51 protein-coding genes (1 of these 51 cut by a window edge) are annotated in these 49,359 nt (G+C 32.8%); 46 read left to right on the forward strand and 5 right to left on the reverse strand.

The genetic code is table 11. The features are described from left to right. The 6 genes from BKH44_RS04725 to BKH44_RS04750 form a co-directional block, all read left to right on the forward strand. On the forward strand, nt 1-1,264 hold the 3' portion of the coding sequence (locus BKH44_RS04725; protein ID WP_095270555.1) for a HAMP domain-containing sensor histidine kinase. It extends 293 nt beyond the left edge of the window; 1,264 of the gene's 1,557 nt are visible here — the last part of the coding sequence; its start codon lies off the left edge, out of view; the stop codon is at nt 1,262-1,264. A 2-nt stretch (nt 1,265-1,266) separates the two neighbouring features. Continuing rightward, nucleotides 1,267-1,932, forward strand: coding sequence for a response regulator (locus tag BKH44_RS04730; protein ID WP_095270559.1), 666 nt, complete (start codon nt 1,267-1,269; stop codon nt 1,930-1,932). A 128-nt stretch (nt 1,933-2,060) separates the two neighbouring features. Beyond that, nucleotides 2,061-3,374, forward strand: a complete 1,314-nt coding sequence (rho, locus tag BKH44_RS04735; protein ID WP_095270562.1) for a transcription termination factor Rho — start codon at nt 2,061-2,063, stop codon at nt 3,372-3,374. A 4-nt stretch (nt 3,375-3,378) separates the two neighbouring features. Further along, nucleotides 3,379-4,134 (forward strand): glutamate racemase, encoded by a 756-nt coding sequence (murI, locus tag BKH44_RS04740; protein ID WP_095270689.1) that lies wholly within the window; start codon nt 3,379-3,381, stop codon nt 4,132-4,134. 143 nt (nt 4,135-4,277) lie between these two features. Then, nucleotides 4,278-4,517, forward strand: a complete 240-nt coding sequence (locus tag BKH44_RS04745; protein WP_095270564.1) for a hypothetical protein — start codon at nt 4,278-4,280, stop codon at nt 4,515-4,517. Beyond that, nucleotides 4,502-6,268 (forward strand): ShlB/FhaC/HecB family hemolysin secretion/activation protein, encoded by a 1,767-nt coding sequence (locus tag BKH44_RS04750; RefSeq protein WP_095270567.1) that lies wholly within the window; start codon nt 4,502-4,504, stop codon nt 6,266-6,268. The genes BKH44_RS04745 and BKH44_RS04750 overlap by 16 nt, the downstream gene beginning before the upstream one ends. Before the next feature lie 541 nt (nt 6,269-6,809). On the opposite strand, the gene BKH44_RS04760 is transcribed toward BKH44_RS04750, so the two are convergent. After that, nucleotides 6,810-11,528, reverse strand: coding sequence for a hemagglutinin repeat-containing protein (locus tag BKH44_RS04760; RefSeq protein ID WP_095270572.1), 4,719 nt, complete (start codon nt 11,526-11,528; stop codon nt 6,810-6,812). Nucleotides 11,529-11,687: 159 nt separating this feature from the next. Between BKH44_RS04760 and BKH44_RS04765 the strand changes: the two genes are divergently transcribed. The 23 genes from BKH44_RS04765 to BKH44_RS04870 all read left to right on the forward strand — a co-directional run bounded on the left by BKH44_RS04765 (nt 11,688) and on the right by BKH44_RS04870 (nt 36,893). Then, nucleotides 11,688-12,701: a helix-turn-helix domain-containing protein gene (locus BKH44_RS04765; protein WP_095270575.1), complete on the forward strand. Its 1,014-nt coding sequence runs from the start codon at nt 11,688-11,690 to the stop codon at nt 12,699-12,701. Beyond that, the gene (locus BKH44_RS04770) at nt 12,698-13,123 is read left to right on the forward strand and encodes a hypothetical protein (protein ID WP_095270578.1); all 426 of its coding nucleotides are present in this window, start codon (nt 12,698-12,700) and stop codon (nt 13,121-13,123) included. Before BKH44_RS04765 ends, BKH44_RS04770 begins: the two co-directional genes overlap by 4 nt. A 5-nt stretch (nt 13,124-13,128) precedes the next feature. Next, nucleotides 13,129-13,752, forward strand: a complete 624-nt coding sequence (locus BKH44_RS04775) for a hypothetical protein (RefSeq protein ID WP_095270581.1) — start codon at nt 13,129-13,131, stop codon at nt 13,750-13,752. 75 nt (nt 13,753-13,827) lie between these two features. Next, complete coding sequence (locus tag BKH44_RS04780; RefSeq protein WP_095270584.1) at nt 13,828-14,937, forward strand: site-specific integrase; 1,110 nt, start codon at nt 13,828-13,830, stop codon at nt 14,935-14,937. A gap of 48 nt (nt 14,938-14,985) precedes the next feature. Then, nucleotides 14,986-15,147 (forward strand): hypothetical protein, encoded by a 162-nt coding sequence (locus tag BKH44_RS08795; RefSeq protein ID WP_180674112.1) that lies wholly within the window; start codon nt 14,986-14,988, stop codon nt 15,145-15,147. Nucleotides 15,148-15,242: 95 nt separating this feature from the next. After that, nucleotides 15,243-16,406, forward strand: coding sequence for a DnaB-like helicase C-terminal domain-containing protein (locus BKH44_RS04785; RefSeq protein WP_095270587.1), 1,164 nt, complete (start codon nt 15,243-15,245; stop codon nt 16,404-16,406). A gap of 83 nt (nt 16,407-16,489) precedes the next feature. Next, nucleotides 16,490-16,651: a hypothetical protein gene (locus tag BKH44_RS08800; RefSeq protein WP_180674113.1), complete on the forward strand. Its 162-nt coding sequence runs from the start codon at nt 16,490-16,492 to the stop codon at nt 16,649-16,651. Continuing rightward, nucleotides 16,635-18,230 (forward strand): DNA primase, encoded by a 1,596-nt coding sequence (gene dnaG, locus BKH44_RS04790; RefSeq protein WP_095270590.1) that lies wholly within the window; start codon nt 16,635-16,637, stop codon nt 18,228-18,230. The genes BKH44_RS08800 and dnaG overlap by 17 nt, the downstream gene beginning before the upstream one ends. Beyond that, nucleotides 18,221-19,768 (forward strand): hypothetical protein, encoded by a 1,548-nt coding sequence (locus BKH44_RS04795; RefSeq protein ID WP_095270593.1) that lies wholly within the window; start codon nt 18,221-18,223, stop codon nt 19,766-19,768. The genes dnaG and BKH44_RS04795 overlap by 10 nt, the downstream gene beginning before the upstream one ends. Then, the gene (locus BKH44_RS04800) at nt 19,761-20,075 is read left to right on the forward strand and encodes a hypothetical protein (protein ID WP_095270596.1); all 315 of its coding nucleotides are present in this window, start codon (nt 19,761-19,763) and stop codon (nt 20,073-20,075) included. Before BKH44_RS04795 ends, BKH44_RS04800 begins: the two co-directional genes overlap by 8 nt. Before the next feature lie 98 nt (nt 20,076-20,173). After that, nucleotides 20,174-20,791, forward strand: a complete 618-nt coding sequence (locus BKH44_RS04805; RefSeq protein WP_095270599.1) for a hypothetical protein — start codon at nt 20,174-20,176, stop codon at nt 20,789-20,791. Between the two features lie 24 nt (nt 20,792-20,815). Next, entirely contained in the window at nt 20,816-21,997 is a 1,182-nt protein-coding gene (locus tag BKH44_RS04810) for a DUF4043 family protein (RefSeq protein ID WP_095270602.1), read from the forward strand. Nucleotides 21,998-22,000: 3 nt separating this feature from the next. Beyond that, nucleotides 22,001-22,381, forward strand: a complete 381-nt coding sequence (locus BKH44_RS04815; RefSeq protein WP_095270605.1) for a hypothetical protein — start codon at nt 22,001-22,003, stop codon at nt 22,379-22,381. Next, nucleotides 22,382-22,696, forward strand: coding sequence for a hypothetical protein (locus tag BKH44_RS04820; RefSeq protein WP_095270608.1), 315 nt, complete (start codon nt 22,382-22,384; stop codon nt 22,694-22,696). It begins immediately after the preceding gene. A gap of 6 nt (nt 22,697-22,702) precedes the next feature. Further along, nucleotides 22,703-23,305, forward strand: coding sequence for a hypothetical protein (locus BKH44_RS04825; protein WP_095270610.1), 603 nt, complete (start codon nt 22,703-22,705; stop codon nt 23,303-23,305). 2 nt (nt 23,306-23,307) lie between these two features. After that, entirely contained in the window at nt 23,308-24,129 is an 822-nt protein-coding gene (locus tag BKH44_RS04830) for a hypothetical protein (protein WP_095270613.1), read from the forward strand. Beyond that, complete coding sequence (locus BKH44_RS04835) at nt 24,130-24,930, forward strand: hypothetical protein (RefSeq protein WP_095270616.1); 801 nt, start codon at nt 24,130-24,132, stop codon at nt 24,928-24,930. It abuts the gene before it with no gap. 118 nt (nt 24,931-25,048) lie between these two features. Then, nucleotides 25,049-32,086, forward strand: a complete 7,038-nt coding sequence (locus BKH44_RS04840; protein ID WP_095270619.1) for a DUF3519 domain-containing protein — start codon at nt 25,049-25,051, stop codon at nt 32,084-32,086. A 2-nt stretch (nt 32,087-32,088) separates the two neighbouring features. Next, nucleotides 32,089-33,744, forward strand: a complete 1,656-nt coding sequence (locus BKH44_RS04845) for a hypothetical protein (RefSeq protein ID WP_095270621.1) — start codon at nt 32,089-32,091, stop codon at nt 33,742-33,744. A gap of 335 nt (nt 33,745-34,079) precedes the next feature. After that, complete coding sequence (locus BKH44_RS04855; RefSeq protein ID WP_095270627.1) at nt 34,080-34,454, forward strand: hypothetical protein; 375 nt, start codon at nt 34,080-34,082, stop codon at nt 34,452-34,454. Further along, nucleotides 34,451-35,032 carry an ImmA/IrrE family metallo-endopeptidase gene (locus BKH44_RS04860; RefSeq protein ID WP_095270629.1) on the forward strand — a complete coding sequence of 194 codons (582 nt, stop codon included), beginning with the start codon at nt 34,451-34,453 and terminating at the stop codon, nt 35,030-35,032. The genes BKH44_RS04855 and BKH44_RS04860 overlap by 4 nt, the downstream gene beginning before the upstream one ends. Nucleotides 35,033-35,167: 135 nt before the next feature. After that, on the forward strand, nt 35,168-36,319 hold the full coding sequence (locus tag BKH44_RS04865; RefSeq protein WP_095270631.1) for an AAA family ATPase: 1,152 nt from the start codon (nt 35,168-35,170) through the stop codon (nt 36,317-36,319). Next, on the forward strand, nt 36,312-36,893 hold the full coding sequence (locus BKH44_RS04870) for an RloB domain-containing protein (RefSeq protein ID WP_180674114.1): 582 nt from the start codon (nt 36,312-36,314) through the stop codon (nt 36,891-36,893). The genes BKH44_RS04865 and BKH44_RS04870 overlap by 8 nt, the downstream gene beginning before the upstream one ends. A gap of 2 nt (nt 36,894-36,895) precedes the next feature. On the opposite strand, the gene BKH44_RS04875 is transcribed toward BKH44_RS04870, so the two are convergent. Then, entirely contained in the window at nt 36,896-37,792 is an 897-nt protein-coding gene (locus BKH44_RS04875) for a hypothetical protein (protein ID WP_095270637.1), read from the reverse strand. A 108-nt stretch (nt 37,793-37,900) separates the two neighbouring features. Between BKH44_RS04875 and BKH44_RS04880 the strand changes: the two genes are divergently transcribed. From BKH44_RS04880 to BKH44_RS04950, 17 genes are all read left to right on the forward strand, one after another. Beyond that, complete coding sequence (locus BKH44_RS04880; RefSeq protein ID WP_095270640.1) at nt 37,901-38,461, forward strand: hypothetical protein; 561 nt, start codon at nt 37,901-37,903, stop codon at nt 38,459-38,461. A gap of 172 nt (nt 38,462-38,633) precedes the next feature. Further along, entirely contained in the window at nt 38,634-40,103 is a 1,470-nt protein-coding gene (locus BKH44_RS04885; RefSeq protein ID WP_095270642.1) for a hypothetical protein, read from the forward strand. After that, complete coding sequence (locus BKH44_RS04890) at nt 40,103-40,690, forward strand: hypothetical protein (protein WP_095270644.1); 588 nt, start codon at nt 40,103-40,105, stop codon at nt 40,688-40,690. The genes BKH44_RS04885 and BKH44_RS04890 overlap by 1 nt, the downstream gene beginning before the upstream one ends. Continuing rightward, complete coding sequence (locus BKH44_RS04895) at nt 40,681-40,980, forward strand: hypothetical protein (protein WP_095270646.1); 300 nt, start codon at nt 40,681-40,683, stop codon at nt 40,978-40,980. The genes BKH44_RS04890 and BKH44_RS04895 overlap by 10 nt, the downstream gene beginning before the upstream one ends. Continuing rightward, a complete protein-coding gene (locus BKH44_RS04900; RefSeq protein ID WP_095270649.1) occupies nt 40,977-41,492 on the forward strand; it encodes a DUF1353 domain-containing protein in 516 nt (171 codons plus the stop codon). The genes BKH44_RS04895 and BKH44_RS04900 overlap by 4 nt, the downstream gene beginning before the upstream one ends. Further along, complete coding sequence (locus BKH44_RS04905; protein ID WP_095270651.1) at nt 41,489-42,301, forward strand: DNA adenine methylase; 813 nt, start codon at nt 41,489-41,491, stop codon at nt 42,299-42,301. Before BKH44_RS04900 ends, BKH44_RS04905 begins: the two co-directional genes overlap by 4 nt. 82 nt (nt 42,302-42,383) lie before the next feature. Beyond that, nucleotides 42,384-42,710, forward strand: coding sequence for a hypothetical protein (locus BKH44_RS04910; protein WP_095270653.1), 327 nt, complete (start codon nt 42,384-42,386; stop codon nt 42,708-42,710). Between the two features lie 104 nt (nt 42,711-42,814). Next, the gene (locus BKH44_RS04915) at nt 42,815-43,243 is read left to right on the forward strand and encodes a DUF5675 family protein (protein WP_143428304.1); all 429 of its coding nucleotides are present in this window, start codon (nt 42,815-42,817) and stop codon (nt 43,241-43,243) included. Continuing rightward, nucleotides 43,233-44,039 carry a type II toxin-antitoxin system antitoxin SocA domain-containing protein gene (locus tag BKH44_RS04920; protein ID WP_095270657.1) on the forward strand — a complete coding sequence of 269 codons (807 nt, stop codon included), beginning with the start codon at nt 43,233-43,235 and terminating at the stop codon, nt 44,037-44,039. Before BKH44_RS04915 ends, BKH44_RS04920 begins: the two co-directional genes overlap by 11 nt. Then, nucleotides 44,029-44,463 (forward strand): hypothetical protein, encoded by a 435-nt coding sequence (locus BKH44_RS04925; protein ID WP_095270660.1) that lies wholly within the window; start codon nt 44,029-44,031, stop codon nt 44,461-44,463. The genes BKH44_RS04920 and BKH44_RS04925 overlap by 11 nt, the downstream gene beginning before the upstream one ends. Next, nucleotides 44,456-45,592, forward strand: a complete 1,137-nt coding sequence (locus BKH44_RS04930; RefSeq protein ID WP_095270663.1) for a hypothetical protein — start codon at nt 44,456-44,458, stop codon at nt 45,590-45,592. Before BKH44_RS04925 ends, BKH44_RS04930 begins: the two co-directional genes overlap by 8 nt. Nucleotides 45,593-46,007: 415 nt before the next feature. Continuing rightward, nucleotides 46,008-46,292: a hypothetical protein gene (locus tag BKH44_RS04935; RefSeq protein ID WP_143428305.1), complete on the forward strand. Its 285-nt coding sequence runs from the start codon at nt 46,008-46,010 to the stop codon at nt 46,290-46,292. Further along, nucleotides 46,289-46,711, forward strand: a complete 423-nt coding sequence (locus BKH44_RS04940; RefSeq protein ID WP_095270667.1) for a hypothetical protein — start codon at nt 46,289-46,291, stop codon at nt 46,709-46,711. The genes BKH44_RS04935 and BKH44_RS04940 overlap by 4 nt, the downstream gene beginning before the upstream one ends. A 327-nt stretch (nt 46,712-47,038) precedes the next feature. Further along, nucleotides 47,039-47,176, forward strand: a complete 138-nt coding sequence (locus BKH44_RS08805; RefSeq protein WP_180674115.1) for a hypothetical protein — start codon at nt 47,039-47,041, stop codon at nt 47,174-47,176. A gap of 8 nt (nt 47,177-47,184) precedes the next feature. Further along, nucleotides 47,185-47,412 carry a hypothetical protein gene (locus BKH44_RS04945; RefSeq protein ID WP_095270670.1) on the forward strand — a complete coding sequence of 76 codons (228 nt, stop codon included), beginning with the start codon at nt 47,185-47,187 and terminating at the stop codon, nt 47,410-47,412. 6 nt (nt 47,413-47,418) lie between these two features. Further along, nucleotides 47,419-47,550 carry a hypothetical protein gene (locus tag BKH44_RS08970; RefSeq protein WP_257842595.1) on the forward strand — a complete coding sequence of 44 codons (132 nt, stop codon included), beginning with the start codon at nt 47,419-47,421 and terminating at the stop codon, nt 47,548-47,550. A gap of 13 nt (nt 47,551-47,563) precedes the next feature. Further along, nucleotides 47,564-47,764 (forward strand): hypothetical protein, encoded by a 201-nt coding sequence (locus tag BKH44_RS04950; protein ID WP_095270673.1) that lies wholly within the window; start codon nt 47,564-47,566, stop codon nt 47,762-47,764. 280 nt (nt 47,765-48,044) lie between these two features. Here the strand turns inward: BKH44_RS04950 and BKH44_RS04955 are convergent, their stop codons facing one another. From BKH44_RS04955 to BKH44_RS04965, 3 genes are all read right to left on the reverse strand, one after another. Then, entirely contained in the window at nt 48,045-48,650 is a 606-nt protein-coding gene (locus BKH44_RS04955; RefSeq protein WP_095270676.1) for a nucleotidyl transferase AbiEii/AbiGii toxin family protein, read from the reverse strand. Nucleotides 48,651-48,654: 4 nt separating this feature from the next. Further along, nucleotides 48,655-48,942 (reverse strand): hypothetical protein, encoded by a 288-nt coding sequence (locus BKH44_RS04960; protein ID WP_095270678.1) that lies wholly within the window; start codon nt 48,940-48,942, stop codon nt 48,655-48,657. A 293-nt stretch (nt 48,943-49,235) separates the two neighbouring features. Next, nucleotides 49,236-49,359: type II toxin-antitoxin system mRNA interferase toxin, RelE/StbE family (locus BKH44_RS04965; RefSeq protein ID WP_143428306.1), on the reverse strand; the 124-nt coding region annotated here is incomplete at its 5' end.

Below are 49,359 nucleotides of genomic sequence, written 5' to 3' on the forward strand. Positions count from 1 at the left end.
ACGAGAACCAAAAAGGAATTTTCCTAAAAAACTAAAAAAAATTTATCAAAAGAAATTTTCTAAAGACACTTATGAGCAAATGCAAAAATATCAAATGCAAGAATCTGAAGAGGTGCAAAAAGTCGATACCATAATCAAAGCTACTGATACTTTGCTCACAAAGCTTTATCATAAAGAATCTAAGAATTATCAAGCAGATATTAGGGCTTTATTAAGACAAAGTGTTGCTATCAATGAACTTATTTCTAATATTATCTCACTTCGTGTTAAGGTAGCAATGTTAAAAAATTTTACCACTAATGTGATTTATAAAGTTACACTTGTCGTATTGACTATTTTTATGTTCATTGTTATTTTTATGACATTATTTTTATCCAATCTTGTGCTTACTTATATTAAAAATATCAATCAAGAACTTCAAACAGCGGTTGGTCAAAAGACAAAGGAGTTGAAAGAAATAAATCTTAATCTTCAAAAAACTATTGAATATGAAGTGGAAGAATCTCGTAAGAAAGATCAGATTATGTATCAACAAGCTCGACTTGCTGCTATGGGAGAAATGATTCAAAATATTGCCCATCAATGGAGACAGCCATTAAATTCTTTGATTATTTTGATCCAGAGTTTTAAGGTGAAGTTTGATCATGGTAAGCTTGATGAAAATTTTATTGATTTGCAAACTGAAGATGCCTTAAGGATTGCTAAAAATATGTCAGCCACGATAGAAAATTTTAGGAATTTTTTTCGTCTCAGTAATAACAAAAATGATTTTTCGCTTTCGATGGCTATACAAGATTCTATCAAAATTGTTGAGCCAACCTTGAAACAAAAAAATATAACTATTTTTGGTAATATTGAAGATGATATTCAGTTTTATGGTCACGAAAATGCATTCACTCAGGCAATATTGAATTTAATTAAGAATGCTTATGATGCAATATTAGAACAAAACATTACAAAAGGAGAATGTGAAATTGGTCTTTATCTCAAAAAAAATTTTGTGTATGTTTACCTTAAAGATAATGCAGGAGGTGTAAAATCAGAAAATATTAATAAAATATTTGAACCATATTTTACTACTAAACATAAATCAGTAGGGACAGGTATTGGTTTGTATATGACAAAACAAATTATAGAAAGGCAGATGTATGGGACAATTTCGGTCTCTAATTCAAATTGGACAAGTAAAATTTCCCAAAAAAATTATTTTGGGGCAAATTTTTTGATAGAATTACCTATAAAACAAAATCAACAAAAAGGATGACTATGGATAAATATGAAAATCTAAAAAACCTTACCGTTTTATATGTTGAAGATGATGAAGATACTCAACGCATCACTTCGATTGTGCTTGAGGACTATGTTGGCAGACTCATTTTAGCGAAAAATGGGCAAGAAGCTTTGAATATTTTTGATACACATAATATTGATATAGTTTTAACAGACATTTTGATGCCTAAACTCAATGGTATTGAGCTTATTAAGGCAATCAGGAGCGGGAAAACCAATCCTTATTGTCCTGTGATTATCACAACTGCTCATACTGAAGTTCCTTATCTTCTTGATGCTATTAGTTTGAAGGTAGATGGTTATATTTTGAAACCTTTAGATGTAGATGAATTACTCAATACATTGCAAAAAGCAATCTTACCAAAACTACAAGCTCTTGAATTGGAGTCAAAAAATCTTCTTATTAATGCAATTTCTGCATTTGTGGGCGGTAAAAAAATAGAAATTATTAAATTTTTATTAGATAATTGTGATGAGGATCATGTTTACTATGGTTCTTATGAAGATATTATTTCTCATTTGAAGGTTTCAAAACCTACGATTGTAAAGACTTTCAAACAACTCATTGAAGTGGGTCTTTTGATTAAGATTAAAAATAAAGTTTATAAACTCCACCCTGATGTAACTATCAAAGAGGCATAAAAATCCAAAAAAATATTGACTTTAATGGTAAGGTTTGTATAAAATACTAGCCTTACCATAATTTAAAAACTTCAAAATCCAAAATCTAATTGCATTGCATTTGATTAAAGGAATTTCTAAGGATAGGAATGACCACAGAACAAAATTCTAATGTTTCAAAAACCAGGACTCATACCCCAGTAAATGGTTATCGTATTGAGGAGCTCCGTACAAAACCTGTAGAAAAACTCATTGAAATAGCCAATGGACTTGAAATAGAAAACCCTCAAGAATATAAACGACAAGATTTGATGTTTGAGATACTTAAAACCCAAGTTTCTCAAGGTGGGTATATATTATTCACAGGTATTTTAGAGATAACCACTGAAGGTTATGGTTTTTTGAGGGGTATTGATGAGGTTTTTAGTGATAGTCAAAATGATACTTATGTCAGTCAATCTCAAATCAGACGTTTTGCTTTAAGGAATGGGGATATTGTAACTGGACAAGTTCGTTCTCCAAAAGATCAAGAAAGATATTATGCATTGCTCAAGATTGAAGCAGTCAATTATCTTTCTTTAGAAGAGATCAAAAATCGTCCTCTTTTTGACAATCTTACTCCTTTATTCCCTACCGAACAAATCAAGCTTGAATACCAACCTGAAAAGGTTACTGGTAGGATGCTTGATCTTTTCAATCCTATTGGTAAGGGGCAAAGAGCTTTGATTGTTGCCCCACCTAGAACTGGTAAAACTGAATTGATGAAAGAGCTTGCACACGGTATCACTTACAATCACCCTGAAATTGAGCTTATTGTGCTTTTGGTTGATGAACGTCCTGAAGAAGTGACAGATATGCAAAGGAGTGTGAAGGGACAAGTTTTTAGCTCTACTTTTGACCTCCCATCTGCTAATCATATTAGAGTGGCAGAACTTGTTTTAGAACGTGCAAAACGTCGAATTGAGATGGGCAAAGATGTCGTTATTTTGCTTGATTCTATAACTCGTTTGGCTAGGGCTTATAATGCAATTACTCCTTCAAGTGGCAAGGTTTTGAGTGGTGGGGTAGATGCAAATGCTTTGCATAAACCTAAGAGATTTTTTGGAGCTGCAAGGAATATTGAACAAGGTGGTAGTCTCACAATTATAGCCACAGCTTTGATAGAGACTGGATCTAGGATGGATGAAGTTATTTTTGAAGAATTTAAAGGTACGGGCAATAGTGAAATTGTATTGGCAAGGAATATTGCTGATAGAAGGATTTATCCTGCATTTGATATTTTAAAATCAGGTACAAGGAAAGATGATTTATTGCTAGGAAAAGATAAACTCACCAAAGTTTGGATGTTGCGAAATGTAATGCAGCAAATGGATGATATAGAAGCCTTGACTTTTATCTATTCAAAAATGCAAAAAACAAAAGACAATGAAGAGTTCCTCAATATGATGAATGAAAAAGAATGATTTTTTGAAAGCAGGTATATTTGATAGCGGTGTTGGAGGTTTAAGCGTCCTTAAGAATATCTTGAATGCTAATTTATTTGATGAAATTATTTATTATGGAGATACTGCTAGGGTGCCTTATGGTGTTAAAGATAAAGAAACGATTATAAATTTTTCTCTTGAAGCTTTAGATTTTTTTGTCCCTCATCAAGTTGATATGCTTATCATTGCTTGTAATACTGTAAGTGCGTATGCTTTAGAAGAAATGAAAAAAAAATCACCCATACCTATTATAGGGGTAATAGAGCCTGGTATTGAAGCAGTGCAAAATAAAATCAAAGATAAAAATGCTTCAATTTTAATCATCGCTACACAAGCTACGATTAGATCAAAAACATATCAAAACAAACTTTTTCAATCTGGCTATAGGCATATAAAAGGTTTGGCAACGGGACTTTTTGTTCCTATCGTTGAAGAAGGAGTTGAAGATAGTGAAATATTAGATGTTACAATGAGACATTATTTTTCTTCTATCCTTACTCCTCCTGAGGCTATTATTTTGGGTTGCACACATTTTCCCCTTATTGCTGATAAAATCAGTCAATTTTTTAATAATAAGAGTCTTTTAATACATTCAGGAGAGGCTATTGTGCAGCATTTATGTCATAACCACTCAATCAAACAAAATCAAGCTTCCAAGCAGACAAAACTGAAATTTTATGCTTCTTCTAATCCGTCTTCTTTAGAAAAAACTGCTCAAAAGTGGCTTAAAAACTTTTAATATTATTTTATTATTCTTGGATTATTCACATCTATAGTTTTATTTTCAATATTGTAAATGTAAAATTTTTATTATTTTGTAGCCAAATTATTAATATTTTTTGATAAAATTAAAAAATATTAATATCAATTAAGGATATTGTAATGATTAGAAGTATTTTAATTGGAGGTATATTTGCTATTGTATTATTTTTATTACTTCCAGATAATAAAACTTTGAATAATTTAGGCATTGAACTTATCAGTTTATATTTTTTTGGAGGGATTATTTATATTCCTATTATGGTCTTATGGATGTGGATATTTAACATCAAAAGGACTCCTTTTGAGAGTATTGATAATCTCATTTATGAAAAATATTTTAAAAAATGGCTTTCAAAATAAATCGTTCAAATGAGTTGTATAAAAAGGTATTTTTATATTTTATTTGTATTATTTTTATTAGGTTTCTTCTGGCTGAGGATAATTCTAATTCGCTTGGCGATAGGAATGTTGAGTTTTATAAACAAAGGAATGAATATATTGATTTTGAACAATCTGTTTCAAATATAACCCCTACATTAGAAAATAAACTTGAGATAAAACAATCACAGCTTCCTTTAAAAAATGATTTTATTTGTTTTGAGATTGATGAAATTTTTTTGCGTTCAAATGTCCCTGTCCTTCAAAAAAAGATAGAGAATGAATTTTCTTTCCTAAAACCCATACTCAAATCTTATTCACACCAGTGTTTGGATACTCGCAAAATTGGCAATCTTCTCAATGAGCTAAAATTAAAAGCATTCAAAGAGGGTTATATCACAACTTTTTTTGGTATCCAACCTCAAGATATTAGTAGTAAAAAACTCATTATATTTATACAAACTTCTATCCTTAAAGAAATATTATATGATGATGGTGATAATGTTGTTTCACTATTTTGGGGAAAAGATTATTCAATTACAATTGGGGATATTTTTTCCATTAGACCTATTGATAGAGGTCTTTATAATTTCAAACGGCTAAGGACACTCAATCCAACTATAGAAATTTCTTCAACAAAAGCTCCTACCAACGAAGACCCCATAGAATCCAAAATCATTATCAATCATCATAAATCTTTTTTACCTCTTTTTATTTCATTGAGTGGTGATAATGCTGGTTCGAATTCTACAGGGATATATCAAAATTCATTTCAATTAGGATTGGAAAATTATTTTTCCCTGGCTGAAGCATTCCATTTTTATACCGTTTTGACTCCACAATGGGGGAAGTCCCATAGCATTTATACTTCAGCTGATTTTAGCATTCCTTTCAGGAGATTTTTATTTTATATGAGTAGTTCTTATTCTCATTATATTCAGAATATTCCTGTTGGTAAAAATATTTTTGATTATAGTGGTTATTCTGCAAATATGGATATCAAAGGAGAATATTTGCTTTATTTGGATGCCATCAATCGTTTTAACATCTCCATAGGTTTAGGGAAAAGATGGTCAAAAAATTATCTTGAAGATATTGAACTCATCCCTCAAAGACGAAACCTTACTAATATTTATGCAAATGTGAGCTATTCAAGATTGATGGCTAAAAGCTCTTTTAATTTTAGTTTGGGAGTCAAACAGGGTGTGAAGTTTTTTGGTGCGATGGGTAATTTGAGTGATTCACCCTCAGAACCTAATTTTTTCTATACAGTACCGACTGTGGATATTTATCTTTACACTCCTTTGAGGGTAGGAGGACAAAGTTTTGCTTATACGGGTTTTTTAAAGACTCAAGTTTCAAGGACGCGGCTTTATGCGAGTGAAAAATTTGGGCTTGGAGGGATTTATAGTGTCAGGGGTTTTGATAGTCTTGTTTTGAATGGAGAAATGGGTGTATTGAATCGGAATGATTTTTCTTATTATCTCCCATCTTTTTTCAAAATCTCTTTGGCTCCGACTTTAGGATTTGATATGGGGTATACGACTGATTTGTATACAAAAGCTCAAAATTATCTTGGGAATCAAGGATTTCTTATAGGCGGTGGTTTGGGATTGAAGGCATATTGGAGTAAATATTTTAACTTTCAAATATGGGGATATATGCCAATTTATAATCCCAATAAGCTTAAGGAAAGGTATTTTTATGCTTCTTTTGGATTGAATTGGCAATGATTTAATATTTGAGATTAACTATTTTTAGCTTTAAATTTCCTTATCAAAAATCTGATGAATCTGATAACTTGAAGGATAAAATTGATGAAAGAAATAAAAACAAGGATCATTGCAGAAATGATAAATAACCAAACCAATGATATATAGAAGGACTGTAAAAGGGGCTCAGAGAAGGATTTAAGAAAACCTATTGCTGCTAATGAAAATAACGAAAGTAATGAAAATAATGAAAATAACAAATTTATATCATTTAAGCTTATACATCTTTTTTTGATAAAAATAGCAATGAAATAACTCAAAGGGAGGGCTAAAAGAATGATTGGGATATAAGCTTTTTCCAACCCAAAAACATCAAAATATTTAAATATCAACACATAAAAACATAAAAATACTAACACATAAACAATCTCCCCAAATCCTTTGAAAAATCTACCTTTGCCTATCAAGTAAGCTTTATTTTCGATATAAAAAACAATCAATGAGAATATCGAAACAAAGAATTGAATAAAAGCATATATAGCAATAAAATAAAGAAATGCCATTATTTATTTTTCCTTTCATTGATGAAATTTTGTAATTCTCTTATAGTATCTGGATTCAAAGTCTTAGTATGGTTTCCAAATAAAAAATCAATAAAGTGTCTGTCTAAATAGTGAAATTTCAAGTAATCTTGATCTATCTTTACATTAATAGCATTGGGTTCTTTAGGAATTTGGGAAGAATCTTTATATTTGAATTTAGATATATAATTTTTTAAATCCCCAAAAATAGGTAAAAGTTCACTACCAATCGGAAAATCCTTTCCTCCAGCAAACCCCTGCACTACATAATCCCTAACATTATAGACATTATAATACTCTTCTACCTTAGGATTCATCACATAGTCTTCCCTATTAGGGGTGCCTATATTGATGATTACAGGTTTGGGTCCTCTATCATAATCATACAGATTGCTGAATACTTTTGCTACATTCCCTCCGTGTGAATGGGTGATGATGATCAAGGGTTCTCCTTCTTGAAAATGATAGTTTTTGATGAAGTCATTGAGTTGTTTGCCTCCTTGTTGGCGAGCTTGGTCGTGGTTTGCACCTGACCATTGGAATCGATAGATTTTATCATCATTGAAGGCTTTTTTGGTGCTATTGATGAAATCTTGTGTGAAAGCATACGGATTACTCCAAGTTCCATGTATGAAGACAATAAGATTATCCCTATCCTCTTGTTCTACTAAAGAGGCCTTATGATTGTTTGTTTCTAAAATATAATGATTGTATCTTGAAGCATCATTATTTGCATAAGCATAGTTGAATTTATTTTTCCTGAGTTTGTCTTTGGATGTGTTTGACTTCAATGCATCATTTATCTGATAAAGGAAGCTTGTGAACTTACCTGCATTTTGTGCGATGTTTTCATTATGGGTGATTTTATGGGCATTTTCGTGTCCATAAGTGTGCATAAAGTCTTTGGAGTCAGAAAGATTATGATAAGCCATATTGATATAAATTTCTTCATTGGCTTTGTCATAAAATCCTTTGATCGGATCTGAAGTGTCTGCATAAAGATAGATTTTATTATTATCTTGGATTCCAAAAGCATTTTGAATCTGTTCAATATTTTTATCTTTTAGGTGATGGATAGTATCCATATCTGTATTATTGATAGCTAGCATTGAATGTTGATTGGCTTTCCATTGTTTAGCTATCCCTTTGAGTGAAATATTTTCATCGCTTATCCCCTCATAAACACTCAAGAATGGATTGATGAGTAAAGTGCCTGTAGCATTCATAGCTTTTATCGTATTGTGAATGGTATTTGAAAAATCATTTTTGATTTTTTGTCTGCCTGTTTGGGTGAAAAAGGCTCCTTTGATTTGAAGCTCTCCTTGAAGGTTGCTTGTGATTTGGTCTTTGCTCACAATAGAGACTTTTGAAATATCTCTATTCAAGCCAATCATTTGATGAGGGCTACTGACTTCAACCTTGCCCAAGCCTAAAGTTGCCAATGCTTTGCCTTCTTTTTCATACCCATTAGCCCAAAGTCCTATCAAGCTATCAGTATTATCAGGATAATTTGAAGGTTTTTTGAGGCTCAAATTTAGTCTTGTGGAATGATTGCTTGAATTATCTTTGTTTGCTATGTCTTTGAAGTTCAAAGTATGTGTTTTGAAATCAAGTTGTTGGCTATCAGAGGCAATGATACCTCCTATGAGGTTTGTGTGTTGGGTGATGTTGATTTGGAGTTGGTCTTGAGTCTTGATGCTTGAGATTTCTTCTACCCAACTTTTATCAATATAGCCTCTATTCAAAGAGAGGCTTGTGTCTATTGAATTGTCTTGTTTGTTTTTTGAAAATCCAAAGCCTATGCCCCCACCCTTAGCATTTGAATATAAAGTATCGCTCAGGGATTGTATGTTCAAATTTTTGGCTTGAATGTTGGCTGTGTTGGAATATAGATTTGCCCCTGTGAGGTTGATGTCTTCTTGGGCATTGAAAGTGATGTGCTTGCCAATAGCTTTTGAATAGTGATGATAGATAGCTTGAGTCGTGTTGCTTTGTGTGCTTGCACTTGCATTCATACCCAAGCCATTGGTGCGATAGCTGATTGTTGTGCTTATATTTTTAGTCATTTCTTTTTGGGAAAAATGCTGGGCTGTTGCACTTAAGTTGATGTATTTTGCTCCATAAGAGATATTTTGAGAAGCCATAGTGATGGAGCCTGTTTGATTGATAGAATCAGAGGCTTTGAGGTTTAGGTTCGCATTGGTTTTCAATACAGAGGGATTGAAAGAAATGTTTTCTTGGATTTTTGAATGTTCTTCTCCACTCAGTGTGGCAGACACAGAGGCATAAAATCCTGTTCCAAAAGCACTTACACTTGAAGCTGCATTTGCTAAACTGGAAGTGAAATTTAAAGTCGCATTGCCCACAGAAATACTCGCAAGTCCAATGTTTAGCTTAGCTTCTTCTAAGGCATTGTAGCTTGCTTTGCCTTCTGCATAAAGTTTGGCTATTTTTTGATAATCCTTAGTGGCTTGTCTTAAAGCATTCCCTGCAGATTTTAAAGCCTTGCTTGAGTGGTAGGCATCTACATAGGCATTGCCAATTTCAAGCGAAACATTCAAATTACCACTGAAATCTTTATCAAAATGATTTGAAGTATTTTGGGCTGCTAGGATATGGATATTTTCAGACTCTATAGAAATATTGCCCTTAGCAAATATATTTGAGCCAATGATATTGGTATTGCCTTTGGCAATGATGTTCAAATCTTCTCCAATTTCAAGGTTTGAACCCACAGCCTTTTTTTGTCCTGAATGATTGAAAGATTTGTTGTAATCAAAATCAGCCCCCACTTTGAACTTATCACTCAAAGACATACTAAAACCACTAAATCCTTTTTCCTCTGTGTGTGAATCGCTTTGAATGATATCATATCCAGGAAGGATATTGACATTTCCATTTTGAGAAATCAAACCCGCATTGTGAGTGGTGGAAATATCAGAACCAATGATATTGATATTATCTTGAGATTTTATCAATAAATCATGATTTGATAGATGGCTTTTTCTATTCAAAGAATGGCTAGAAGATTCTTGATTTGATTTTTCATTGAGTCCAAAGAAGGATTTTTGATTGGAGCTATGAGTATAGGTATACTTGTCTTGGATGCTTGAGAAGGTAGTGGTTTTGGAGTGGATTTGAGTGTGCAGGGCTTGAGAGTTGACCCCTTGCAAAAAGGTGGCATTGCCTGTATGGATATGGATATTTTTAGCTTTGAGCATAGAAGCATTGTGAGTGAGGGATTCATAAGAATGTGTTTGCTCATCTTTTTTGTATTCAAAGCCAAAAACATTTTGTTTAAAAAGATGAGAGTCCCTGACAAAGGATTGATTTTGGGAGGCTTTTTCAATGTAGTCTTTGGTAGCATTGATTGATAAATCTTCTTTTGCATCATATACAGAACCTTCAGAATAAATACTCCCTTTTGAATCAATGGAGATATTTTTTCCATAAAGCTGGTTATGAGTAGAGAGGTCATTGGATTGTTCGTGCAAATCTTGGGTTTGAGTAGAGCTTATGAGTGTTGATTGAGTTTTATAATAATGCGTGTTTGAAGAAGAATGATTTTGGCTTGAGTATAAAAAGATATTTTTATCTGCTTTGAGCTTCAAAGCACCCCTAGCGTTTAGTTCTGCATTTTTTAAGCTCAGATTGCCTTTAGCTTCTATATTGATTTGCTCTGCTTGGAGTCTTGTGCCTAAAAAATCTTGTTGGTTTTGTTCTTTGTAAGAATCTTTTTGATAAAAAGAAACTCTTTGAGTATTCATATCAATCAAATCACCTGATAAATCAATCTTGTTTCCAGCATATATATTTGAATGAGAGATAAAAAGTTCATCTTTTGCATTGATTTTGAGGTCTTTGGATTTTAGGCTTGCTGTGTTGAAGACAAATTCTTCTTTGTATCCTTTTTTAGAGATTTGACTTTGCTTTATTTCAGAAGCGATGTGAATATTTTTAGCATCCAATGAAGCTTCATTAGAGTCTATATCCCCACTATGATAGAGCATCCCATCTGAGTGCAATATCAAATCAGAAGCTTTTAACTTGCCTTGATTGCTCAAAAGTTCTTTGGCATTGATTTGGAGCTGATTGGCTTGGATAGAGGAATGGTTGTAGAAATTTTTGGATTCAGCATACAGGTGATTGGCTAGGATGCCTTTAGCTTCTTGTTTATCCCAACCATAAGTGGTGAATTTTAAAGTAAAGCTATTTTGAGCGAATGGATTTTGAATGATTGGAGTAGGGATGATTTCATTGGCTTTCAAGGATTGTATTTTTTGGTGTTTGGCTTCGATGATATTTAGAGTTTGTAGGGAGAGGATTTGATTTAAAAATAAATCAGAGTTATAAAAAATTGCTGTTTGTCCATCAGAGAAATGTGATAAAAATACTTTTTGGGCTAAGGGACTCCTTTGGATAAATCGCTCATAAAAATAACTTGAAGTGATGAAATCACCTAAAGACTCCTTATCATAAGCTTTTGGGGTTTGAAAGTCTATGGATGTTAGGGTTACAGATTCATAAGGATTGCTAATGAGTGGGGTGAAGCTAAGGATAGCAGAGTTGTCAAGAGTTTGATTTTCTTCGAATAGATTTTGGGTATTTGGACTTTGTCTATCAGTATTTTTAGCATTCAAAGTGATGAAAGGATTAGAAAAATAATCTTGAAAGGTTTCTTTCAAATCAGGGAAATTCATATCAAATTTTTTGAAAGCACGATAGGGCTAAAAGTATCCATTTTATGGGCTTTGGAGCCTGGCACACTTTTATCAAAAATAAAATGTGTAATGAAAAGTTACAAAAACATTTATTTAGGGCATATGTAGGCTAAAAAATAACAATAAAATGAGGCAAAAATGATACTAAAAAATAAAATCATAAAAAACTTTTCTCAACTCCCCAATCAAGTAATAGAATCCAAAAACTTATCCATAAACTCAAAAGCATTATTTTGGTATTTAGCCAGCAGACCTGATAATTGGATTATCAACAATGCAAATATAGCCGAAACACTCAACATCAAAGACAGAAAAACCATAACAAAATATCTAAAAGAGCTTTTAGATTCAGGTTGGATTCAAAGAGAAAAAATCAAAGACAAATGTGGCAAATTCACAGGCAATTATTTTTATATCATTAACGAACATAACAATACCACGCAAGCCCATAAAAATCAGGATATTGAACCCATAACAAAAACCCAAACCGAAAGCCCAAAAAATCACCCTTCGGATAACTTTCACCGAAAGCCCAAAAAATCCGCAAGCGGAAAAAACGGGCCATATAATAATACGGAATTAATTAACAATAAGAATATATATTATCAGACGATACATTCCGAACTAGAAGAAATAAAATCTACCACAGAGCCAACATCACAAGCCCAAGCTAATCTTAATCCTAAAAAGCAAAATAAATCAAATGCCCTAGAAGCCCAGATTTTAAACCTAAACTTACCGCCTAAGGTAAGCCCTGATGTGTGGGCAGAATTCGTAAAACATCGCAGTGAGGGCAAACAAAAGCTAACGCTAAGAGGTGCAAAAATGGCAATCTCTAAGCTAGAAAGTTTTGAACAAGATTTAAGAGAAAAAGCCCTAAAAGAGAGCATTATCAATAATTGGAGTGGTATTTACCCGCCTAAAACATACACTTCCTATTACCCAAAACCAAACCAAGCAAACCAAAAATCCCAAAATGACGCGACAAAAAATATCTTATCTAAGCTACAAGAGCAAGGTTATTCTCTTATGGATATTTTGGCTGGCAAAAATATTTATATTGATTCTAAGCTCGTATATGCCTATAGGAATCACAAGGGACAATATTGCCTAACAACCCAGCCCTTAGCCCAACAAAAAGGACAAATTTGAAGCCCTCATCACTCAACACAAAAATCCTAATGCAAGATATTTTATTGCAATCAAATACACTCAGTGATTTTATGATAAATTCCCTAAATGAAATGTTTGAATTGTTCGTCCATCAGGGGACTTTAGAAGCATTTTATCACGCACTTTTTACCGATATAGATAATATCAATAAGCTAAAATCTGGCGTGTTGAATATGCAATATATCTACCACTACTACAAAAAATTTATCCAAATTCAAATCCGTGTTTTGTGCAATTTAGAGCTAGATAGGTATTACAATCAAGAGCCATTGCATTATGCACAAATACCTGTGATTGATTTGATGAAAAACACAAAAGGCTTCGATGAATACAACGATGTGAAAGAATATATCTTGAGTTGCCTCACTTCAAAATTTGCTCATTTCATTCGCGAGGATTAAGCACAATGGCACACAAAAGCAAAGAACAAATCAAAGCCTACTACCAGACAAATTTTATCGAAGTAGAAGACTTAGCAAAAATTTTTAAAATACCCAAAAGAACGCTTTATCAATGGATAAAAAAAGAAGGTTGGGTTAGTGGAGCTGCCCTGCCAAACAATCCCATAAGTGCCAATGACTTGATAAAAGATGAGTTCGCATCAAGGCTAACCAAAGCCAAAGACAATATCCAAGAAGATATAAAAAACAACCTTATCAATCAAGGAATCTCTGAAATCATAGCCACAGCAAGTGCCAAAAAAGCCAGTGATAACCTCTTGCTAAAAGCAATGAGCTTGGAGTTTTTGGATTCTAAGGCTACTGAATCCTTGCTGATTGGAAAAAATGCTTTTGAAAGGTTCGTATCAACAAATATCAATCACCCATCAGCCCAACAAAAAATCATCACTATGGCAAAAAACATGGTTGAAATGTATTCGCAGGTAAAATCTACCATTTATGGCAAAAGTCCCGAAGTCAGTGTCCAGATAGCCAATATAAACCCAGCTAATGAATCTGAATTTAAAAACCTAAGTGATAAAGAATTACTAGAATTGATACACAAATCTAGTAGTGAAAATTCAACATAAAGTAAGCCTATATATAAAAATTGGCAAAATTTTTAGCTTTTTTTAAAAGCACAATAAATTTTTTAAAGGAAATTCATGGAAACAGAAAAAAAATATAAATACGCGAAAATAAGGAATGGTATCATATACCTGCATATTTGCGAAGATAACAAAAGATTGAGGTTTTCTACCAAACTTCTAGCAACAGAAAAAAACCTTCAGTTAGTAGAAAAAAACCCTCAAAAGTTCTTGAGGCAAAAGAACGAAGAAATATTACAAAAAACTTCTAGCACAAAAAAGGTCGGTATCAGAAATAAAAGCATATTGTTAAAAGACTTTGCACAACAAAGTTTTAACGCAAATAGCAATACAAGAAAATCCAGCACAAATAAAAATTATGACCATATATTCAAAAAACATATTTTGCCTACTTTTGGCAATATGGATATAAGGACTATCAATTCATTCCATATCAAAAGTTGGCAAAATGATTTATGCTCTACCACAGGAATACCCACAATAAACATCGCCAAAAAAATATTATCTTATATCCTAAAAGATGCCCTACATTCTGAGCTAATTGATAAAAATCCCACTACATTAACCCCGAATCTAAAAGCACAAAAGAAAAAAATCCAGCCCTTTAGCTTAGATGAAGTAAAACAAATCATATCAAACGCACAAGGTTGGTTCAAAAATTTGCTTTTGTTAGCTTTTTTTACAGGGATGCGGGTAGGAGAGATGATGGCACTCACTTGGGAAGATATAGATTTTATTGATAATAAAATCACTATCTCCAAATCAATGAGGAATGGCATATTAGGCAAGCCAAAGACAAGGGCTAGCAATCGCGTGATTGATATGTTGCCTATTGTCAAAGAGGCTTTATTGAAACAATATCAAATCACTTCCTCACAGCCCTATGTGTTTATGAGCAGCCACAAAACAGGCTTTAAATTTTCCTCTGGGCTTTCTTCAGTTTATTGGTATCCATTATTAAAACAACTAGGTTTCAGTAAAAGGACTTTTCACAATAGCCGGCATACCTTTGCTTCTATCATGATAAGCAAGGGTGAAGACCCTGTCTGGGTAGGGTGCAAAATGTTAGGGCATGAAAATGTAGCGATGACTTTATCAATCTATACAAAATACATCGATGAGGACAAAAAAAGAGCCTCATTTTTACAAGATATTCACATAGCATAAAGTTTTTAGCCCTTTTTTAGGGCTTTGATTAAATAGCAGGAGGTAAAAATGATATTAATCAGTGATAAGCAAATGCAAACTATCTATAAAAAATACAGAAGTGAAAAAGATAAATTACTTCAAAACCCAGACCAAAGAAAAAATTTTGTTTTGGATATGAGTTATGAGAGGTTTTTAAGATTTTACATACAAGCAAAGGGTAGAAAATGACCAAAACAATATTACTCAATTTATATTATTTTTTGATTTTATTGGTCGTGTTTTTAGCTACAAGTATCCCTAGTATTTGGAATTAAAGGAATCACATGAGGCAAATACAAATTCAAATATTAGCTAGCCTTCTTTATTATAGTGATAGGATAGAGGAGTTTGCTTACCATATCAAACCACATCATTTTACTAAAGAGCTAGGCATTGTTTATCAAACCATCCTAGATTTGCACAACAAAGACAAGCCGCTTAACATAGACTTGCTAAGCGTGTATATCAAAGATAAAAATTTATTATTAGAGTTAAGTGAGGCTATCCCTACACCTGAATTTATGAGTTATATCCCAGAGCTAGAGCATAGCTATAAAATATCTATGCAAAAATACATCAGTGCGGTTTTGCTAAAAGATAGCAATGAGGGCATCATAACCGATCCTGTAGTCTTAGCAAGTAAGCTAAATGACTCACCAAAAATCATAAAAAATCTTAGTGATTGGGCTAGCTTTTATGAAAATCAACCCAACTTACCACGATACAAAACAAACATCTCTTTTTTGGATTTTGCCTTAGGTGGGGGGTTCGAACCCGCACAGCTTGTATTATTAAGCGGTGAGCCTGAAGCGGGTAAAACTTCTTTAGGCTTACAGATATTAGAAAACATCGCAGCCAATAATAAAGCTTGCTTTTTTTGCTTCGAATTCACAGCTAGGCAATACATTGCAAGGAAGCTAGAGACAAACAAAAAGTTCATAGAAACTAGCGGGAATAATCTTTATATCATTAATGATGGTTATGATATTTCACAAGTAGCAGACAATATCAAGCATTTATCAAAAATGGGTGTGAAATTTTTCCTTATCGATTCACAAATGAGATTAGAAGTGCCAAAGTCAAGAAGCATGGAAGAAGAAGAATCAGCAAAATTTGCTACCCTAGCCAAGCTAGCCCATAAATTAGAAATACTCATTATCCTCATCATACAGACAGCCAAAAGTGATAGCAATAGCCCTCTGGGTTCAAAAAAAGGCGGGCATGAGAGTTCTATCACTATCAGGATAGAGCATTGCAAACCCAACAAAGAAGAAGCCACAAGTTTGAATAAAGAATTTGATCCCAAACGCAGGACTATCATCATTAAGAAAAACAAGCAAACAGGCAAGCACTTCAAAGAAGAAGTCCAGTTTGATCCTATTAGGCTTACTTTCAAAAGAGATGATATCCGCACTAGAGAAAAAGAATTAATGACCATAGATATATAAAATCGGGTTGATGATGTGCGTAGCACAGAATAACCCTGAATCGAGTCAATATATGAAAAATTTAAATACCAAAGGAGTACAAAATGACAATCACATATAGTTTTGAAGTAAAGCCAGAAATCAAAGGTGATGAATTAGAGCTTAGAGAATGGGGATTGAATCTATTGAAAGATTATATTTATGAAGCAGATATCGATGATGAATACCTTCAAATTGATATAGAGATAGATGAATATGATTATTAATATTTCACAATTCAAACAATGTATTGATATTGTTCAAGTGATTAGCCATTATGTACCACTTAAAAAAAATGGAGCCAATCATATAGGAGCCTGCCCTTTCCATAGTGAAAAAACACCAAGTTTTACCGTATCAGTTTCAAAAGGGATTTATCATTGTTTTGGTTGTGGAGTCGGAGGCGATGCGATAGAGTTTGTGCAAAGTTATGAAAAATTGCCCTTCAATCAAGCCGTAGAAAAGATAGCCTCTTTGATAGGCTTTAGCTTAGAATACAGCAATGAGAGGGCAGTCAAGATTGATACTTCACTCTTAGAGTATTCAAAGGATTTTTTTATTTCTTCTTTAGGAAAAAACCCACAAGCCAAAGAGTATTTTTTACACAGAGGGTTGAATGATGAAAGTATAGAGAAATTTGGCTTAGGTTTTTGCCCTTATAGCTTTGAATATATCAAGTCTATTCAATCAAAAGATATTGACTTTGGCATTTCAGTAGGGCTTATCAATAAAGACAATAATGCCAATTTATACACACCTTTTTCTAATCGATTGATGTTCCCTATATGGGATAATAAAGGCAGGGTAATAGGTTTTGGCGGACGCATTTTAGATAACTCAAGCCCATCAGCCAAATATATCAATTCAAAAGAATCAGCTAGCTATCACAAAAGACAGGTTTTATATGGCTTCCACTTAGCGAGGAATGCTATCGTATCAAAAGCCCAAGCTATCATCACAGAGGGCTATATGGATACCATAGCTTTGCATCAAATAGGGATAAATCATTCCATAGCTACTTGTGGCACAGCCCTAAGCAGTCAGCAAATAGCCCAACTCACGCGATTAGGAGCCAAAATTATTTTATGTTTTGATAGGGATAAAGCAGGCTTAAACGCTACTTATAAAGCGATAGATTTGTTAATCTGTTGTGGCATATATGAATCTGAAGTCTTACAAATACAAGGAGGAAAAGACGCTTGTGAGCTTCTAGCCACAGGAGAACTCAAAGATAAAATATTATCAGCCAAACGCATACCTATCATAGAATTTATGCTTTTGAATTTATGCAAAAAAAGCGATTCCATAGAGTCAATGAATTTAACCATCATAGAGATAAAAAAATTCTTAGCCACGATAAAAAATGATTTCATAAAAGCGACTTATACCCAAAAAGCATCAGAGCTTTTAAACATACCTGCTTATTATTTAGAAGTAAAAGAGACTAGCAAGATAACGATGCCAAACCCTACCTTTAGCCTCACAGAAGCTAGTATCATAAAAACTATCATCTCAGAGCCGCAAATGATAGATATTGTGATTGATTGGCTAGATATTGATGATTTTTCTATCTCCTTGCAAGGTTGTGTGCAAAATTTAGCAAAAGGGATTATCGATTCACAAGCAAGAGAGATAGCCTTAAATGACTCTATCCCATTATGTTCAAATATAGTTAAAAGCCTAAGGGCAGTATATGAAATATCTAGCAAAAAGAAAATGAAAAATATCAAATTCTCAAATATCCCTATAGAAGAAAAATTTAAAAAAATCATTTCCATAAGAGAGAGATTATTGAAATGGAAATAACACAATTAGCAAAATTAGAACTAGCCACGCGAGAACTATGCCGCAGGAGTTTGAAATATTTCTTATTACAAAAGTGGCTAAATTACGAACAAAAAAGATTCAATGATAATTGGCATTATGATTATATAGCCAAATACTTGCAATCTTCACTCACTTCTAATCTCAATCGATTGATGATAAATCTCCCTCCAAGCTATGGCAAAACAGAACTCATTGCTAGGACTTTTATTCCTTGGGCATTAGGGAATAACCCAACACATAAATTTATGTATGTAACCTATAGTGATGAGCTTTATATAAAAATCTCAAACCAAATCAGGGAAGTGATGAAAAGCCCATGGTATAAAAAGATATTTGGAGAAGTGCATTTTATCCAAGACAATACCAAAGAATGGGTATTAAAAAGTGGTGGAGGATTATTTTCTACGACCCTAAAGAGTCCTATCACAGGGTTCCACGCACATACAATATTAGTTGATGACCCGATAAAAGCATCTGATATATCTTCTAGGGCTGAGCGAAGGAGGGTGATTGACAATTTTAGAGAATCCATTTTATCAAGGCTACTTGAAGATGAAGAGAGTAAGGCTACTATCATCATTATGATGCAGAGGCTATCTGAAGAGGATTTATGTGGGTATTTACTCAATCCTAAGAATTTCAAAGGCATAGAGCAGTCTCAATGGAAGGTAGTGAGTTTAAAAGCCCTCAATCTTACAAAAGAAGTCTATGAATGTGAAGATTTTACCTACACAAGAGAGCCAGGAGAGGCATTATTTCCCAGCAGGCATTCCATAGATAGCCTCAAACAAATAGAGCTAGAGATGGGAGCTGATGCTTTTAGCACCCAATACATGCAAGACCCTCAAGTATCTGAAGCAGGATATTTTCAAGCCCAGTATTTCAAGACAATAAATTCTTTTGAAGTCCCTAATCAAAATATGTATATTTTTGTCGATACAGCTGAAAGCTTACAAACCACAGCTGATAATAGGGCTATTGTCGTATTTGGTATGAGTGTAGAAGATGAGAGAGAGCAAGTGATTGTGTATGATTGTTTTTTTGGTATATGGGATGAGGAAGTGATGGTAGATTCTATCATAGAAGCTATGAATCTCTACCCTAGTGCTAGTGTTTTTATTGAGCAAGCAGGAGGAGGGATTACTATCACGCGATTACTGTATAAAAAGATTGCCCTTGTAAATGCAAGGCTTAGGAATGAGAATAAACCCATTTTGATAAACGCAATCAATCCCTACCAAGCAAGCCGAAAAATATCAAAAGTAGAGAAAATCAAAGCCCTAAGACCTTATTACAACACAGGACAATTAAAGTTTATCCATAGTGCAAGAGGACTAGATCAAATCAAAAGCGAGCTATTATCTTTCAATCCAGAAAAACCACATAAAAAAGATGATTGTATCGATGCCCTAGCTAGTGGGCTTGTGAATGAGGATGTAAGAGGGCTTATCATCACAACGAATGAAGAGACAAAAGATGATTTTATCCCTTATGAACGGAGTGGTTGGAATGTCTAGACCCACTCATTATAATGTAAAAAAGAGGAATCTATTACTAAAATCACCTCTTTATACCATACACAAAGATATTTTAGACAAGCTTTCAAAACTATCAATCTATGAGTCTCAAAGTGTTTCAAAAATAGTTCATAGTGCTATTTTATTTTATTTGATGAAGGATAAAAATGAAGAAATCTATCAAAAGATCAAGCTATGCAAAAAATACTATAAGAATAGAAAAAAGATACAACCTTCCAAAAGCCATCATAAAAAAAATAAAAAAACAATCCAAAAACCTATCTGTATCACAAAGTTATTTGATTGAAAAAATCACACTAGATTATATCAATACCCTAAAACATACCGACCTTTTTTTATATGAGTTGTTGGATTAGAATGCTTATAAAATCTTAGGAGAGCCAAATGCTAGATAAAGATATTCCACAAGAAGACCAACAAGCCCAAAATATCCCTAATAATAGTGATAATGCTAGTGATGATATTGATACTGATAGCCAAGCTTTAGAACAATTACAAAAAGAATTAGAAGAAGCACAAGCGAATGTCAATAAAAATTTTTCTGATTATGCGAGTGCTAGATTAGAAGATAGCCCAGAATTAGAAGAGTTGTTTTTTAATGACAAAAAAGAGTTTATAAACGCACTTTTACAATTACAACAAAATTTTATAGATGAAAATATCAACTCAAAAAGACAAAAAGTAAGCGAGCTACACAATTCAGTGATGAATAAAAAAATAAATTCGCAATACCAAAAAGCAAAAAATCAATTTTTACAAGATAATCCAAACGATAATCCTGATGAATTGATAAGCTTTGCCAAAGACAATATCCCCCCAAAGCAATTAAATGAATTAACTCAATTAAGCCCGCTAGAGTTCTTAAAAGCAGTCAAAAAAATAAGAGATTCTAATACCTCTGGGCAAGACTCAATCCCCCAAGAGCTAGAAGGAACCCCCGGGGATTCTATGGCTTCAGGTATTGGTAGTAGGAATGCACGCAGTGCATTTAGCAGGGATTAAATCCAAAATTATAAGGAAGTAAAAATGAATAAAAATGAAATAAGATATGAAGAGTTTGGAGACAATCCATTAGTAGCAGTCAAAATAGCCGAAAAAATGGAAGAAGGCTATGTCGCTGATAGTATGTTTGAACCACTGATGGGCAGGAGTGAAGACAGACCGATTCGCACTTACCCACATAGCACAATGGAACCTTACCGACCTAAGCTATCTGACCAGCTTAATGGTGATGGTGTGAGTGGTAATACAGATTTAGATAAAAATATCGATAGTTACAATCGATATTCTCAAACCATAAATCCGATTGTCAAACGTAATTCGCTGCTTTCTGAAATCAAAGAGTATCGAGTGATAAAAGACCCTCAATTTGTAGCTGATAGTGAAAGGAAGCTACAAAACTGGATGACGATGCAAAGTGATAGGATGATAGTAGCAGCCCTCAGTGCTAATATGAGTAATGTGATTTGTGCTGCAAATTCTACAATAGGCTATCATGATGGCAAAGCAGCCAAAAGCGTTAAAGAATATTGTGAAAATATTAGTGCAGGTGATATTGTGAGTGTTGCTACTTTGAAAAAAGCTATTTCTATGGCACGATATGGATTGAAATACAACGGAGAGGAAACTTTTGCCCTCAGGCCTTCTAGGATTTCACAGCTAACAGAAGGCGGGATAAAGATTTATAAGACTTCTTATTTGATATTGCTAGATAATTATCAATCCGAACAGCTTCAATCTGATCCTGTTTGGATAGATATGCATGCTAGAGCAGGCAATAGAGGATACGCAGAAAATAAGCTATTTAGCGGGCTATTAGGTGAGATTGATAATTGCCCTGTTATCAATATGGGTTTATGGACAAAAACACAAGCAGGATTGTTAAACACTTCTATCCCACAAAGTGATTTTGAAAAATATGTCAATTCTGCATTAAAAAATTTTGTCTTAGGAGATTATGCAGGTAAAGATTCTCATCATACTAGTATCGGGGCTATAGTAGGTGGCACAGCGATTGCTTATGTTGGCTCGCCTATTAGCTTTATCATTGATCAAACAGCAGACAGCGGCACAAAGATAAAATGTGGTGTTTCAAAAATATTAGGCATAGCCAAGACTTGCTATGAAGTTACACAAGAAGATGTAGAAAACCCACTTTATCATAATCAAGATTTTGGCGTTATTGGCATCATTTCATCAAAGGAGTAAAAAATGATAAGACAAAGAATACTACAAAACCCTATTTTAATACCCATAGTTGTAGGAGCTAATAAATTCATACAAGATAAAATCACTTCTATGAGTATAGCAGTTTTGCCAAAAGGCTATACCTTGATGTCTTTGAATGTAGAGCTACTATCCTCTTTTGGCACAGGTATCACTTGTGATCTAGGCACTAAGGATAACACTGATTTATTTGCTAAAGGCATTGTTTTATCCACACAGGCAAATACGGAGAGTTCTACTAAGACTACTTTATCGAGTTCTCAAGAATTAGTCCTAAGCTTAAATAAAATCCCTACTCAAAAAGAAGGGATACTAGCTGTTAGGATAATGATGTTTTCACCCTCAGCGACCTATATGGAGATATAAGTGTCTATGATTGAAGATATGTTTTTAGGCAATATGCCTAAACCAAAACCAAAACCAAAAGAGGTAAAGCCAATGACAAAACCAGCAGCAATGCTAACCCCTGCTTCCAAAATTCCATCACCAGTTGAATCCAAAGAAGCCACAAGTCAATTTTATGTGAATGTGATAAAACTCAAATTCATAGGAGAGGATTTTATCATCCGCACAAGGTATAACCAACACTTTAAGCTTAAAAAAAATGATATTGTGTATCTACCAAATGATGCCTATGGCTTAGCTTTTGCTAGAATGAAGATATTTGAAATGCTAGATTGATTGTGTATGATACAAGTTCAAGATATTATCTTATCTTTAAGGAGTAGGCTAAGGGATAAGGCTGTCCAAAAAGAATATAGTGATAATGAATTGCTAGATTTAATCAATATGGCTTATATCACTATAGCTACGAGATTAAAGGTATTTTCTTCTCATATTGAATTTGATTTATCTCAACTTTCAAATATCTTAATGCCAATAGATTGCATAGCTCTCATTAATGTATTTTATGACTCTTACCCTATCGATATATTACCCACAAACTATTTATTAAAAAACAAGCTAGGTATCAAAACACTCTCTTGCACACTCAAAGGCAACCAAATAGAATTATACCCCCCTAAAGATACAGGCATTTTAGCAGTGGATTATCATTTTATCAAGCGGATTTTAGGGATTGAAGATTATTTACAATTGAGTGATTTTTATAAAGAAGCCATATTATTTTATTGTATGTTTTTAGCCCTGCAAAAAGAGACAAGAGTCGATAGCATTCAAAAGTCTCAGTATTACCAGAGCTTATATGAATTAGAAATCCAAAAAATAGCCCTTATCAATTCTGAAATCAATACCACTGCTGATTTAACCACACAATACCAAAGGATTTAATGATGGATGCCACTACTAGTTATATCACTAAATACAACTTAATCCAAAATGCTATCAAGTCCTCTGAACTCTATACTGAAGCTATAGAAGCTTTTAAAAACGGGCTTGTTGAATTTTCCTTTACCCCACAAGAAAAGGCTAACGCTTATGCTTCCTTTTTAGCACAGACAGTTTTAGGGCTTCAAGCCCAAAGTATGGATACAGCCCTAAAGATAGAACTCACGCAATTACAAGCTGATGATTTGAAGAACAAATCAGCCCTAGAAGCCCAAATTTTAAAATACCAAGCCCTAAGTGCAGCATTCCAATCTGATACTTCCCATTACGCACTAGAAGCAACCAAAGCCCAAGCCTTACAAGAGAAGATAAAATGTGATGTTTTGGTAAAATCAGCTAATGACAACACAGCTATCAATAAATGTAATTCTTTAGTAGAGCTAATGAATGTGATGGGTAATGCAACGAGCTATCCTGTGATAAAGCCACTCATAGATGATGTGAATAAATCAATCTATAGTATCGGTAAAGGCGGCGAGCTAAACTATAATGATGAGTTGAAGTCTTTAGAAATAGAAGAGGAAAAATACCGACTTTTCATTTATACTTCAAAAAATATCTTAAGTGTGAATGAAAATGTGATTTTTGGAGTCGTGCATAATATCTTAAATCCTGATGCAATCATATGGACTATAGAAGAAGAAGAAATCAAAGATACCCAAAACATTCAGTATTCTTTTGATTCCATAGGGTATAAAAATATCAAAGTCCTTATCAAAAAGCAAGCCAAAGAATTCAAAGAATCTATCATTATCAAGGTAGAATAAATGTCTATAATGGATTATTTTACTAAGAATACTTATGAATCCATAGCCCAAAAGTATCATCTCAAACAAATCACACCATCAGTTGCAGGTGGTTTACAAAACAATAAAGATTATGGCACACAATCTAATATAAGTGTTAGTTTTGGTGGTAATTCAGTTTCTAGTATTGCCCTTAGCCTTGCTTCTAGTCTTGCCAATAATTTTTTATCAACCATATCAAAAGTCAATATTGAAAAATATAATTTACCTAGCAGTGAAATACAAGGAAAATTATTTTTTCTTCTCTCCTTCAATCCTTTTTCAATTTTGGCTAATGGAACGCTATATAAAGAAGGCAGAGCAGGCAGTGATACTTACAACCCACTCACAGCCTACGAACCCTATAAATACATATTAGGCAAACCCTCTTATGATGAATTTAATGATATTTTACAGGGCAGGACTCATTATAAACTAGCAGGTAATAAAGATTATTATGATAATACTTTCAGCCCAGCAAATTGGGATAATAAATTCAAAGAATCATCTCAAACCCAACGGCTTAAAAAATATACTGATAGGATATTACAAATCAATAAAGGTTATAAAGAATTAGATAATTTAGGTTTTTATGTAGGTGATATAAACAATAAAAATACAATGGTTTGGTTTGAAACAGATGAGAATCATTTTATCTTAGAAGAAAATCATAAAGCTAAAAAAATCACTAGTTTTAATTATTGGTATAAAAAAGAAATCAAGCAAGTAACCAAACCTATTTTTAATAATTTGAAATATCAAGGTTATTCAAAAAAGCGTTAGATTTCAACCCGACCTTTTTTACCCTCACATATATCTATACAATATACCTTAAAGATAAATCCGTAATAGATTCACAAAGTGAATCAAGTAAAAATGAATATCAGGGTAAAGGCAGGATATGAGATTTGATTTTGAAAGTGCTAAAAAAGCCGGAGCAAGTGATGAGCAGATTTTAAATTTTTTGCAATCCACACCGTATAATGACTCTATCTCTACCTTAAAAAATGCAGGCTTAGAGCCTTCCAATATACTCAATATCCTATCAAACATCTCCAATATCCCAGATAAAAGCCCTACCCAGCCCACACAACAACCCAACCCAATACCTAACCCAAATAATGACAATAACACTAATGGAAGTAATGAGGTTGGCTTTATCCCAAAAGCTATTTATGATGTTAGCGGGCTAGATTTTAGCAAAGACCATACCTTATCAAAAGAGCATAAAGAAAATATCAAAAACATTTTTTCACAAAATATACCTTTTGATAAGCTAGATTCTTCACAATTACAAGCCATAGATAAAGAATATGATAATTTGAATGATGCTTATAAATATAAGGATAAATTTGGCAGACCTGATTTTTTAACCCAGAGTGCACAAAAATACCAACAGATAAAAAAAGCTAGAGAAAATCAAGCCCAAGTTAGGGAATTAATAGATAGTAACTTAGATTATGATGAGTTAAATGATGCTCAAAAAGAAGCTATCAATAAAGAATTATCCTTTAAAGATAAGCTAATAAATTCATTCCATAGAGACTCTAGCAATTGGAAAAGATTCAAAGAAGAATATAGCGCTAACCTCATAGAACCAGAAGTTTATGAGAGATTATCCCAGCTAAATAATGTATCCAAAGAAAAAAGCATCTCTAACCTTTTTACCCAAGACCCACAAGCCAAACAACAATACATGCAAGATGTTTACAAGCTAGCTACAAGTGCAGGTTTTGATGATGTCTTATTTGACAAAGATAAGATGTTTTTTCAAAAGAATGATCAAATTTATAGGGTAAAAGATGGCTTTTTAGATACGATTTTAGATGATATAAAATCTATGAAATACGAAATAGGCAACTCAATAGCTGGGGCATTTTCTGGAGGAATTGCTGGGGCAAAATATGGCAAAAATTGGCAATCAAAAGTAGCAGGTGGGCTTGTTGGTTCAGCCCTTGGTGCTTATAGCGGAGCAGGACTTGATTATGCCTTGAATAATTGGGCATTAGATAGGAAGGCTGACAATAAAGAGCTATTGAATAAAATGGGCGAAGCCGGAGCATTAGATTTGATAGGCAATACTGCATTATTAGGGAGTGGCAAATTATTAGCCAAGTCTTACAAATCCCTCATTAATACCCCTAGTTTTATCAAAAAATCTTTAAAATATGCAAAACAACAAGCCATTAATGTCAATGTGAATGCTATCCCTAAAGTGATGGAATCTGTAGGCATTCCTTACCAAAAAGCAAAAGATATATCCAAACAATTTGAAAAATATTATGAGACAAGATATAGTGTGAATGACCCAGATACCCTTATAGGCAAAATACTAGATTCCATCCCTACAGACAAAGATGTATTAGAAAAAGAAAAAATAGCCTTTGATGTCGCTTATCAAAACCCTGTTTTATTCAAACACATCGCTCACGTAGCCCAAAAAAACCCACAATTTTCACATACCCTTTATACCATCATCACTGATAGAGCTAACAAAATAGCAAAAAATCCAGATATAGAATTAGGCGATATACAGAGTGCTATTAAAGGCTATGAAAGCGATTTGAAGCAAGAATATGGACAGAGTATAGATTTATTCAAACAAGTCTTACCAAAATATAGATTTTACCCACAAGATTTTATAGATAACAAATTAGAATCTTTACAGAGGCATTTAGGCGAATCCAAAAGTGAGGGTATCATCACAGGGATAAGGAACCAGCTTGAAGATATAGGAGATAGAGGCATTGATGTAGAGGATATGATTGATTTACGCAAAACTATCAACAAAAATTTACGAACTCATAAATACAGCTACAACGATAAAGGCACACTAAAAGATATTAATAGCTATATAGACAATGAGATTTATACTGCCCTAGAAAAAAATTTACCCGATAATGAAGCCTTAGGCAATAAGCTTAAAACTCAATGGCAGGATGTGAATGCAAAATATGCAGAACTCTCATCACTTCAAGATACCAAACTATACAAAGATATTTTTAGCAAAAATTATAATAGTGATAATAAGCTAAGTGCTTCTTTTTCTAAATGGCTTGGCACAAAAGATAAGCTAAGTGATACTATCATAGGCAAGCTAGATTCTAGGATGCAAGATCTAACGCAAAGTTATATCATCTCAAAAGAGATTGAAAAACATATCCAACGCACTAATACAGCAGGCAAATATGTAGATTGGCTAAGCCTTAGGGATTCATTAGATAAGCTAGAGACAAAAATCACTAATGAGAGCTTAAAAGATTATATCTCTGAGCTAAGAGGAATGAGCCAATTATTTTATAATGATGCCCAGATAATGAAGATGATACAAAACGGAGATATCGCAGTTTCTATTGGAGCTAATGGATTATCAACCAATTACATCACAAAATTTCATACTTCTTTTGTTAACTCTACTTTCAAAAAGCTTCTAGCTTACTTGCCAACACAAACAGGTAGGAACTTAGCTTTTAGGTATCATATTCAACAATCACTAAAACACTCAAGAACTTCAAAAGATTTTATCTTCGATCTCATTTCCTCAGAGGCGACCCCCCCAGCACTCATAAAAGAGCTAAAAAATGAAGTCCTTCATTACACAGGCACTTTAGGCAAAGTATTAGATTCAGCCGCAGAACAAATACAAAGGAATGATGAAAAAAGTTTTTTGAATATGATAGAAGCTTCAAAAAATTATGAATTAGGAATCCATAAAAATCAAGACTTTGGCACTAATTACCCACAATTTTATCACTTAGGCAAGCAAGCCATAGAGCATTTATTAACTACGAAAGAAGGGCAAGTCCAGGGAGCTTTTTACAAAGAAGGCTTAGGTGATATAGACTTAGTGTATGGAGATGATAAATTTGGCTTAAAACATATTTTTGATAAACATCCTGAGGTAGTTGATAAGATACCTGAGATCATAGAGAATGGAGAGGTTATTACAAGTGATTCAGGAATTCAAACTATTAAGCTAAAGGATTTTAAAGTTGGTTTATCCAATGGTTGGCATAACAAAGGTAATAATAATTGGATAATAACAGCATATGAAGATTTAAGAGATAAGGGTAAGACGTTCGACTCTACCCTTTCAAGTCCAGAGGAGGCTCTCCCTGAAATCTCTAGTAGGTTGTCTCATTCAGATATCCGACCAAGTAATGAGCTTGCGTCAAGGGATGGCAACGATCTACCCTCAAACAACCTTCAACCCAATCCTACCACAACCGAGCTAAAAAATCAAGACTTTGGAACCAACTACGCAGAATTTTATCACTTAGGCAAGCAAGCCATAGAGCATTTATTAACTACGAAAGAAGGGCAAGTCCAGGGAGCTTTTTACAAAGAAGGCTTAGGTGATATAGACTTAGTGTATGGAGATGATAAATTTGGCTTAAAACATATTTTTGATAAACATCCTGAGGTAGTTGATAAGATACCTGAGATCATAGAGAAGGGTAATATAGTAAAACAAAATGATTTAAGGTATAGGATTGAATTAGATAATAAAGTTGTTGGTTTAGTTGGAGAGTATAAGGGTAATAAAAAAGATTGGATTTTAACCGCATTTGAAAAAGAAGCTACCCCCCAGATTTTCAGCGATGAAGGGTTAAAATCTGAATCGCACAATCTATCAAATAAGCTTCAATACAAGGATCACTCACTTCCAGCATATCCGCACCAAAAGCAATTTAAGCCTGAACCTTCAGCACATCGAATTCAAGATGATCCTAAACCCAATCCTACCACAACCGAGCTAAAAAATCAAGAACCTATCAAAGGCAGGGATATAAAAAAACGCAAGTTAACACTAGAAAACCCAAAGAGAAAAATAGATATTGTTTATAAAGTGATTGAAGCAAAAGATTTAAAGCCTAATTTTATTGGCGGTTCTGGTATGCAGTATCGATACGCAGATAATCAAAATGCTATCACAAAAATAGTTGATGATTTTGATGCAGATATACATTTTGGCAAAGAGGGCGGTTTTGATGGTGTGCCTATTGTTGATTATAGAGGTAATATTTTAGCAGGCAATCATAGAAGCCAAGCGATATTAAACCTTTACAAACACAACAAACAAAAACCTTATATCGAAGGCATAGAAGAATATTATGACAAAGATATTTTAAAAGGATTCAAACAGCCTCTTATCGTGCGTGTTTTAGAATCTAAAGATGATGAGCTAATAAATTATTTAGCAAAAATCAGCAACAAAGACAGAGAAAATTCACTAAGTGATAGATTGGTAACTTATGCAGCTATGATAAAGCCGCATTTAAAAAGTCTTGAAATTCATGGAAATTTAGAAAATAATCAAGATATAGTCAACATACTTAAATTGCAAGGATTAGATTCTAAGGATGCAGGCAGAGGCATTATCGGTATACTCAATGAAAATATCCCTAAAGCAGTTGATAGCTACCTAAGAAGAGCGACCAAAGCCCAAGCAGGAGAATTATTAAATATATTGATTGATAACGCATACTATTTATTCAATATCAGGCAATTATCTAAACAAAGCCCTAAGTTTAAACCATTTGATTTAACCCATTTATTAGATACAGCCATAAGGACAATTCCAACAAACACAAGCACAAGTCCTACCCAACTCATGGAAGAAGTAATTGATAAATATTATTCACGATTTATTGAAATGGTCGATGCACATAAATACGCTGATCTTGTTGGCGATCCAAAAGAATTCAAAAGCGATGTATTAGGCGTATTTTTAGCCAGCCTAATAGGCAGGAAAGATAAAGGAGTAGAAGCCTTTAGAACTAGGTATGAACAAGCCCTAGAATCAGCCAAAGAAATACTAAATGGGGATTTTTATCACCCTCCTAGAGATATTGATGAATGGGATATGATAAGAGGCTTGCTTAATGGCAAAGGTGAGATACTAGATAATGATACTATAGATTCAAGACTTCTAAAAAATGATTATAAAGAGAAATTTTTTGAATTGATACAAAAAGCACAAGATTGGGATAACCTAACTAAAGCTTATGAGAAAGAATCAAGTATATCATCTGAATCTTTTACAAAAGGGGATAGTCTCTCTAAAAACTCAAATAAGCTTAATTCTAATCCTACCACAACACAATTTAAAAATCAAGACTTTGGAACCAACTACCCGCAATTTTATCACTTAGGCAAGCAAGCCATAGAGCATTTATTAACTACGAAAGAAGGGCAAGTCCAGGGGGCTTTTTATCGTCCTGAAATTGGAGATATTACTTTGGTATGGGGGAAGGAAGGCAGTGGTAAATCCGATGGCTTTGGATTAGCCAAAATTGCTAAATACCATCCTGAAGTGTTAGATAAGCTTGATGATTTAGTTCAAACCCTACCAATCAAAACACAAACCGAAGGAAGGTATCAATTAGAAAATGAACATTACAAAATTGGTATTAGAAAAGATTATGAGGGTAATGTTGAAAATTGGATTTTAACCGCATTCCAAAAAGATACCAGCACTGTTTCTCGCAGGACAGACTTGAAAAACACTCCTGATAAAGCCGTTAGTAAGACTACACTAACAAGTGTTGAATATAGCAAGAAATCAAATAAGTTTTCATCCTCTAATGATTTTACAGAAAGTGAGGGTCTACTTTCAAACTCACAACCCAATCCTACCACAACACAATTTAAAAATCAAGACTTTGGCACTAATTACGCAGAATTTTATCATAAGGGTAAAGAAGCCATAGAACATTTATTAACTACGAAAGAGGGACAAGTCCAGGGAGCATTTTACAAAGAAGGCTTAGGGGATATAGACTTAGTGTATGGAAAAGTGTGGAAAAATAATAAGGATGAAATAGAAGGTTTCGGATTAGCTAAAATAATAAAAAAACACCCAGAAATAACACCACAAATACTTGCTGATATTGTAAATAATGGGAAAATTAATAAAGCAGAAAATCAAGCTATAACTATTACTAAAGATAATTTTAAAGTTGCTTTAAAATCTAATTGGCAAGGTAAACCTACAAAAAATCATTGGGTTATTACAGCGTATGAGGATACCAGAGCAAATAGTAAGATTATCGACTCTACTATTTCAAGTCCAGATGAGACTCTATCTGAAATCTCTAGTAGGTTGTCTCATTCAGATTCTCAACCAAGTAATGAGCTTGCGTTAAAGGATGGAACCAATCTACCCTCAAACAACCTTAATTCTAATCCTACCACAACCGAGCTAAAAAATCAAGAATCCAAAAAAATCCAATCCAATCCATATTTAGGAGCTGGTATTGTTGGAGGATTAGGTGGATTAGAAACTAGCAATGATGATAATGAGGGAGATGAGCTAAATATGTTGATTGGTTCTTTGAGTGCTATAGTTGGGATTAAAGGTATCAAATACCTTTTAAATCGCAATCCAAACCTATTAAAAAATGTTTTAATCCATCACTTTCCAGACAAAAAGCAAGCCATAGATAAAGCCTTCAAAAAAGAAATAAGAGGTATTTATAATGTGGCCTATCATGATAAAAAAGCCACGATGATCAAAAAAGATTTAGAGAATATAGATAATGCGATACGATTGACTAAAGGTTATCATAGAGAAAAAACTAACAGAGGAAAGGGTACAGAGCATATTATCATAAAACATCAAGCAAATACTAATAGAAGAGGTTACATAACTCAAGATGAGTTATTGAATCTAGGCAATTCTATAAGGCAATACCTTAAAAATCATCAAGAACCTTTTATCGATAAAAACGGAAGTCGTATCTATGAATGGGAAAATAATGAGGGTATTAGGTTTAGGGTTATTACACACATACCAAAGGGGCGTCAGACTTCTGTCGTTCATTATTCAACCTTTGGTAATGAAGATATTATAACATTTTATTCTGATAGGAATCTTAAACATAAAATGCAATTCAAAAATGATAAATTACAAAAATCCTTAAGCAAAGCAGGATAAAAATGAAAGACATTACCCAACTCAATTACTTTTATGAAGAAGCAAGGAATGGCAATTATGAAGCTTTAAGTGAGTATAAGCTTGCCAAACAATACCTTCATGGCAAGCAATTAGATGCCAAGACCATAGACATACTCAAAAGAAGAGGACAGCCTATATTATGGGAGAACATCTATCAAATGCTTAGCACAAAGATACTTGGCTATAAATCCATATCCGCACAAGAAATACAAGTCATTGGCAGGCAAGAGAGTGATAAAGAGGTAGCCTTAGTTATCAATGAGATCATAAAAAGCTTAGTAGACAATGAAAGCTATGAAATGCAAAAAGAAAAAGCTGACTTTGATTTACTCTTAGGGATGAGTGTGATGCAATTATGGGTAAAAGAAGATAAAGAAAATGATTACTTAGATATTACCTTTAGGCATATCCCAACTCATAGTTTTTTGCTAGACCCTTACTCACAGACAAACGATGCCTCTGATGCCAAATACATGCATAAAGTCGTAGAGCTAGATAGAGACAATGCGTTAGCACTCTATGGCAGGGCAATAGATTCTATCCCACTCAATCAAAACGCAAATTTCAGACAAAGGATTGAATTGATTGAAAGTTGGTTTAAAGAGTATGAAAAGGGTAATTTCGTATGGAATCGCTATATTTGGCATCCTAGTGTTATCTTGAGTTTCCAATCCAATCCTTTTGGGCTAAATACACATCCTTTTTCTATCCGAAAGCTATATATTGATGATAAAAATATTTGGTATGGGATTTATCGAAACATAAAGCCGCTTCAAGATTATATCAATCTAGCAGAAAACCGCACAGCAAATATGATGGGTAGTGCTAAGATTATTTATGAAGAAGGAGCTGTTAGGGATAGCAATGAATTCGTGCGAAATATCTCAAAAGACAACTCTGTTACTAAAGTAAACGCAGGAGCCTTAAGCAGAGGAATGATAAGGTTTGAGCGGCACAACGCTGACATCGCAGCCCTAAGCCAAAAAAGCAATGAAAAAAGACAACTAGCCAAAACCCTAAGCGGCCTAAATGATGAAGCCTTAGGCTTAGCAGTCAATCGAGTCAGTGGCACAGCCATAGAACAACGCACAAACGCAGGGCTTATTGGGATACAAAAATACTTAAAAGCAAGTGATGATATGGATAGGACTACCTTTAGGATAGCGATAAATTTGATATGCAAATATTTCACTAAAAGGCAAGTTTTTGCTATCGTAGAGCCAAAAGGTGCGAGCCGCTATTTTGTGATAAATGATGTGAGTAGAGATGATAAGGGTAATGTAGTTGTGAATGAAAAAGGTATCCCTATCATTAGGAATAAAATATCAGTAGGCAAATATGATATCATCATAAAATCTAAGCCCAAAGCTTATGGTAAAGAGGATAGGTTTGCTTATTGGAGTGAGATGATAAAAACCATAGCTGGCATAAGACCTGATATTATCCCAGCACTCTTACCGCTTATGCTAGAAGATTCAGATAGCCCAGTAGCTGATGAGATAAGAGAAGTATTAAGCCAAATTGACAGCCAGCCTAACCCACAAGCAGAGCTATCTATGCAAACAGCCCAATTAGGAAATGAAAAGCTAAAAGCAGATATTGAATACCTAAAATCCAAAGCAGCCAATCCCAAATGAGTTATAAACATTTCTTAAGTTTATAATACTTGATGAGGGTTAGATACTGCCAAAGGCTAAATAAGCCTTTGGTTTATCTTAGGATTAATATAACTTGTTTATTAATAAACAAAGTAGTATAATCATCACTAAGATATGTTTCAGTATCTTGATTTTATTCAAATCTATCACCTCATTTCGAGGTTATAAATTTGTCAGAGGTTCTGACCCTCTGGCAAAACCTCATTTATATTATACACAACTAAAATTCAAAAACCTAGCACAATATGATAAATAAATTATGGTATTGGTTTTGCTTTCATTTTCTTTTGTAATTTTAGATTTAAGGGCAAAATATGGAATTTTCAACTCTTGCATCAGTTGCAGGTTGGTCAGTTGGTGCAGTGAGTCTTTGTGTAACATTTATGGCCGTATTTGTAGCTATTTATGCTATTTTTTTACAACGTTCGATGTCTAAAAAACTCAAAGAAGAGATCATACAAAAAGCAGATAAAAAATTAAATAAAGCCCTTGAAGAACCAGCAATTTTGGAAAAGTTTATCAAAGCTATTATAGCAAGTGAAGATTTTAGAACAAGGATTGCAAGTATGGTTGATATACAGATTGAAAATATATTGGATTCGCGAGCAACATTAGAGGATAAAAATTTGGTTCATATGGTAAATGAAGATATAATTAATAAGTTCAATTCAAAGAAGGAGGATAAATGAAGCTAGAAGATTTAAAAACAATGCTCATAGGCAAAACTCCAGAAGAGATGATAGAATTATTTGAAATAAAAGATGTACCTATAGATATTAAAAGTATTTTAAGGAATAAGTTAAATATAAAAATTGATGAAAAATTAGATTGGAATAAGTTAGCTTTAGATGGGTCAGTTTACCTAAAAAATGATTATCCTGAGATATGGCTAAACAATTCTGTTTCTGAAGGCAGACAAAATTTCACTTTAGCGCACGAATTAGGGCATATCGTTAATGATATACTTCCTAATACTCAAAACTACCAAGACCCAATAAAAGATGATTACGATACATTGTATCGCAGAGGAACAGGCGATAAGCAAACCAATCGTATGGAAACAAAAGCTAACGACTTTGCTGCTAGATTTTTAATGCCTGCTACTTTTATATATCAAGAAGCTAGAAAGCTTACAGAAAGCGAAGATTTTGATAAAATCAATCTTGAAGAGGTTATAAAAAGGATGGCAAATCGTTTTAGAGTTTCTTATGAAGCGATGAAATGGCGACTTATCAATTTAGGCTATATCAATAAAGATAAATTATAAACCTAGCACAACAATCAATCTAACCCCGGTAATCTTCTAGCTTTAGAAGATTTTATATGTTCTTTTACTTATAAACATTTTTTCCGTTTATAATAAATTGATACTATTTAATAATATAAAATTAAGGATAATTTGATGTTATTATATTTTGGCGTATCAGGGTTTTATTCTTTTGGGGAGGAAGAGCAAATTATCGATTTTAGGGCAAAACCTAGAAGCCGCTTATCCAATACAAAATATGAAGACAATTTTAATCTATCTAGCAAATACAAGCCTATGAAATCAGCGGTATTTTTTGGTAAAAATGCTTCAGGAAAAACAAATTTATTTATGGCAATCAAAACCTGTATCTCTATCATAAAAAAAGGATTCACAGCCACTCAAGTAGAAAATGAATATTTTCAAAATACACTCAATCAAGGATGCAAATCCATTAGCTTTAAATTAGGTATATCCAATAAAGATAATTTTTTTGAATTTTTTATTAAATTCAATCAAAAAGATATTTTAGAAGAAACTTTAAAGCAAAATGGCAATGATATTTATGTATTCAAAAGCAAAAAAATGCTTTTTGGTAAGGCAATTAGCAGCCTATTTAAAGACGAAGAGCTTAAAATTTTGAATGATTTTTTTTCAACAAAGTCTACTGAATCTAATTTATTGAAACTTAAAGACTTTGCGATAAATCAAATAGAAGATTTTTTAAAATGTATTGATAATATCGTTATTTATATGAGTAGCAGTTATTCAAAAGATTACTCAATGGATTTTACAGAATCCAAAAAACAATATTTCAAAAAAAACAAAAATATCATACTAGGTATTTTACAAATAATTGATGATTCAATAATTGATTTTGATTTCAAACAAAACAATAAAGAGCAAAAATATGATCTTTTATTTTTACGAGCCAATGCCTCATTTAGGTTTCAAATAGAATCAGAAGGTATCAAAAAAATCATACAATTAATGAGCTCACTAAGTGATATTATCAAACAAGACAAAATACTAATCATAGACGAGCTAGATTCTTGTATCAGCACACAAGCCCTCATTAGGCTTTTTAATGAATTCATAAATACAGAAAAAAACCAAGCAGGGCAACTCATTGTATCAACTCATAACATACTCCTTTTTGATATAACTTTTTTGAATTCTGCCCAAATTTTCCTCATCACTAAGGATAAATTCCTTTGCACTCAAGTACGTAGCTATCATGAGTTTGATATTAGAAGTGAAAAGAAAAATGCCTATTTGGATTATCTAAAAGGTTCTTATGATGAGTAAAAACCGCACTAAAAAAAGGAAGGTAAAAATCCTTTGTGAGGGTGAAAGTGAAAAATATTATCTCACAGCCTTACTTGAATCTCTAAAATCAGATAATTATGATATTGCAGTGCAAAATAATTACAAAACCTTAAACAACCTTATACAAAAAAACGAAAAAATATATGATATTGTCATTGTAGTTATAGATTTAGATATTGCCAAAGATAAGCAAGAATTAGAATACCTAAAAAGACTAATCAATACCCTAAAAAAAAGGAAAGACAAAAGCCATATATTTTTAACTCATTTTGATTTTGAAGATTGGTTACGATACCACTTTAAACCATTTCTCCGTAAGGATAAATTAGCCCAAAGACTAGGATGTAAAAATCCACAAGAGCTTAAATCAAAACAAAACATTTATAAAATCATTCAATCTAAAGACGGGGATATAAAAAATGCCGAAGAATATTTTAAAAATCTTCCTTTATTTTGTAGTAGAGAATTAAAAATATTTCAAGAATATCAAAACACTACTCAAAGCAATCTTTATTATTTCAGGGATTATATGCTTCATATATCCAAAACTTAACCTTATCCTAACCCCGGTAATCTTCTAGCTTTAGAAGATTTTATATGTTCTTTTACTTTCAAGATAGAGTAAGAGGCATTTATTTTATCTTCACTCAAGTCTTCGATTAGTTCTACTTCACAAATAAGTTTATCGCCTTTGGCAAATTCTATCTCATCATTTTCAATTTTACTTAAAAACATTTCGTCTTTAATGATTGCATTTATATTGCCTCTGCTATCGGCTAATTTCCACTTATTGAATTTATTGAAAGTAAGCGTAACGATACTAAAAGTTTGTGTATAGATTCTTGTTTGGATATCAGTATCTTTTGTCCATAAGGCTTTTTTATAAAACTCTTTATCGCTTTTAGGTATTTGTAAAATTTTATCGTTGTGTTTGATATTGATTTTATCAATAAAATCTGAATCTAATGGAGTTTTAGCAAAATTTTCCATGTATTCTCTGAATTTTATATCTTGATAAATATCAACCACGACTGAACTAAAATTAAGGGTAATATTATTTTGATTCGTGATAGAAATATTATCCTCATTTTTTTGTATATGCTTAGGTTCTTTTCCTTTAAGGTGTTGGTATAAAGCAATGATACCACTACCTACCCCGCCAATCCCTAACACAGTAATAAGATTAGCCAATACACTCGCTTCTTGTGAACTAAAAAGATTTTTGAATGCTTCCCAGCCTTGTGTAATGAGTGCTAAGTCAACCTCAAAACTACCCTCTTTTGTAGCAATCACTTTAATATCAAGATTTTCTATACCCAAATATTTTTTTATCACTTGCAACGCTTTGCCAAAATTCAATATCGAAGAGGCAAAATTTTCTAAGTCTATCTCTCCATTTACAATACCCTCACCGCTATAAGTGATATTTAGTTTTTTAATATCTTTTTCCATAGACTAGAGACCTTTTATTTTTTATTATTTTATCACAACCCGACCTTTTTTATCCACTCATTTATCCATACAATAACTTCAAAATATACCTTTAAATTAGGGATAAATATGTTAAGTGAACTCATAGCCCAATTCATAGAAGAAAAGCAAAACCTAGAAGCTTCAATCCATCATATAGATTCTATCAAATCACAAATAGATTCAGTCTTATCAAATGATTTCATAGAAGATAAAATCAACAACAACCCTTACCTAAAAAGCAATGAGTTTATCCAAAAAGTCGCTAAAGAAGTTGATATTAACCCTCAAGATTTACCAGAAGAGAAGCTAAAACCAATCCTTTGCACTATCATAGATAAATCCATAAACCCACAATCCATCACTCAAGAGCTATTAGCCCAAGATGATTTCAAACAAAACTTAAATAACAAAATAGCCATAGAAGCAAGATCAGCGATAGCTTCATATAGCTTAGATAAATACACAAAAATATTCATAAAAAATCATATCGATTCTATGGTAACCCAAAGCCTAAAAGACAATAATATAGATAAATACAGGCTAGAGAGTGCCTTAAGCCTACAGATTGTCTACCTAAATACCTTAAGCCTAATAGCAGAGCTAGCCTATAGCGATACCCTAAAACACAATATCTATAAAAGGATATGAAAATGAAATATGATATTTTCATTCACAAAGTCAATCATATAAAAGCGGGTTTATGATGTGCGTAGCACAGAATAACCCTGACTTCAGGAATAAATACGGATTTATTCCGTATGAATGATCTTGTGATTTACAAAGTCAATCATATAAATAAATTAAAAAGAAGGATATAAAAATGAGCTTAGAAGAAAACATAAAAAAAACTAACCTAGCATTAGAAAACAATACCGATTATAGGCAACTAACTATCCTAACTTTAGAAAACACAAGAGAGCTTTTGAGCATTTATAAAGGCTTAGAGTCAGGATACGCACAAAGTAGGACAGATATGGATAATTTTGTGTTAGATTTCGAACACAAAACAATAGAAGTAAATGATAAAATCCAAGCCTTTAATGATAGCACAGACATCACACTCAAACAAATCCAAGACGCACAAAAGCTAGTGAGTGATATAGCCACAGAAGGTAAAGTTTGGCTAGAGAAAATACAATCCATAGGAGAAGATACCCAAAAAGCCAAAGAACAGATAGCTAATATCAAGACTTTGAATGAAGAAGCCAAAGGTTATCGCGATCAAACTATCAGTGTGAGGAATGAATTCAACACAAAAGTCTCAGAGGTATTACAATCTACGATGGCATTAAATGACTTAGTAGCAAAGTCCACTCAAGAACTCAAAACCAAACAAGAAGCTACCTTAAAGACTATGGATACATCATACATAAACTTCACAAAAGATATTGATTCTAAGATTTTAGCTTTCAACAAAACCTCACAAGACAAACTAAAAGAGCTTGATACTGAAGCTTTGGCCAAACTAGAAGAAATAAAATCTATCCCTTCTACTAATCCTGAGGTTGAAAAAATCCATATCATTAACGAACGCAATATAAGCGGCGAGGCATTGCCTGTTTTTGATATGATAGATTATGATGCAGAAGGCATAAGGGCAGTTTATGGATTAGGACCTTTTGAAAACAAACAAGCCTTTTTGAATGAATTAGAAAAAACACGCATAGAAGAGGTTGCAATCAATTCTACCCGTCCTGATGATATTAATATGGCAGCCACACTGATAAATGATAAAAGCATGGAGTTAACTTATGCTTCTTTTGATGGTAGTTCCCTTTCTAGGATAAGCTTAGGTAAGTCATTTGGTCAACCTGCCATTACAATGCTTACATATCAACATGATAAAAGCCATCCTGATGGAAGTGCTGATTTATCTTCAAGCTTGTCAATAGACCATTATGGATTTCAATTCAATTCAGATATATTCTTTTTTAATGGCAAAGACAATAATAAGATACCAAATACCACCAGTGTAGCCATTGGTGGAAACTTAAGTGTAAATACGGTTCTTGTTAATGAATGGTTTAATGTATGGAATTGTTTTAGTGTTTATGGACCCCCTGCCAATGATATGGGTTTGTATGGCTATGATCCACATTCTGGGTATATCCCTAGCTATCATATCGTTATTGGCAATGATAGTAGCCTTGATGATCACATACCTAGAACCTATGATATTTTTATCGGAGCTGTAGATAATCAAACAGCACTCAATGAAATAACTCAGATAAAAATCGTAGGCAATGTAAATATAAACGGCACATTTAAACTCAATGGAAGGAAAATATGATGAAACTATACACTTCAAAAATAGGCAAAAAAACCATAAAAAACAATCAATTCCAAGATATAGAGATTCAAAGCCCTCTTGTGGACTTAGATTTATATGAAATGATTGAGAATAAAAAATATTTCTATGCCTTAGAGATACCAAGAGATTGTGAGGAAGTGGTTGATTTTATGGGTAGGGAAGAAGAGTTTTTAAAAGTGTTTAAAGACAGAGGCTTGTATGAACTCAATAGGGATTTTAAAGAAAGGCTAAAACCCTATTTAGATAGCTATATCCCAGAAGTTGAGATGATAAGCTGGGCTATGCAAGAAGCAGAGGCTAAGCTTTATGACCCTAGTTTGAGTCGTGATGAGCTTTTTAGCCAACTTCCACTCATTAGCAATTTATGTTTTTATCGATATGGTAGTTTAGAAAACTTACCTACCTTAGTGAGTAAGATTTTAGAAAAATCAAAAAGCTATAGCACTCTTTCAGGCATACTCATCGGGCAAAAGCAAGCCATCGCCGATAAGATAGAAGGATGTAAAAGCATGATTGAATTAATGAGTGCATTAGATTTACAAATAGAGATAAAACAATGGAAGTAGCCAAAGCAATAGAAATATCACAAAGCATCAGTGATATTGGCATGATAGGCTTGTTGTTTTTAGGTATTGTCTTTTTGGCTATCCAGCTAAAGGATAAAAAGAGGCTAGAAGAAGCCCTTGTGAATCTAGTTGATAAAATGACAATCATCATTGAGATAAACAAAAAATACCAAAGCTATTATGAAAAAATGATCAGTGATTATGGCAAGTATAATCAAAAGTGCCATGAGATGTTTGAAATCCAAAATGATATTTTAAGGATACTCAAAGAGAAGGATACCAAGCTATGAAATTTAGAGTCTCTAATATGAAAGACCCACTAAAGGTAGAGATATTCTGGCAGCACAAAGATGGCATGAGGCTTAGGCTTTTAGAACATATTTTGTATTACCGAAGAGGAGAGCCAAATGATGATGAACTCTTAGAAGAGTTAGCAGAGCCAAGATATGGCATATGCACAGATAGCAGAAAAGAAATATGTATCCCAAAAGGCTATGTGAGTGATGGAGCTTCTATCCCTAAAATCTTTTGGTTTATCCTCTCACCCTTTGAAGATTATGCGAAGTGTGCGATATTGCATGATTATTTGTGTGATTTGTATCATTTAGGCTTAGGCAGCAGGAAAGAAGCTGATGATATATTTTTAGAATCCATGCAAGAAATAGGGATAAAAAAATCCACAACCCTCACCCTCTATGCCTTCGTGCGGCTATATGCTATTTTTAGATACAACCCTATTTCTATAAAGCTTTTTGGCAAGGGTAGGGTAGAAGATTATAATGAAGAGTTTTTTAAAATATGAGTCTTTTTGAAGAAAATATTTTATCTCCTTCTTTATTCTATCCCACAAATCTAACCTCTCCCTTTGGCTGGATAGGTGGCAAAAGGAAATTAGCTAACCTTATTGTATCTATGATGCCTAAGCATTCTTGTTATGTGGAAGTCTTTGGCGGAGGTTTGAGTGTGCTTTATGCCAAACCAAAAATTACCAGGGAGAAATATAATGAAGTGATAAATGATATAAATTCTGAGTTGATAAACCTACATAAAATCATACAAACACGCCCTGCCTCACTTAGTGATTATTTGAATGATATGCTACGTTCTAGGGAGATTTTTTATGATATCAAAAAAGGGATTTTAAAACCTAGAAATGATATCCAAAAAGCAGCCTTTTATTTTTATAGGATTGCATTTAGTTTTGGTTCTAATACTCGTGAATTTGGGATGTATAAGGGTAAAAAACCTAAAAACATTTATAAGAGCTTTAAGGTTTATGCCCAAAGGCTAAAAGGTGTGTGTATTGAAAATATGGATTTTAAAAAACTCATTCAACAATACGATAGCAAAGATAGTTTTTTTTATCTTGACCCCCCTTATGTAGGCACAGAACATCAATATAAGCATACAGGCGGCTTTAAACTAGATGCACATAAAGATTTATGCACAATGCTAAGCAATATCAAGGGTAAATTTTTACTCAGTTATAATGATTGTGAATTTGTAAGAGAGCAATATAAAGATTTTAAAATCCAAAAAGTGCAAGTGAGGTATACAATTTCTCAAGAACACTCAAGAATGAATAATGAGCTATTGATTTATAATTATTGAATTATTTTATTTTATCACAACCCGACCTTTTTTATCCTCACATATTTCCATACAATCATCACAAAAATCTTAAAGACTTTTAATGAAAATAGACATTATTAGCATTGTAGTTATAGTTGTGATGGTTGGGTTGGCTTTTTTGGGTTTGCATTTTTATGAACAAAGCAAACTCTATAAACAAAAGTTTTATGATTGCCAATATCAAAACACTTCACTTCAAAACGCACTCAAAACCCAAAACCAAGCCCTAGAAGCCCTAAGGCTAGAATCTAGTGTTTATGAGCAAAATAAGCCAAAGTTTAAAGAAGTTATCAAAAATCAAATAGATTCTATCCCAAAAACCAAGCTAGAGACTTGTGAGCAAGCACTTGATTATATAAGCAAGATATTAAGACTACAGAGCAAGTAATGAGGATCATAAATAAGCTATTTTCTTTACTAAAATCCTTTTTCAAAAACCCTAAACCCTTATCCATAGAAGAAAGCCTAATCACTACTTACAAGGACAATGAAATGAATTTATTATTAACAAGATTCAAAGAAGCCAAAGACTCTACCCTTTCAAAACTCAAACTAATAGACAACGATAAGATACTTTTTGAATGCTATGGCTTAGAGCCATTGAACGAAGGGATTGAGAGGGATAAGGGTTATCGTATCCCAGAGGGCAAATATGGTCTCATATGGCATCATAGCCAAAGATTCAAACTCAAATTACCACTATTGCATAATATTGATGTTCCTATAGATAGAGACATACTTATCCACGCAGGCAATTACCCAAAAGACACAATAGGTTGTATCTTAGTAGGGGATAGTTACAAGCAAAACAATGAGTCTTTTAGTGTATTGAATTCAAAAAAGACTTTATATGAACTCTTAAACCATCTCCCAGAAAAAATAAGTGATGTAATATTAAAGGTAGAAAACAATGTTTTATAAGAAACTAATTAATTATAAGAAAATAATTAAAAAAATCCGCACTCAATTAAATTTGATAGGCAGCAAAGTTGAACTTTTGAATTTTGAATTTATTTGTAAAGATAGATTTGATAGAGTCATTACAGAACAAAAATTTAAATATTTAGAGCCTCTGCTAGCTGATTTTACAAAGTTATATACTCCTGATGCCATAGAGTTAATTTTGCATTATTCTAGCCAAACCCTAAAATCGGATATAGCTCATGATGCTCAAATAAAAATCAAATTCAAAAATTCACAACCCAATTTTTTAATAAAGGCTTTTAAAAAATTATTTATTTCTTTTGCCAAAGACATACACCAAGAAGCTGATATCAAAGCCCTAGATTTAGCAAGATACATTATTTATAAGTGCGATGAGTTAGATTATAAAATCTCAAATTTGGTTTTATTGAAATTTTTATATTTTGTCCATATTGGATTTTTAAAACAAACAGGCAAACGACTCATCACAGACAAAGATTTCCAAGCTTATCAATGGGGTCCTGTGATAAGAGAAGTTTATTATAACTACAGTATCTTTGGTAGCAATCCTCTTAATGGTTTAGTTGAGATCAAGCAGGATTTGCCTTTGAATGAGCATTATAAAAGGATTATTGATAGCATCATAAAAGAATCTATTAAATTGCGTCCGTGGGAATTAGTTCAAAAGTCTCATCAATCCAAAGCTTGGCAAAAGATTTATGATGAAGGCAGAGGAGATAAGGAAGAAATTCCGTTTTATTTATTTCAAAAAGAAGTAGAGAATGAAAAATAAAACACTTAAAGAAGTGAGGGTTTATACCCTCTTTACCTTAAACTCAAAGTCCTACCCAAATATCTTAAATTTGATGTATAATGACTTTAAGGGTTTGCTATGCTTAGCATCCTACTTGAGTGAATTTTGCCACTTCAAAAAGTGGCGAGTGTATCATACTTCAAAAACACTTCAAGCTTTTTTAAAACAAATTTTTATCTTCACTTTACCCTTATGGCTCATTGCTTGCAGTGCTCAACCTAAAATCATCACACAAAAAGTCTATATCCCTATCAAATGTAATATTTCTTTCCCAAAAAAAGCCTATACCCAAAACACTCAAAACTTCTCTTATGTGATAGATCTAGCCAAAAGCGAGGTCGCTTATCGCTTAGAGTTAGAAAACGCACTTAAATTTTGTATAGGAGGAAAAACTGATGAATGAATATATAAACGCTACACAACAAGCAGGGCAAAACTATATCAATTTATTGAACAATAAAAAGAGTGCATGGGCAGATAGCTTAATGGCTAGTTCACAAGGCTTAAAAGAGATTGGCAATGAACTCAAAGCTGACCAACTCTATTCAATCCAAAAGCAAGCGATGCAAAACCAAGCCAATTTAAGTGGCAAGCAATTAGATTGGTTTGATAGGATCCAAAACGCACAACAAAACCAAGCCAAAGCACAAATAGATAACACACAAGCCATCACCGCAGGGCATATCTTACAAAATAAATTCAATCAAGAAACACTAGATAATAATATCTTAGCTACCAAAGCTAAGGGTAAAGAAGGCATCGCCCTATCCAATCTAAATACAACCGCTTATGATGATATAAGGAATGCTAAAGGTAGTGATGAACCTAGATTTTATGATAATTATAAATACCGCATCGCCCCGGATGTGCCTTCTAATGATCCGCGAGGTAGACTAGAAATAAGACAGACCAATCAGCTTTATTCAAAAACAGCAGATACAGCCACAGCTTTAGACTTGATGTTCAATGAAATGCAAAATTACGACCCTTATCAATACGGATGGTTTGATACAACCCTTAGGCGATATGGCCCTAAAACTGTTGATATGGAAAAGACCACAGGACATATCTTAAGGCTCAAAAGTTTAGTAAAAGACTTGATTGATAAAGGTGTTTTGAATAGAGCTGAGCAAAAAGAAGCCATGTCATTAGTCGATGGCTGGACAGAAGGTGGCACAGCACAGAATAGAAAATCCCTAATAGATATGTTCATAACAAAATATCAGAGCCAAATAGAAAACCTCAAAAATAGAGGAATAGCAACACAACAAGATGAAGACACTATCATGGCTTTAGAAGATAAATTAACAAGATTCAAAAATCTAAGTGATCAAATGCAAGATTGGGATGGCAGCACAAAACTTACTTTTAAAAACGCACCTTTTAAAAAAGCCTCTTCACAAGCCACAACCCAAGATAAGCCTATAAGTGCGAAAGAACTTTTTAGCAATCAGCTAAACTCATCAAATCCACAAGAAGACACAACCACTACAAAGCCAAACATAGATTTAAGTAAGTTTTATACACCATAAATATTATTTGTTTTAAAAAAGATTGAAGTGTTTTTGAAGTATGATATACTTGCCACTTCAAAAAGTGGCAAAAACCATATTAAGGAAGTTGCTATAAAAAGAGATAGCAAAACCTTAAAATCATTATACATCAAATTTAAGATATTTGGTATATATTTTGAATTTAAGGTAAAGAGGGTATAACCCTCACTTCTTTAAATGGTTATCTACATACACAACCCGCCCTTTTTTACCCACTCATATATCCATACAATATACTTCATAAAATGAGTCAATCATATAAAAATTGGGTTGATGATGTGCGTAGCACAGAATAACCCTGACTTCAGAAATGTTTACGGATTTATTCCGTATGAATGATCTTGTGATTCACAAAGTGAATCAAGTAAAAATGAATAAAAAAGGAATCAAAATAATGGATAATATGCAATGGTGGAATCAGCCCAACTATTACCAACAACCAACAAACAATGCATGGGATAATGTGGCTAAATGGACAAATCTAGGTGGTTCATTGCTTGGGATAGCAGGGGGGATTACTAATGGTATCCTTTCTAATTTGAATCAAAAAGCTGCATTAAAACAAGCCAAAACCCAATACAATGATTTAAAAACATTAAGAGATTCCAGAGAAAAAGAAAGAGATGATTTTAATGATTATCTTAAAAAAAATTGGTCTAGTGTTTGGGATAGAGAATGAAAAGACGGGCAGTTTGTTTTGAGTTTGATATTTCACTCTCACTAATTGATGCTTATGGCAATATAAGAGAATGTATTGATATAAAAGCAAATCAGCCCACTTCCATACCGCTACCTCTCAAAAGAGAAGTCTATAAAGATAATGCACAAAAAAGCTATTATATCTATGATGGTAATGGGATATTACAAGACTTTGAAATCTATATCCCCCCTTTTGTGCTAAATGAGTTGATCGTGAATGAATATGATAGCTTTTTACAAACCAACCAATGCAAAGAAGAGTATCAAGAGATTTTTACCAATACCCTTAAAATACTCAATCTCAATATCAAAAAGAAAGATTATATCTTGCATCCCCAAGTCATAGCCCTAGAAGAATTTATCATCAAAAAAATACCTCTCAAACAACCTTATCAATAATATTTAATTAGTATTTTGATAATTATTTAATATTATTTTAAGTATAAATATTTTATATTTATACTTATATTTGTATTTTGAAAAAAAAGGATAAATATGCCTAAGTTAGATCAACTAAAAGAAGAATTAATAACCTTAAGATTTTGGCTTGGTGTAATTGTAGCTTCAATGCTCAGTATAATTTGGTTGGCTTGTAGTTAATTTTCAAAAAATACAAATCTGGTTTTTAATACTTGCAGGATTTGTGTTAATATGTTTATTGATTGCACTTTTAATAATTAAAAAATTAATGAGAAAAAAAATAAATCAAATAGGAAAGGAAAAAAAATGATTCTTGAAATTGCACATTATGTTGTTTTTTTTATAGTTCTAGTCTCAGCATTATCGATACCATTTGTTGCCATCAAAACAGCCTTAGATATGGATAAAGATGATGATAAAAATAAAAAGATTGTAAAGAAGTAAGGATAAATATGCCTAAGTTAGATAAATTAAAAGAACAGGTAAGTTTATTAAAATTTTGGTTAGGTTTAATAGTCGTTGCTTTATTTAGTGATATTGGATGGATTTTTATTAATCTTTTTAAAGCAACATATTGGCAGTTGATTATAGCATTTACCATTACATTGCCTATTATTTTGGGTATCATTGTTTTATCAATGAAGATAAATAAAAAACTTAATCAAATTGAAAAGGAGTAAAATAATATGATGATAAGAGAGATACTTGCTGCTACTCTTGTTATAGTGGTTTTTTTTGGATTATCATTCCTTGCCATCAAAACAGCCTTAGATATGGATAAAGATGATGATAAAAATAAAAAGATTGTGAAGAAGTAATGAAAGGTAAAAAATGGCAAATCCAAGTCCTCAAATCCCTTTAAAAAGTATAAAATCCAAAGGAGCCAGTAAAAAAGAAGAAAAGAAAGAAAAAAGGATAATGATTTATTTAGTAGAAAGAGAATATCAAATCATTTCAGCTAAAGCAAAAGACTTAGGTATTTCTTTGTCTGATTTTTTAAGATTAAAAGGATTAGGAAAGCTTAGTGATTAAGGCTTCAAAGCATAATTTTTTTAAAAGATTATATCTTGATAACCATTTAAGAAGGTAAGGGTAGATACTAATAATAAGAGGTTATACCCTCCTATTTATCTTGAAAATCAATAAACCTTGTCTATTAACAAACAAAGTGTTATAATAACAATCAAGATATGTGCTAGTATCTTAAAGATTGACATCTTCATCACCTCATTTCGAGGTTATAAATTTGTCAGAGGTTCTGACCCTCTGGCAAAACCTCATTCATATTATACTTTAAATATTTTATAACTAGTTATTTCTTCATAACTAACTTTTGAACTTCTTTTATGAGTATATCCTTCTCAACTTGTTGTAATCTATGTAAATCCCCGCCTTCAAAATAATTCATTGTTTTTAAAGTCTCTTGGATAGAGAATTGATTGTGATAAAATTCTTTAGCCCTAATCAAGCCTTCTTTCAAGCTAACATGATTTGATTTTAATATATTGGCTATATCTGTATAATCTTTATATTCTATCCTTTGGGTCAGGACAGCTAATTTAGTGCTCAATAAGTCCTTAAGGTTAGCGATTTTAAGGGTTTGAAATTCTTTACCCTCACATAGATTCACAAAGTCAATACCACCAAAAAAAGAAATTTTTACTCCACTCACATTTATCACAAGGGCATCTTCTTGGTCTTGAAATATTTCATAATCTTTCCATAATTTAAGGATTTTTGATTTTTCTATTTGGTTTAATGGCAGGCTCCTAAAAAAATCAAAGTCAACTGATACCCTATGCCCTAATTGTAAAGCTATTGCCGTCCCACCAAATAGGATAAACCCTTTTTGGGTAATGGGCAGTAGATCTTGAAATATTTCTTTTTGTTCTTTTGGAAGTATTTTTAAATAAAACATTTGATTAATATATCCTTTTTGAAGGCAGGGCAGGGATATTTTTATAATCACAGATTTTTAAAACTAAATGCCAATGATACCAAGATTTTACCCGCATACTTCCTATTTGTGCCTTTTGAAGTATTCCTATCAAAAAATCTTTTTCAAAATTTTTCAATAAAAGTTGCACATCTTCAAAAGTCCCTATATCCATCACTTTTAAGATTATTTTGTTTGGGTATTTGATAGCTTCTTGTGCATTATCTGACCACATATATTTTTTGGCAAATTTTAAGAGTAATTGTTTTTGCATTTTATAATCATTTTAGAGTTAATCGATATTTGATAATGAATACCCAGCATAAATAATCATCCCAGAAAAGACCAAAATAGCAAAAAAACCAGCTATCAATCCAATCATTCCATTTCTCCTATCTCTTTAAGTAATTTCAACAAATACCTAATGATACAATAAAATGCTATAGCAATTATAACAACACCGCAAACTATAGCTACAAACTGAAAAATTAAGATAAACCAAAGGCTAATATTTAGCTTTTGGCAGTATCTAACCCTAATTTATTGGGTTTATCATCATTGTGTATTTCAAAACAATTCACTATGTGAGCCTAATTTAAAAGCATTCAAGATTAAAATATCTTCCCTCTTTTGATAGATAAGCAATAAGTCAGGCAAGATATGGCATTCTCTAAAATCTTTATATTCACCT

Origin of the sequence: Helicobacter sp. 13S00477-4 (genome assembly GCF_002272785.1) — a bacterium.
Lineage (GTDB): Bacteria > Campylobacterota > Campylobacteria > Campylobacterales > Helicobacteraceae > Helicobacter_J.

Coding starts and splice junctions, on each gene's coding strand:
- rho (WP_095270562.1), top strand. CDS start 2,061: ATGACCACAGAACAAAATTCTAATGTTTCAAAAACCAGGACTCATACC.
- BKH44_RS04900 (WP_095270649.1), top strand. CDS start 40,977: ATGAAATTTAGAGTCTCTAATATGAAAGACCCACTAAAGGTAGAGATA.
- BKH44_RS04825 (WP_095270610.1), top strand. CDS start 22,703: ATGATACAAGTTCAAGATATTATCTTATCTTTAAGGAGTAGGCTAAGG.
- BKH44_RS04865 (WP_095270631.1), top strand. CDS start 35,168: ATGTTATTATATTTTGGCGTATCAGGGTTTTATTCTTTTGGGGAGGAA.
- BKH44_RS08800 (WP_180674113.1), top strand. CDS start 16,490: ATGACAATCACATATAGTTTTGAAGTAAAGCCAGAAATCAAAGGTGAT.
- BKH44_RS04765 (WP_095270575.1), top strand. CDS start 11,688: ATGATACTAAAAAATAAAATCATAAAAAACTTTTCTCAACTCCCCAAT.
- BKH44_RS04785 (WP_095270587.1), top strand. CDS start 15,243: ATGAGGCAAATACAAATTCAAATATTAGCTAGCCTTCTTTATTATAGT.
- BKH44_RS04830 (WP_095270613.1), top strand. CDS start 23,308: ATGGATGCCACTACTAGTTATATCACTAAATACAACTTAATCCAAAAT.
- BKH44_RS04795 (WP_095270593.1), top strand. CDS start 18,221: ATGGAAATAACACAATTAGCAAAATTAGAACTAGCCACGCGAGAACTA.
- BKH44_RS04860 (WP_095270629.1), top strand. CDS start 34,451: ATGAAGCTAGAAGATTTAAAAACAATGCTCATAGGCAAAACTCCAGAA.
- BKH44_RS04910 (WP_095270653.1), top strand. CDS start 42,384: ATGAAAATAGACATTATTAGCATTGTAGTTATAGTTGTGATGGTTGGG.
- BKH44_RS04875 (WP_095270637.1), bottom strand. CDS start 37,792: ATGGAAAAAGATATTAAAAAACTAAATATCACTTATAGCGGTGAGGGT.
- BKH44_RS04840 (WP_095270619.1), top strand. CDS start 25,049: ATGAGATTTGATTTTGAAAGTGCTAAAAAAGCCGGAGCAAGTGATGAG.
- BKH44_RS04760 (WP_095270572.1), bottom strand. CDS start 11,528: ATGAATTTCCCTGATTTGAAAGAAACCTTTCAAGATTATTTTTCTAAT.
- BKH44_RS04895 (WP_095270646.1), top strand. CDS start 40,681: ATGGAAGTAGCCAAAGCAATAGAAATATCACAAAGCATCAGTGATATT.
- BKH44_RS04905 (WP_095270651.1), top strand. CDS start 41,489: ATGAGTCTTTTTGAAGAAAATATTTTATCTCCTTCTTTATTCTATCCC.
- BKH44_RS04805 (WP_095270599.1), top strand. CDS start 20,174: ATGCTAGATAAAGATATTCCACAAGAAGACCAACAAGCCCAAAATATC.
- BKH44_RS04730 (WP_095270559.1), top strand. CDS start 1,267: ATGGATAAATATGAAAATCTAAAAAACCTTACCGTTTTATATGTTGAA.
- BKH44_RS04945 (WP_095270670.1), top strand. CDS start 47,185: ATGCCTAAGTTAGATAAATTAAAAGAACAGGTAAGTTTATTAAAATTT.
- BKH44_RS08805 (WP_180674115.1), top strand. CDS start 47,039: ATGATTCTTGAAATTGCACATTATGTTGTTTTTTTTATAGTTCTAGTC.
- BKH44_RS04930 (WP_095270663.1), top strand. CDS start 44,456: ATGAATGAATATATAAACGCTACACAACAAGCAGGGCAAAACTATATC.
- BKH44_RS04920 (WP_095270657.1), top strand. CDS start 43,233: ATGTTTTATAAGAAACTAATTAATTATAAGAAAATAATTAAAAAAATC.
- BKH44_RS04835 (WP_095270616.1), top strand. CDS start 24,130: ATGTCTATAATGGATTATTTTACTAAGAATACTTATGAATCCATAGCC.
- BKH44_RS04960 (WP_095270678.1), bottom strand. CDS start 48,942: ATGCAAAAACAATTACTCTTAAAATTTGCCAAAAAATATATGTGGTCA.
- BKH44_RS04925 (WP_095270660.1), top strand. CDS start 44,029: ATGAAAAATAAAACACTTAAAGAAGTGAGGGTTTATACCCTCTTTACC.
- BKH44_RS04750 (WP_095270567.1), top strand. CDS start 4,502: ATGGCTTTCAAAATAAATCGTTCAAATGAGTTGTATAAAAAGGTATTT.
- BKH44_RS04955 (WP_095270676.1), bottom strand. CDS start 48,650: ATGTTTTATTTAAAAATACTTCCAAAAGAACAAAAAGAAATATTTCAA.
- BKH44_RS04940 (WP_095270667.1), top strand. CDS start 46,289: ATGAAAAGACGGGCAGTTTGTTTTGAGTTTGATATTTCACTCTCACTA.
- BKH44_RS04855 (WP_095270627.1), top strand. CDS start 34,080: ATGGAATTTTCAACTCTTGCATCAGTTGCAGGTTGGTCAGTTGGTGCA.
- BKH44_RS04780 (WP_095270584.1), top strand. CDS start 13,828: ATGGAAACAGAAAAAAAATATAAATACGCGAAAATAAGGAATGGTATC.
- BKH44_RS04880 (WP_095270640.1), top strand. CDS start 37,901: ATGTTAAGTGAACTCATAGCCCAATTCATAGAAGAAAAGCAAAACCTA.
- BKH44_RS04885 (WP_095270642.1), top strand. CDS start 38,634: ATGAGCTTAGAAGAAAACATAAAAAAAACTAACCTAGCATTAGAAAAC.
- BKH44_RS04890 (WP_095270644.1), top strand. CDS start 40,103: ATGAAACTATACACTTCAAAAATAGGCAAAAAAACCATAAAAAACAAT.
- BKH44_RS08795 (WP_180674112.1), top strand. CDS start 14,986: ATGATATTAATCAGTGATAAGCAAATGCAAACTATCTATAAAAAATAC.
- dnaG (WP_095270590.1), top strand. CDS start 16,635: ATGAATATGATTATTAATATTTCACAATTCAAACAATGTATTGATATT.
- BKH44_RS04870 (WP_180674114.1), top strand. CDS start 36,312: ATGAGTAAAAACCGCACTAAAAAAAGGAAGGTAAAAATCCTTTGTGAG.
- BKH44_RS04915 (WP_143428304.1), top strand. CDS start 42,815: ATGAATTTATTATTAACAAGATTCAAAGAAGCCAAAGACTCTACCCTT.
- BKH44_RS04810 (WP_095270602.1), top strand. CDS start 20,816: ATGAATAAAAATGAAATAAGATATGAAGAGTTTGGAGACAATCCATTA.
- BKH44_RS04745 (WP_095270564.1), top strand. CDS start 4,278: ATGATTAGAAGTATTTTAATTGGAGGTATATTTGCTATTGTATTATTT.
- BKH44_RS04950 (WP_095270673.1), top strand. CDS start 47,564: ATGGCAAATCCAAGTCCTCAAATCCCTTTAAAAAGTATAAAATCCAAA.
- BKH44_RS04775 (WP_095270581.1), top strand. CDS start 13,129: ATGGCACACAAAAGCAAAGAACAAATCAAAGCCTACTACCAGACAAAT.
- BKH44_RS04815 (WP_095270605.1), top strand. CDS start 22,001: ATGATAAGACAAAGAATACTACAAAACCCTATTTTAATACCCATAGTT.
- BKH44_RS04935 (WP_143428305.1), top strand. CDS start 46,008: ATGGATAATATGCAATGGTGGAATCAGCCCAACTATTACCAACAACCA.
- BKH44_RS04800 (WP_095270596.1), top strand. CDS start 19,761: ATGTCTAGACCCACTCATTATAATGTAAAAAAGAGGAATCTATTACTA.
- BKH44_RS04845 (WP_095270621.1), top strand. CDS start 32,089: ATGAAAGACATTACCCAACTCAATTACTTTTATGAAGAAGCAAGGAAT.
- BKH44_RS08970 (WP_257842595.1), top strand. CDS start 47,419: ATGATGATAAGAGAGATACTTGCTGCTACTCTTGTTATAGTGGTTTTT.